The following is a 56043-nucleotide window of genomic DNA, read 5'->3' as shown; positions in this document are numbered from 1 at the left end:
GTGTAGCGCTTGTCGACGCCGAACTTGACGTCGATGGTGTTGTCGGGGTTGAGCTTGATGTCCGACACCGCCCCGACCGGTACGCCGGCGATGCGCACCTTCTGGCCCGACTTCAGCCGCGACACGTCGGTAAACGTTGCGTGATAAGTGCTTTCGGGACCGAACCGGAAGTCACCGAACACCACCACCAGACCTGCCGACACCAACAGCATGGCCACCGCGAAGATGCTGACCTTGATCATCATCTCGCGGTGCGACGGCATGCCCGAACTTTCCGGCATCAGAAGTCGTCCCGTTCCGCGAAGGCGCCGTGGAACAGGAACTGCAACGTCGAGGGCGCGTCGAACTGCAGTTCGGTGAACGGCTCGTACGGGATGTTGGCGTTGTCGGTCACCAGGAACGGCGCCCGGTACCACGACCCGCCGTGTTGCTTGTTCGGGATGTCGGGCAAGCCGCGGCAGTTCGGACCGCCGGAGGCGTTCACGACCGGCAGCGATTCCGGATACGTATAAGACGGCGCACCCAGCACGAAGCTCGACGACGTGAACAGGCCGGCTTTCTTCACACCAAGGATCGGTCCGAACTCCTTGAGGCCTCGGTCGATTCCGGCGAAAAGGCAGCCGAATTCCGGCGAGTACTCGGCGGCCACCTTGAGCGGCGCCCGCAGCCGGTTGATCGCGTCGATGAAGTCCTGTTCGGCCGGGGCCAGGGTGTCATACGCGTTGTTCGACAGGCCGATGGTGGCCAACAGCGTGTCGTTGAGGTTCTTCTGCTGGTCGACGACCGTCTTGTTGATCGTCGGCAGGTTGTCGACCACGGTCGTCAGGTCCGGCGCCGCGTCGGCGTAGGTGTTGGCCACGACCGCGGCCTTGCGGAAGTCCTCCTGCAGGGCAGGCAGCTTCGGGTTGGCCTGGCGCGTCAGGGTATTCAAGCCCGACAGGATGCCGCCCAGGTCGTCGCCGTGACCGCGCAGGCCTTCCGCGAACGCGCTGAGCGTCCCGTTGAGTTCGACGGGGTCGATCTTGTGCAGCAGGTCCATCAGCGACTGGAACAGCGTGTTGACTTCCAACTGCACCGAAGAGGCCGCGACGTGCGCATCCGGGCGCAACGACGTGGGCGAAGGCGACTGTGGCGGAATGAATTCCACCGCCTTGGCGCCGAAGATGGTGTTACCCGCGATGTGCACCGCCGCGTTGGACGGAATGAAATGCAGGTCGTCGCTGTTGATTCCCAGCGTGAGCCGCGCCTGGTCCCCGGAATAGTCGATGGTTTCGACTTTGCCGATCTGGATGCCCCGGTACTTGACCTTGGCGCCCTTCTCCATCACGAGCCCGGCCCGGGGCGCCGACACTGTGACGGTGTCGATCGACGCGAATGCCGCTGTATAGGAAAGGTAGGTCAGCACGGCGAAAGCCACCATCAGGCCGGCCAGCACTGCTGCTGCCAGCCGGACGGTTGTGCGTCGCGCGTCTGTGTTCGCCATGTCCTTTTAAGCGGTCCTCTTATCCGGAGAGGTTGAAGTTACCGGACGCTCCGTACACAGCGAGCGAGATGAACAATGTGATGACGACCACGACGATCAGCGACGTCCGCACGGCTTGGCCGACAGCGATGCCCACGCCGACCGGACCGCCGTGGGCGTTGTAGCCGTAATAGGTATGGACCAGCATGACCGCGATGGACATCACGATGGCCTGCAGGAAAGACCACAGCAGGTCCGACGGGATCAGGAACGTATTGAAGTAGTGGTCGTAGAGGCCCTTTGACTGCCCGTTGATGTAGACCGTGGTGAAGCGGGCCGCGAAGAACGCGGCCAGCACCGACAGCGAGTACAGCGGGATGATCGCGATGAGCCCGGCGATCAGGCGGGTTGATACCAGGTAGGACACCGAGTGCACCGCCATGCATTCGACGGCGTCGATCTCCTCGGAAACCCGCATGGCTCCCAGTTGCGCTGTGGCACCGGCACCGATGGTGGCGGCCAGCGCGATGCCGGCGATCACCGGTGCGACGACCCGGACGTTCAGGAATGCCGAGAGGAATCCCGTCAACGCCTCGATGCCGATGTTGCCCAGCGACGAATAGCCCTGCACGGCAATGACACCGCCGGAGGCCAGCGTCAAGAAGGCCGCCACACCGACCGTGCCGCCAATCATGACCAGGGCCCCGGCGCCCATCGTCATCTCGGCGATCAGCCGGACGGTCTCCTTGCGGTAGCGGGTCAGCGCGTTGGGGACATACCGCATGGTCTGCCCGTAGAACAACGCCTGCTCGCCGAAGTCGTCGACCGGCTCTTGCAGGCGGGTGAAGATGCGGCGGAACCGCAGCGTGGCGTCGTAACTCATCGCGTGCTCACCCGTTCCGTCACTTCGCCGAGATCCGCACGCCGATGGCGGTCATCACCACGTTGATCACGAACAGACAGATGAAGGCGTAGACCACCGTTTCGTTGACCGCGTTGCCGACGCCCTTGGGGCCACCCTTGACGGTCAGGCCGCGGTAGCAGCCCACCATGCCGGCCATCACGCCGAACAGCAGCGCCTTGACTTCGGCCAGCACCAGCTCGCGCAGCCCGGTCAGCACGGTCAATCCGTTGATGAAGGCCCCGGGGTTGACGCCCTGCAGGAAGACGGAGAACACGTAGCCGCCGGAGAGACCGATGGCGCACACCAGCCCGTTGAGCAGCAGGGCCACCACCGTGGAGGCCAACACGCGTGGCACGACCAGCCGCTGGATCGGGTCGATGCCCAGCACCCGCATCGCGTCGATCTCCTCGCGGATGGTGCGGGCCCCGAGGTCGGCACAGATCGCGGTGGCGCCGGCACCGGCCACGACGAGCACGGTCACCACCGGGCCCAGCTGGGTGATGGTGCCGAAGGCCGTCCCGGCGCCGGACAGGTCGGCGGCGCCGATCTCGCGCAGCAGGATGTTGAGGGTGAAGGCCACCAGGACGGTGAACGGGATGGACACCAACAGCGTGGGCACCAGCGACACGCGCGCGATCATCCACGTCTGATCGAGAAACTCACCGAATTGAAACGGCCGGCGGAATGCCGCCCGGCCGGTATCCATCATCATCTCGAAAAATCCGCCGACGGCGCGGGCGGGGACCGCGAGTTGTTCCCTCAACGCGGCCCCCCCCTCGGTTTGGTCTCGGCGAAGTCTATGTGTGGCCTTTGCATCGTCTACGGTCGCTCGTGGCTCGGTGTGAGCCGGATCATATTAACCCAGAACAAGTTCACCATGTCAATGAACAGCACTTCTTATCCGAACCGTTAATTCGGCTGGTCAGAAGCACTTGTCACGTGTCAAACTGACACACGTTCTACCTGGCGATTCCCCCAATCGGCCAGCCGTCAGCGGCTATTGTTCCATCAGCGCGCTGGCGGAAAAATTGTGCTCAGGATCACGGCCAGCAAAGTAATCCTGCAGCGTCGAACTCAGCTGCGCGGGGTCCCACGCGGCGCCGTCGGCGCTGAATTTCCGCTCCACGGTCGGCGCGGCGACCAATGTCACCTGTGGACCGTAGACGATGAAGACCTGTCCGTTCACCTCGGCGGCCGCCGGTGACGACAGGAACTTCACCAGATTGACGACGTGCTCGGGTGACAAGGGGTCGATGCCGCCCGCTTCCACCTCGGGTGCGTCGCCGAAGACGTCGGCCGTCATCGCGGTGCGGGCGCGGGGGCAGATGGCGTTGGCGCAGACACCGTAGCGGCCCAGAGCTCGTGCGGCCGTCAGAGTGAGCGAGATGATGCCGGCCTTGGCGGCGCCGTAATTCGCCTGCCCGACCGGACCGACCAGCCCGGCCTCCGACGCGGTGTTGACGATCCGCCCGAAGATCTGGCCGCCCGCCCCCTTGGCCTTTGACCGCCAGTAGGTCGCCGCGTTGCGGGTCAGCAGGAAGTGACCGCGCAGGTGCACGGCGATGACGACATCCCACTCCTCGTCGGACATGTTGAACAGCATCCGGTCGCGGGTGATGCCGGCGTTGTTCACCACGATGTCGAGGCCGCCCAGCGAGTCGGCCTGAGCAACCAGTTCGTCGGCGGTGGCGCGTTCGCTGATGTCGCCGGCCACAGCGACGGCCTTGGACCCGGCGGAGTTGATCTCGTCGATGACGTCGGAGGCGTCCAGCGCCGCCGCGATGTCGTTTACGACGACGGTCGCGCCCTGGCGGGCCAGGCCGAGCGCCTCGGCGCGGCCCAGGCCCGCGGCCGCACCGGTCACCACCGCGACCTTTCCGGAGAGATCGGTCGCGTTCGTGCTGCTAGTCAATTTATGAATACCTCTAGTTTCGGGTTACGCGCTCGGGGCTCGGATTAGTCGCCGCGCTGAAGTGCCGCGCGCGGGCATTCGGCGATCGCCTGCTCGGCCAGCTGCTCCTGATCGGCGGGAATCGGGTCGAGCTTCACCACGGCGTAATCCTCGTCGTCCAGGTCGAAGATATCCGGGGCAATTCCCAAGCACACTGCGTTACCTTCGCACCGGTCACGGTCCACGATCACCCGCACAGCACCCTCCTTGAACCTGGCCTTCACCGCAAGACTCGCTTCATCAGCATGTAGGTCCACCATAGGGCCCTGACACCGCTGGGGAAACGGTCGCTGGATTCCCAGACTAGAACGTGTTACAACCGGGAAGGCGAACGGGTAGCCGTTGGTCGAGCTGCGGCCTGTGACGAGGGTTGTCACTGAAGAACGTCGTAAATCTGAAGGACGGCTGAAATGCGCATCAGTTACACCCCGGAACAAGAGGACCTGCGTCGCGAGCTGCGGTCGTACTTCACCGCGCTGATGACCCCGGAGCGCCGCGAGGCGCTGACCTCGACGGGGGGCGGCGAGGTCGGGACGGGCACCGCGTATCGCGACACCGTCGCGCAGATGGGCAAGGACGGGTGGCTCACCCTGAACTGGCCCAAAGAGTACGGCGGCCAGGACCGCTCCCCGATGGACTCGCTGATCTTCACCGACGAGGCCGCCATCGCGGGCGTGCCGGTGCCGTTCCTGACCATCAACAGCGTCGCGCCGACCATCATGGCGTTCGGCACCGAGGAACAGAAGAAGTTCTTCCTGCCCAAGATCGCCGCCGGCGAACTGCACTTCTCCATCGGGTATTCCGAGCCGGGCGCGGGCACGGACCTGGCCAATCTGCGCACCACCGCGGTGCGCGACGGTGACGACTACGTGATCAACGGCCAGAAGATGTGGACCAGCCTGATCGCCTACGCGGACTGGGTGTGGCTGGCGGTCCGCACCAACCCGGACGCCAAGAAGCACCGCGGCATCTCGATGCTGACCGTGCCGACGACCGCCGAAGGTTTCTCCTGGACGCCGGTGCACACCATGGCCGGGGTGGACACCAGCGCCACCTATTACTCCGACGTGCGCGTGCCGGTGACCAACCTGATCGGCGAGGAGAACGGCGGTTGGAAACTGGTGACCAACCAGCTCAACCACGAGCGGGTGGCGCTGGTTTCGCCGCAACCGATCTTCCTGGCGCTGCGCGAGGTCCGCGAATGGGCGCAGAACACCAAGGACGCCGGCGGGGCGCGGTTGATCGATTCCGAGTGGGTGCAGATCAACCTCGCCCGGGTGCACGCCAAGGCCGAAGTTCTCAAGCTGATCAACTGGGAGTTGGCCTCGGCCACCAGTGAAGCCCTGTCGCCCGCCGATGCGTCGGCGGCCAAGGTGTATGGCACCGAGCTGGCCACCGAGGCGTACCGGTTGCTGATGGAGGTGCTGGGTACCGCGGCGACGGTGCGCCAGAATTCGCCCGGCGCATTGCTGCGCGGCCGGGTCGAGCGAATGCACCGGGCCTGCCTGATCCTGACGTTCGGCGGCGGCACCAACGAAGTCCAGCGCGACATCATCGGCATGGTCGCCCTCGGTCTGCCTAGAAACCGCTGAGCCGCTACGTAATAGAAGGACGGACGTCATGGATTTCACCACCACCGAAGCGGCGCACGACCTCGGCAACCTGGTCGACACCATCGTGGACTCGGTATGCACCCCCGAACACCAGCGCGAGCTCGACGGGCTCGATCAGCGCTTCGACCGCGACCTGTGGGCAAAGCTGATCGACGCCGGCATCCTGTCCAGCGCGTCGGCCACATCGCTGGGCGGTGACGGCTTCGGCGCGCTCGAGCAGATCGCGATCCTGGTGGCGCTGGGGCACCAGCTGGCCGCCGTGCCCTATCTGGAGTCGGTGGTGCTGGGCGCCGGAGCGCTGGCCCGGTTCGGTTCCGAAGAGCTGCAACAAAACTGGGGTGTGCCGGCGGTCAAAGGCGAGAAGACGCTCAGCGTCGCCCTCGACGGTGAGATGGGCGAGGGGCCGGTGCGGGCGGCCGGCGCCGGTGCGGGCTACCGGCTGACCGGGACGCGCACCCAGATCGGATTCGGCCCGGTGGCCGACGCGTTCCTGGTTCCCGCCGAAACCGATTCCGGCACAGCCGTTTTCCTGGTCGCCGCCGACGACCCGGGGGTCACGGTGACCGCGCTGGAAACCACCGGCCTGGGCAGCGTCGGGCATCTCGCCCTGGACGGAACCGAGGTGGACGAGAGCTGCAAGGTCGGGGGCGCCGAGGTCGTGACCTGGCTCGGCACGCTGGGCACCTTGGGGCGCAGCGCTTTCCAGCTCGGGGTGCTCGAGCGGGGCCTGCAGATGACGGCCGAATACGCCCGCGAGCGTGAGCAGTTTGATCGCCCGATCGGCAGCTTCCAGGCGGTGTCACAGCGGCTCGCCGACGGTTACATCGACGTGAAGGGGTTGCGGCTCACGCTCACCCAGGCGGCCTGGCGGGTCTCGGAAGACATCGCCGCCGAAATCGACGTCGCCAGTGCGGCGTTCTGGGCCGCCGAGGCCGGTCACCGGGTGGCGCACACCATCGTGCACGTGCACGGCGGCGTCGGCGTGGACACCGATCACCCGGCGCACCGCTACTTCCTGGCGGCCAAGGAGACCGAATTCGCCCTCGGCGGTGCCACCGGTCAGCTGCGGCGGATCGGCCGGGAGCTGGCGGAGACGCCCGCTTAGGCGCAATGGATCTCACCGACGACCTGACGGTCACCAAGCTGCTGGAGCCGCTGACCGAGATCGACGATCGGGGTGTGTACTTCGAGGACTCGTTCACCAGCTGGCGCGACCACCTGCAGCACGGTGCCGCGATCGCCGCGACGCTGCGGGCGCGGCTCGACCCCGCCCGGCCGCCGCATGTCGGCGTGCTGTTGGAGAACACCCCGTTCTTCTCGGCGATGCTGGTGGCGGCGGGCATGTCGGGGATCGTGCCGGTGGGACTCAACCCGGTGCGCCGGGGCGAGGCCCTGCGGCGTGACATCGCGAGGGCCGACTGCCAATTGGTGCTGGCGGATTCGAGATCGTCTGAGACGCTGGGTGATATCGAGCACCTGAACGCCGACTCGCCCGAGTGGGCCGAGGAGGTCGCCGCGCACCGCGACGCCCCGATCTCCTTCCAGGCCGCGTCGCCGGCGGACCTGTTCATGTTGATCTTCACCTCGGGCACCAGCGGCGAGCCCAAGGCGGTCAAGTGCAGCCACGGCAAGGTGGCGATCGCGGGCGTGACGATGTCACAGCGCTTCGGCCTGGGCCGCGACGACGTCTGCTACGTGTCGATGCCGCTGTTTCATTCCAATGCGGTGTTGGTCGGCTGGGCGGTGGCGGCGGCCTGCGAGGGCTCGATGGCCTTACGGCGCAAGTTCTCTGCTTCGAATTTCATCGTCGACGTCCGTCGTTACGGCGCCACCTACGCCAACTACGTGGGCAAGCCCCTGTCGTATGTGCTCGCCACGCCGGAGCGACCCGACGATGCCGACAATCCGCTGCGGGCGGTCTACGGCAATGAGGGCGTACCCGAGGACATCGAGCGCTTCGGCCGCAGGTTCGGGTGCGTCGTGCAGGACGGGTTCGGTTCCACCGAGGGCGGCGTGGCCATCGCCCGCACCCCCGATACGCCGGCGGGTTCACTGGGGCCGCTTCCACAGGGCATCGACATCATCGATCCCGACACCGGGGCGTCCTGCCCGCCTGGCGTGGTCGGCGAATTGGTCAACACCGCGGGGCCGGGGCGTTTCGAGGGTTACTACAACGACGAGGCGGCCGAAGCCGAGCGGATGGCCGGCGGGGTGTATCACAGCGGTGATCTCGCCTACCGCGACGACGCCGGCTACGCGTATTTCGCTGGGCGGCTGGGCGATTGGATGCGGGTCGACGGCGAGAACCTGGGCGCCGCCCCGATCGAGCGGGTGCTGCTGCGCCACCCCGACGTCACCGAGGTCGCGGTGTACTCGGTCCCCGACCCGAGGGTCGGCGACCAGGTGATGGCGGCGTTGGTGATGGCGCCGGGCACCGAGTTCGAGGACGAGAAGTTCCGCGCGTTTCTGGCCGAGCAGCCGGACTTGGGACCCAAGCAATGGCCGTCGTACGTGCGGATCACTACCGAACTGCCGCGGACGGTGACCTTCAAGGTGTTGAAGCGCCAGTTGGCCGCTCAGGGTGTGGACTGCGACGACCCGGTGTGGCGGATCCACCGCTAGGGACCCGGGTCGTGCGTTGCCGCCGGATGTGCGGTCCACACAGTAAACTCAGCGCTTGATGAAAATCCGCGAAACGATCGCCTGCTCGATCCTGGTCGGGTCGCTGGGTGGCGCCGCGCTCGGGCTGGGCTCCGGTTTGGCCGCGGCGGATCCGCCTCCGGCGCCTCCCCTGCCTCCGCCACCACCGCCGCTGGTGTGGTCGCCGCCGACGCCGGACCGCGAACCGTGGGAAGTCCCGCCCCCGCCGGAGCAGGGGCCGCCGCTCCCGCCGGCGGGCTGATGGTTTTGCCGACAAGGAGACGCGATGGTTGATGCGCCGGTCCCCCACCTCGGCGTCGCTGTGACGCGCGCCGATAACGGAACCAGCGCATGACGGCACGCCCACTCGAGCTCGCGCTGGAAGCCAGCTTCGACCAGCTTGCCGCCGCCGTGCCGGCGAACGTCGGCGTCGCGATCGCCCGGCCGGACAGAACCTTTTCGCTGGGCAGCTGGTGGTCGGGCGTGGCATGGTCGACCATCAAGGTGCCGTTGGCGATAGCGGCGCTGCGCAACGATTGGCTGGGCGCGCGCGATTTGGTCGTCAAGGCGATCACCGAATCCGACAATCGCGCCTCCGAACAGTTGTGGTCGCAGTTGGGCGAGCCCGCGCAGGCGGCGCGACGGGTGCAGGTCGTGGTGGCCGAGGGCGGTGACACCGCGACGGTGGTCGAATCGCGTCGACTGCGCCGCGGGTTCACCGCATTCGGCCAAACGCAGTGGAGCCTGCAGCGCCAAGCGCGGTTCGCAGCGGAGCTCTCGACCATCCCCGACGCCGTCGAAGTGATCGACCTGATGCAGCGCCTGGTCACCGGCGACCAGTGGGGCCTGGCCGCCAAAGGCATTGCCGCCAAGGGTGGTTGGGGGCCTGGTGTGCACGGCGAGTACCTGGTCCGGCAATTCGGCATCGTCCCCACCCCGGCCGGCCAGTGGGGCGTGGCGCTGGCAGCCGATGCGCACGACGGCGCGTTCGAGACGGGCGTCGACGTGGTCAACACGATGACGGACTGGCTGCTGAGCCGGTTGCCGACCCTAGCCCGTTATTGACGGCACCACGGCGTCGATCAGATGCGGCCCCGGTTCGGCGAAGGCGGCGCGCAGCGCATCGGCCAATTCCTCGGCCGTGGTGACGCGCCGTGCGGGTACTCCCATGCCCTCGCTGATCTTCACGAAATCCATTGTCGGGTCAGATAAGTCGAGCAGTGACAGCGCTTCAGGGCCGGGCGCCGACCCGGCGCCGACGCGTTGCAGCTCGATGCGCAGGATGTCGTAGGCGCTGTTGTTGTACAGCACGGTGGTGACGTCGAGGTTCTCCCGGGCCTGGGTCCACAATCCCGAAATCGTGTACATGGCCGAGCCATCGGATTCCAGACACAACACCGGGCGATTGGGGGCGGCCACCGCGGCGCCCACCGCGGCCGGTATGCCGTAGCCGATCGCCCCACCGGTCAGGGTCAGCCAGTCGTGCGCCGGCGCCCCGGCGGTCGCCTGGGCGAGCAGCACGCCCGAGGTGTTCGACTCGTCGACCACGATGGCATTTTCGGGCAGCAGCGCCCCGATCACATCGGCGGCCGACGCGGAGGTCAGCGGGCCCCTCGGCAGCGGGGGACGCGATGCGGCGGCCACCGGCGCCTCGGTGCCGGGTGCCACCTGGTCGGCCAAAGCGATCAAAGCCTCTGCTGCACCGCTGTATTCGGCGAGCACGTGCACCTCGCAGCCGGCCGGTACCAGATCGCTGGGCATGCCGGGGTAGGCGAAGAACGACACCGGCGACTTGGCGCCGGCCAGCACCAGATGCTTGGCGCCGTCCAGCTGGGCCGCGGCGGCCTCGGCGAAATAGGCGAGCCGGTCGACCGCGGGGACGCCGGCGCCGCGCTCCAGCCGGGTGGGGAAGGTTTCGCACAACACGCGCGCACCCGTTGCCGCCGCAATGCGGGCGGCCGCCGCCAGCCCGGCACGGCGGGTGGCGTCGCCGCCCACCATGATCACCGTGGGCTCGCCGGAGCCGAGCACCTCGAGCACCTCGGGCGCCAACAGCGGATCGGCGCTCGCCGGCTGCGCATCCAGGTTGGAGAACAGCTGGGCGCCGTCGGACCAGGACACGTCGGCGGGCAGGATCAGCGTGGAAATCTGTGAACCCCACCGGCTGGCCGCGATGCCCTCGACGGCGTCGGCCGAAACCTGGGAGGCGTCAGCGGTCCGGCGCACCCAGCCCGAGACGGTGCCGGCCAGCGCGTCGATGTCGGATTCCAGTGGGGCGTCGTATTTTTTGTGATAGGTCGCGTGGTCGCCGACGACCACCACCATCGGTACCCGCGCACGGCGCGCGTTGTGCAGGTTGGCCAGGCCGTTGCCCAGTCCGGGTCCCAAGTGCAGCAGCACCGCGGCCGGTCGATCGGCGATGCGCGCGTAACCGTCGGCCGCTCCGGTGGCGACCCCCTCGAACAGCGCCAGCACGCCGCGCATCCGCGGCACGGCGTCCAGCGCCGCGACGAAGTGCATCTCCGACGTGCCCGGGTTGGCGAAACACACGTCGACGCCGCCGTCCACCAGGGTGTTGATCAGGGCCTGGGCACCGTTCACTTGACTGCCTCCAGTCGGAAAACTCGTTCGGCGTTGCCGCGCAGGAAATCTCGGCGGGCCTCGTCGGACAGCCCGAGGTCGTCCAGTCCCGCCAGCGCGTGTTCGTGGGTGATCATCGGATAGTTGGTGCCGAACAACACCTTTCGTTGCCCGGTACCGGTCTTCATGAACCTGACCAGTTCATCCGGCAACCGCTTGATGGTGTACGCCGAGGTGTCGATGTAGACGTTTTCGTGCTTGCGGGCCACCGCGACCATCTCCTCGGTCCACGGATAGCCGACGTGACCGCAGACGATCACCAGCTCCGGGAAATCGAGCGCCACCTGGTCGATGTAGGGAATCGGCCGGCCGGTCTCCGACGGGCGCAACGGACCGGTGTGGCCGACCTGGGTGCAGAACGGCACCCCGGATTCCACGCACTGGGCGAACAGCGGATAGTAGCGACGATCGGTGGGCGGGGCATCCCACAACCACGGCACCACCCGCAGGCCGACGAACCCTCCGTCGGCTATCCGGCGCCGCAGCTCCCGGACGGCTTCCATCGGCCGGTCCAGGTCGACGGTGGCCAGCCCGGCGAGCCGGTTCGGGTGCGCGCCAATCCATTGCGCCACCTCGTCGTTGGAGACCAGGTCGGCTCCCCCCGGCCCCCGCCAGGCGCTGAGCACACCCACTTCGACGCCGGCGGCGTCCATCGACGCCAGGGTCGCCTCGATCGGGATATCGGTGTCGGGGATCGACCCGCCCGTCCACCGCCGCAGGGATGCCAGCATGTCGCTGCGCAGGAACCGCGCAGTCGGATGCTGCATCCAGACATCGATCGTCATGCGATTGGACTTTAGCCCGCCGACGATGCGCGCCGCGGAGCGGCGGGAGGAGGAGACGGGCAATCAACACCAGACCGGGCCTGGCCACCCTCCGACCTCAGAGGGTCAGCGCGGCGCGGGCGCAGGCGTGCGTCTGCTGCGCGTACCCGCCGCCGAACAGCGCCACGTGCGCCAGCAGCGGGAAGAGCTGGTGCAGGCCGGTGCGGTCGCGCCAGCCGGGCCGCAGCGGTCGCACCCGCTGATAGCCGTCGATGACCGCGTCGAGATGGGGGCAGCCGAACAGCGCGAGCATCGCCAGGTCGGTCTCGCGGTGACCGGCGTGTGCGGCCGGGTCGATGAGCACCACACCGTCGGGCGTCCACATCACGTTGCCGCTCCACAGATCGCCGTGCAGCCGCGCCGGGGCGTCGTCGTCGTCGAAATCGCCCGCGCGGCAACGGGCCGCGACGGAGTTCACGGCGTCGCGGGTGGCGGCGTCCAGGCCCGGGGCGGCGAGTTCGGCCATCGGGGCCAGCCGCTCCTCGGCATAGAACTCACCCCAGCGCCGGTGCGGGCGCAGTGAGAGCGGCAGGGGCTGCGACAGCGGCCCGAAAAAGCCCGGCCCGGCCCAGCCGTCCGGCCCGGCGCCGAACGCCGCGGCGCCGGCGTCGTGCGTGACGGCCAGCCGGTTGCCGAATGCGCGCGCGGCCTCGGGGGTGGGGCGCACGGAGTCAAGGCGCCGCAGGGTCAGGCTCGTGTCATCGACGGCGACGACCTGCGCGCACGGCACACCGCCGTCGACATCGGAAAGCCATTGCAGCCCTGCGGCTTCCCAAGCGAAGAAGCCGGTCGGTGCGGCCGGATTACGTTTGACGAAGTCGGTCACGCAGTGGCGTGAGCGGCGTGCACGTCGTCGGCCGGGCGGCCCTCGGTCTGCTCCTTGGCCCAGCGGTAGTCGGGCTTGCCCGCGGGCGACCGCTTGACCTCGTCGACCAGCCACAGGCTGCGCGGCACCTTGTAACCGGCGATCTCGGAGCGCACGAAGCTGTCCAGCTCCGACAGCGTCGGTCGCGATCCCGGCCGCGGCTGCACGACGGCGGCGACGTGCTGGCCGTACCGCGCGTCCGGCACGCCGACCACCAGGGCGTCGAAGACGTCGGGGTGGCCCTTGAGCGCGGCCTCGACCTCCTCGGGGTAGATCTTCTCGCCGCCGCTGTTGATCGACACCGAGCCGCGGCCCAGCATCGTGACGGTGCCGTCCTCCTCGACGGTCGCGAAGTCGCCGGGGATGGCGTAACGCACGCCGTTGAAGGTCTTGAACGTCTCGGCGGTCTTCTTCTCGTCCTTGTAGTAACCGACCGGGATGTTGCCCTTCTTGGCAATGAACCCGCGTACTCCGGAGCCGGGCTTGACCTCGTTGCCCTGTTCGTCGAGGACGACGGTGCGGTGGTCGATCGTCACGCGCGGGCCGCCGGCATGCGGCGCGTCCTTGGCGACGATGCTGGTGCCGCCGAATCCGGTCTCCGATGAACCGATCGAGTCGGTGATGACGCGGTTGGGCAGCAGCTCGAGGAACTTCTCCTTGATGCTCGGCGAGAACAGCGCCGCGGTGGAGGCGAGCAGGAACAGCGACGACAGGTCGTACTCGTTTCCCTTGTCCTGGTGCGCAAGTAGCGCGTCGAGCAGCGGTCGCGCCATCGCGTCGCCGGTGAAGAACAGCAGGTTCACCTTGTGTTCGTGGATCGTGCGCCAGACCTCGTCGGCGTTGAATTCCGGTGCCAGCACGGTGGTTTGGCCCGAGAAGATCGACATCCAGGTGGCCGATTGGGTGGCGCCGTGGATCATCGGCGGAATCGGGTGGCGGACCATCGGTGGGTTGGCCGCGGCGGCCTTGGCCAGGTCGTACTCGTCCTTGACGAATTCGCCTGTGGCGAAGTCGGTTCCGCCGAACAGCACCCGGTAGATGTCCTCGTGGCGCCACATCACGCCCTTCGGGAAGCCGGTGGTGCCGCCGGTGTAGAGCAGGTAGATGTCGTCGGCGCTGCGCGGGCCGAAGTCGCGCTCGGGCGAGCTGCCCGCGATCGCTGAATAGAACTCGACGCCGCCGTAACGGCTGAAGTCGTTGTCGCTGCCGTCCTCCACGACCAGGATCGTCTTGACGTCGGGGGTGTCGGGCAGCACGTTGGCCACCCGGTCGGAGTACTGACGCTCGTGCACCAGCGCGACCATGTCGGAGTTCTCGAACAGGTAGCGCAGCTCGCCCTCGACGTAGCGGTAGTTGATGTTCACCAGGATGGCGCCCGCTTTGACGATGCCGAGCATCGCGATGACGATTTCGATGCGGTTGCGGCAGTACAGGCCGACCTTGTCGTCCTTTTTCACCCCTTGCTCGAGCAGGTAGTGAGCCAGGCGGTTGGCCTTCTCCTCCAGCTGGGCATAGGTCAACTTCTCGTCGCCGCAGATCAGGGCGACACGGTCGGGCACAGCGTCGATGGCGTGCTCTGCGAGATCGGCAATATTCAAGGCCACGGCCACCAAATTAGAACGTGTTACATTTCGAGGCAAGCTCGTGCCCATTGTCGAGGGAAAGGCGGTAGCCGTGACCGTGGAGAATGCCGGAACCCCAGCAAACACCGAAAACGGGGAGACCGGACCGGACGCGCTGGTGGAACAGCGTGGTCACACCCTCATCGTGACCATGAACCGGCCGCACCGCCGCAACGCCTTGAGCACGGAAATGATGGAAATCATGGTCCAGGCCTGGGACCGCGTGGACAACGACGACGACATCCGCGTCTGCATCCTGACCGGGGCCGGTGGCTACTTCTGCGCGGGCATGGACCTCAAGGCAGCAACGCAGAAGCCGCCGGGCGAGTCGTTCAAGGACGGCAGCTACGACCCGTCGCGAATCGATGCCCTGCTCAAGGGCCGCAGGCTCAAGAAGCCGCTCATCGCGGCCGTCGAGGGCCCGGCCATCGCCGGGGGCACCGAGATCCTGCAGGGCACCGACATCCGGGTGGCCGGTGAGAGCGCCAAGTTCGGCATCTCCGAGGCCAAGTGGAGCCTGTACCCGATGGGTGGCTCGGCCGTGCGGCTGGTGCGCCAGATCCCCTACACCGTGGCCTGCGACCTGCTGCTCACCGGCCGGCACATCACCGCCGCCGAAGCCAAGGACATCGGCTTGATCGGCCACGTCGTTCCCGACGGGCAGGCGCTGGCCAAGGCGCTCGAGATCGCCGAGGTGATCGAAAACAACGGACCGCTGGCCGTGCAGGCGATCCTCAAGACGATCCGCGAGACCGAGGGCATGCACGAGGAAGAGGCCTTCAAGCCCGACACCGCCAACGGGATACCGGTGTTCCTCTCCGAGGACTCCAAGGAGGGCCCCCGCGCGTTCGCCGAGAAGCGCAAGCCCAACTTCAAAAACCGCTAGGCCGGGGCCCCACCTCGCCGAGCGTGCCCCCCCTCGCCGAGTGCCCCACCTCGCCGAGCGTAAGCGCACTGCGGAAAAACAGGCGCAATTTCGCAGTGCGCTTACGCTCGGCGCAAACGGGATGCAGAGCGTCAGCTCAGCAGCGGCGCGCTCGGGGTGAACACCACCGGCATCGCTTCCAGGCCGCTGACGAAGTTCGCCGGCCGCAGCGGCAGCGTCGAGTCGTCATCGGCCAGCCGCAGATCCGGTAGCCGCTTGAGCACCCGCTCGGTCATCATCGACAGCTCGAGCCGGGCCAGCTGGTTGCCCAGGCAGAAATGCGTGCCGAAGCCGAAGGCCATGTGGCTATTCGGGTTTCGACGAATGTCGAAGTTGTCCGGGTCTTCGAACACGGACTCGTCGAAGTTACCCGACTCGAAGAGCAGCATGATCTTCTCGCCCTCGCGCAACGAGGTGCCGTGAAAGTCCGTATCAGCCGTCAAAGTTCTGCACATGTTCTTCACCGGCGATGTCCAGCGCAGCATCTCCTCGATGGCACCGGGAAGCAACGACGGGTCGCGCACCAGGGCCTCCCACTGGTCGCGGTGGCGCACCACCTGCTCGGTTCCGCCGCTCAGGGTGTGCCTGGTGGTCTCGTCGCCGCCGATGAGGATGAGCAGCGTCTCCATCACGATCTCGTCGTCGGACATCCGCTGCCCCTCCACCTCGGCGTTGACCAGGATGGAGAACAGGTCGTCGGTGGGCTCGGCGCGCCGCTTGGCGATGATGTCCATGGTGAACGCGGTGTAGGCGGCGAAAGCCTCCATGACCGTTTGGAATTCGGCCGACGCCGGGTCGATGTGGGAGCTCAGCCCGCACACCAGGTCGTCGGACCACTTCAACAGCATGCTGCGTTCGGAGGGCAGCACGCCCAGCATGTCGCCGATCACCGCCATCGGCAGCGGGGCGGCGATGTCGCGGACGAAGTCACACTCGCCGCGCTCACACACCGCGTCGATCAGCGTGTCGCACAGCTTGGCGATGGACGGCTCCTTCTCCTTCACCCGCTTGCGGGTGAAGCCGGCGTTGACCAGCTTGCGCCGCAACAGATGCGCGGGATCGTCCATGTCGATCATGTAGGGCATGCCGGGCTGGTCGGGACGGATGCCGCCCGTGCTGGAGAACAGTTCCGGATTGCGTTCGGCGTCCAGGATGGCTTGGTAGGTGGTGGCACCGGCCAGGCCGTTGCGATCCCGAAACACCGGATGGTTGGCGCGCATCCAGCGGTAGGCCTCGCGCGAGGTGTGACGGTCCGCGTAGAAATTACCGTCTGCCAGATCGATGTTCGAGATTGCTTCCGGGATGGTCGAAGTCATCTACAGCCTCCAAATGTGTTGACGAGCGGATTACAGTAACCGGCATGCCTGAGTCACAACACGTAGTTGCGGGGACGGTCCTCACCATGCCGGTGCGGATACGAAAAGCGGATGTGCATACCGCGATGTTTTCGGTGGATGCGCAAGCGGCGCAACGCCTTATCGACTACAGCGGCCTGAAAGTCTGCCAGCACCGCCGCGGCCGGGCGGTGGTGAACCTGATGCTGGCCCGCTATATCGACGGCGATCTGGGGCAGTACCACGAATTCGGCACCGCGGTCATGGTCAACCCGCCCGGCTCGACGGCGCGCGGCTGGCGAGCACTGGGCGATGCGGCCGCGTTCATCCACCACCTGCCCGTCGACCAGAGCTTCACCCTGGAAGCGGGCCGCTCGATCTGGGGATTCCCAAAGATCATGGCGGAGTTCACCGTTCGCGAGCAGGGCCGGTTCGGATTCGACGTCAGCGCCGATGGCGCGCACATCGCGGGCATCGACTTCGCCCGGGGAGTGCCGGTGCCCTCGATGTTCACCTCGCGCCCGCAGGTGCTCAAGACCTACACCTTCGCCGAGGGCACCACCCGGGAGGTGCCCTGGGAGATGCGGGTGCGCGGGCTGCGCGGCCAGCCCGGCGGGGCGACGCTGCGTCTGGGCGATCACGCCTACGCCAAGGAGCTGGCGTCGCTGGGACTGCCGAAGCGGGCGATGATCTCTGGATCCGTCGGCCACGTCGAGATGACGTTCGGCGACGCCCACCCGCTCGGCTGACCGGCCGGGCGCGCGCTGCTTCGTCGTCGGGCGTGCCATCCGGACAATCTAGAACGCGTTCTAAGCCCCTGGCAAGAAAATTAGAACGTGTTCTAGTTTGGCGGGCGCGGCCGTCAGATCAGCGTCGCCAGCTCGCGGACCTGCTCCGTACTGCGTCCGGACACCACCATCATGGTGACGCCGGCGGCCTCCCAGGCCTTGATCTGCTTACGCACGTAGTCGATGTCGCCGACGATCGCGGCGTCGTCGATCACCTCGTCGGGGATGATCTCGGCGGCCTTGTCCTTCTGGTTGCTGCGGAACAGCTTCGTCACGTCGTCGACCACTTGCGCGTAGCCCATCCGCCGGTAGACGTCGGCGTGGAAGTTGGTGTCCTCGGCGCCCATGCCGCCCATGTAGAGCGCGATGTAGGGCTTCATCGCCGCGAACGCCGCGCTGCGGTCCTCGGTGATCACGATGTTGGCCGTCGCGCAGATCTCGAAGTCCTCGCGGCTGCGGCGGGCGCCCGGCCGGGCGAACCCCTCGTCCAGCCACTCGTTGTAGGTGTCAGCCATGCGCGGCGTGTAGAAGATCGGCAGCCAGCCGTCGCAGATCTCGGCGGCCAGCGCGACGTTCTTCGGCCCCTCGGCGCCCAGCATGATCGGGATGTCGGCCCGCAGCGGATGGGTGATGGGCTTGAGCGGTTTGCCCAAACCCGTTGCGCGCTCACCGGTCAGCGGCAGCGGGTAATGCGGCCCGGCGCTGGTCACCGGCGCCTCGCGCGCCCACACCTGCCGGATGATGTCGATGTACTCGCGGGTGCGGGCCAGCGGCTTGGGGAAGGACTGGCCGTACCAGCCCTCGACCACCTGCGGGCCGGAGACACCCAGGCCGAGGACGTGCCGGCCCCCGGACAGGTGGTCGAGCGTCAACGCCGCCATCGCGCAGGCCGTCGGGGTGCGTGCGGACAGCTGAACCACCGACGTGCCCAGCCGCACCCGCGACGTCGACGAACCCAACCAGGCCAGCGGGGTGTAGGCGTCGGACCCCCAGGCCTCGGCGGTGAAGACGGCGTCGTAGCCGGCCTCCTCGGCCGCGGCGACGAGCTCACCGTGGTTGTGCGGCGGCTGAGCGCCCCAATATCCCAGCTGCAATCCCAGCTTCATCGTCGTCACCCTTCCGGTGGTCGTCCCGATCCAAGAAAGATTTGAATCCGTTCTTAGAACCTGTTCTACTCGATGGCGTGACAGCCAGCTCGAGTAGCCCGCCCCTGATGGATCACCCTGAGCCACCGCTCGCCGCGCCACTGACGTTGTCCTTCGACTACACCCGTTCAGTCGGCCCCACGCTGAGCAAGTTCTTCACCGCCCTGCGCGACCGCCACATCCTGGGCGTGCGCGGATCGGATGGCCGGGTGCACGTGCCGCCGGCCGAATATGACCCGGTCACCTATGAGCCGCTGGGCGAGATGGTACCGGTGTCCAGCGTCGGCACCGTGGTCTCCTGGACCTGGCAGCCCGACCCCATCGAGGGACAGCCGCTGGACCGGCCGTTCGCCTGGGCGCTGATCAAGCTCGACGGGGCAGACACGCCGTTGATCCACGCCGTTGATGCGGGTGAGCCCAAGGCCATCAAGACCGGCTCCCGGGTGCACGCGCACTGGGTCGACGAGCCGGTGGGCGCCATCACCGACATCGCGTATTTCGCGCTCGGGGAGGAACCCGAGGCCGTGGCCGAGCAGTCCGACGGCGACAAGGATCCGGTGACCATGATCGTCACGCCGGTGTCGCTGACCATCCAGCACAGCGCCTCGCACGAAGAGAGCGCCTATCTGCGGGCCATCGCGCAGGGCAAGCTGCTGGGCGCGAAGACGGGCGAGAACGGCAAGGTCTACTTCCCGCCGCACGGCGCCGACCCGGCCACCGGCCAGCCGACGACCGAGTTCGTCGAGCTGCCCGACAAGGGCACCGTCACGACGTTCGCGATCATCAACATCCCGTTCCAGGGTCAGCGCATCAAGCCGCCGTATGTGGCGGCCTACGTGCTGCTCGACGGAGCCGACATCCCGTTCTTGCATCTGGTCGCCGACATCGACGCCCACGAGGTACGGATGGGCATGCGCGTCGAGGCGGTGTGGAAACCCCGCGAGGAGTGGGGATTTGGCATCGACAACATCGAGTACTTCCGGCCGACCGGGGAACCCGACGCCGACTACGACACCTACAAGCACCACCTGTAAAGGGCTTACCTGCACATGAGCGCTCGCAACGTTGCGGTCGTCGGCTTTGCCCACGCCCCACACGTCCGCCGCACCGACGGCACCACCAACGGTGTCGAGATGTTGATCCCGTGCTTCGCGCAGCTGTACGAGGAGCTGGGCATCGAGCGGACCGACATCGGCTTCTGGTGTTCCGGATCATCTGATTACCTTGCCGGACGGGCATTTTCGTTCATCTCGGCGATCGACTCGATCGGTGCCGTTCCGCCGATCAACGAGTCGCACGTCGAAATGGACGCCGCCTGGGCGCTTTACGAGGCCTACATCAAAATCCTCACCGGCGAGGTCGACACCGCGCTGGTGTACGGCTTCGGCAAGTCCTCGGCCGGCATCCTGCGCCAAATCCTGACGCGGCAGACCGACCCCTACACCGTCGCGCCGTTGTGGCCCGATTCGATCTCGCTGGCCGGGCTGCAGGCACGCATCGGGCTCGACACCGGTAAGTGGACCCAGGAGCAGATGGCGCGGGTGGCCTTCGACTCCTTTGCCAATGCGCGCCGCGTGGACAACGTCGAGGGGTCGATCAGCGTGGCGGAACTGCTCGAACGGCCGTTCTTCGCCGACCCGCTGCGTCGCCACGACATCGCGCCGATCACCGACGGCGCCGCGGCGATCGTGCTCGCGGCCGGCGACCGGGCGCGTGAGCTGCGCGAAAACCCGGCCTGGATAACGGGAATCGAGCACCGCATCGAAACGCCGGTGCTGGGCGCGCGCGATCTCACCGAGTCGCCGTCGACCAAGGCCGCGGCCCACGTGGCCACCGGCGGCCGGACCGACAACCTCGACGTGGCCGAGATCTGCGCGCCGTTCACCCACCAGCACCTGATCATCGCGGAAGCCATCCGGATCCCGGGTCCCACCAAGGTGAACCCGTCCGGTGGCGCGTTGGCGGCCAACCCCATGTTCGTCGCCGGCCTCGAACGCATCGGCTTTGCAGCACAACACATCTGGAACGGTTCGGCCGAGCGGGTGCTGGCGCACGCCACCAGCGGCCCTGCGCTTCAACAAAACCTGGTCGCGGTCATGGAAGGAAAGAACTGATGGCCGGTGCAGGGCCAAACGTCGCTGCGGTACTAGGTACCGGACAGACGAAGTACGTCGCCAAACGCCAAGACGTTTCGATGAACGGCCTGGTGCGCGAGGCGATCGACCGGGCGCTGGCCGACTCCGGCAGCACCTTCGACGACATCGACGCCGTCGTGGTCGGCAAGGCGCCGGACTTCTTCGAGGGCGTGATGATGCCCGAGCTGTTCATGGCCGACGCCATGGGCGCCACGGGCAAGCCGCTGATCCGGGTGCACACCGCGGGTTCGGTCGGTGGGTCCACCGGTGTGGTGGCCGCCAGCCTGGTGCAATCCGGCAAGTACCGGCGCGTCCTCGCGATGGCGTGGGAGAAGCAGTCGGAGTCAAACGCCATGTGGGCGTTGTCGATTCCCATTCCGTTCATCAAGCCGGTCGGTGCCGGCGCGGGTGGGTACTTCGCCCCGCACGTGCGCTCCTACATTCGTCGATCCGGCGCGCCGACGAACATCGGAGCCATGGTCGCGGTAAAGGACCGGCTCAACGGCGCCAAGAATCCGCTGGCACACCTGCACCAGCCCGACATCACGCTGGAGAAGGTGATGTCCTCGCCCATGCTGTGGGACCCGATCCGTTACGACGAGACCTGCCCGTCTTCCGACGGTGCGGCCGCCGTGGTGATCGGCAACGAGGAGGCCGCCGAAGCCCGCCTTACGCAAGGACATCCGGTGGCGTGGATCCACGCCACGGCGTTGCGCACCGAGCCGCTGCAGTTCTCCGGGCGCGATCAGGTGAGCCCGCAGGCCGGGCGTGACGCCGCCGCGGCGCTGTGGAGGGCCGCCGGCATCGAGAGCCCCATCGACGAGATCGACGCCGCGGAAATCTACGTGCCGTTCTCCTGGTTCGAACCGATGTGGTTGGAAAACCTCGGTTTTGCCGCCGAGGGTGAAGGCTGGAAGCTCACCGAAGCCGGCGAGACGAAGATCGGCGGCCGGTTGCCGGTCAACCCGTCGGGCGGCGTGCTGTCGTCGAACCCGATCGGTGCCTCGGGCCTGATTCGCTTCGCCGAAGCGGCGATCCAGGTGATGGGCAAGGGTGGCGACCACCAGGTGCCCAACGCGCGAAAGGCCTTGGGGCACGCCTACGGTGGCGGCTCGCAGTACTACTCGATGTGGGTGGTGGGCGCCGACAAGCCCGCGGCCCAGAAGGTCTCGTGAGCGCGCCGACGACGATGCAGCGGGGGTACCTCCCGCTTGCGGGGGACGCAGCGATGAGGAGGGGGCACCTCCCGCTTGCGGGGGAGAGCGGCGCCGTTGACTGAGCATCCCGCGCACGAGGCCGGCCGCCGCTCCCGCGAGGCGGTGGCGGCCCGGGACAAGGATGCCTGGCTGGCGGTGTTCGCCGACGACGCCATCGTCGAGGACCCGATCGGGCCGTCGGTGTTCGACCCCGAGGGCCTCGGCCACCGTGGCCGGGACGCGATCTCGGCCTTCTGGGACAAGGCGATCGCCCCCACCACGAAGATCGAGTTCTTCTTCCGCGACACCTACCAGTGCGGCAACGAGGAAGCCAACGTCGGGCACATCCTCATCACGACCGGCGAATATCAGACGACCGCCGAGGGCGTCTTCACCTACCGGGTCAACACCGAGGGCCAGATGGTGGCCCTGCGCGCCTACTGGGAGATGGATCGGGCGGCGGCCAACACCCGCAAAATCTAGAGCGGTTCGCCGGCGGTGAAACCTACGGCGCGACACGCCGGTTGAGGATCGCTGATTTCACATTCGGCGGCATGTCGATGTCAGGCTTATGCCCATGTCCGACAAGCACGTCGTACTCGTCCACGGCTCATGGAGCCGCGGGCAGCAGTGGGCCCCCGCCCAGGCCGCCTTTGCGGAACGCGGCTTCACGGTGCATACCCCGACCTTGCGGCACCACGAACTGCCGCTGCACGAAGGTGCGGCCAAGATTGCGTCGTTGAGTATCCGTGACTACTTAGATGATCTCGTCGCCCTGGTCGCATCGCTGGACTCCCCGCCGCTGTTGGTCGGACATTCGCTGGGCGGTCTGCTAGTCCAACTGGTCGCTGCCCGCACGCCACACGCTGGCCTGATCGCCGCCTGTCCGTCGTCGGTGGGTCCATCCGGCCTTAACCGCACGACTCTGGGTATCGCCCTACCGCACGCGTTGAAGACGCGGCCGTGGACCAAACCGGTCTATCCCCCGACGTGGCAACAGTTTTGGCGGGGCGTCGCGGCCACACAAACCCAGGAGGCTGCGCGCGCGGCGTTCAACGACCTGGTCTGCGAATCCGGACGGGTGCTGTTCTTCGAGCTCGCTATGCCGTGGCTGGACCGAGCCAACGCCGCGAAAGTGGACCGCAGCGCCATCGCGGGACCTGTGCTCGTGATCGGGGGCGGCCGAGACCGTATCGTGCCGCCGGGGTTGGCACGCCGGACCGCCGCCCGATTTGCACGCGCGAGCTACGCCGAAATTCCCGATTCCGATCACATGGTGTTCTATGGAGCCGCGTTACCGGTCACGATGAGCTACATCGATGACTGGCTCACGCGAAATTGCGGCATAACCGGCGATTCGGCCTAGAGCGGTTCCAGCCCGGCCAGATGCCGCTGGGCCAGGTCGCGGTAGGCCTGCGGGTTCACCTTGACCCACATCTCAGCGCCGGTCCCGGCGACCGGGCCCTTGATCTGCGCCGGCGCCCCGACCGCCAGCATCCCGGCCGGGATCTGGCTGCCGGCCGTCACCAGCGAATGCGCGGCGACCAGGCTGCGTGCGCCGATCACCGCGCCGTCCAGCACGGTGGCGTGGTTCGCGATCAGCGCCTCCTGCCCCACGTGCACGCCATGAATGACACACAGATGCGCGACCGTCGCGCCCGGACCGATGTCGACCGGTATTCCGGGCGGCGCGTGCAGCACCGAGCCGTCCTGGACGTTGGCGCCCTCGCGCACCACGATGGGCCCGTAGTCGCCGCGCAGCACGGCGTTGAACCAGACCGAGGCGCCCGCCTCCACCACGACGTCGCCGATCAGGGTGGCCGTCGGGGCCACGAAAGCGGTGGGATCGACCCGTGGCGCGCGGCCCTCGAACGCAAACAGCGGCATCGTTTAGATATACCGCAGTGCGCATATGCCGTGGCCAGGCTCGCCGTCGTTGCGCGCCCCCGCTGAAAAACTGTAACGTGTTCTAGTTAGAGGCCCAGCGAGTTGGAGGTGACAGGTGAGTACCGACACCAAGGCGGTCGGCATCCGGGAGATCGATCCCGGCGCCTTGCCGACCAGATACGCCCGCGGCTGGCACTGCCTGGGCGTTGCAAAGGACTTCCAGGACGGCAAGCCGCACTCGATCGAGGCGTTCGGCACCAAGCTGGTCGTTTTCGCCGACTCGCAGGGCGACATCAAGGTTCTGGACGGCTACTGCCGCCACATGGGCGGGGACCTGTCTGAGGGCACCATCAAGGGCGACGAGGTCGCCTGCCCGTTCCACGACTGGCGCTGGGGCGGCGACGGCCGCTGCAAGCTGGTGCCCTACGCCAAGCGCACGCCCAAGACGGCGCGCACCCGCTCGTGGACCACCGACGTGCGCGGCGGCCTGCTGTTCGTCTGGCACGACCACGAGCAGAATCCGCCGGACCCCGCGGTGCGCATTCCCGACATCCCCGAAGCGGCCAGCGATGAATGGACCGACTGGCGGTGGAACAGCATCCTCATCGAGGGGTCCAACTGCCGCGACATCATCGACAACGTCACCGACATGGCGCACTTCTTCTATATCCATTTCGGGTTGCCGACCTACTTCAAAAACGTCTTCGAGGGCCACATCGCCTCGCAGTACCTGCACAACGTGGGCCGGCCCGACGTCAACGACCTCGGCACCACTTACGGGGAGGCGCACCTTGATTCGGAGGCCTCCTACTTCGGGCCGTCGTTCATGATCAACTGGCTGCACAACAGCTACGGCGGTTACAAGGCCGAGTCGATCCTGATCAACTGCCACTACCCGGTGACTCAGAACTCGTTCGTGCTGCAGTGGGGCGTCATCGTCGAAAAGCCCAAGGGCATGGACGAAAAGATGACCGACAAGTTGTCGAAGGTGTTCACCGAGGGCGTCAGCAAGGGCTTCCTGCAGGACGTCGAGATCTGGAAGCACAAGACCCGCATCGACAATCCGCTGCTGGTCGAGGAGGACGGCGCCGTTTATCAGTTGCGCCGTTGGTATCAGCAGTTCTACGTCGACGTCGCCGACATCGAGCCGGAGATGGTGGAGCGCTTCGAGATCGAGGTGGACACCACCCGCGCCAACGAGTACTGGAACGCCGAGGTCGAGCAGAACCTCAAGGCCAAGGACTCCGAGGCGGACGAGTCGGTCACCGACGACGTCCCGGCCCAGCAACGCTAGGAATCATGGGCGACGATCAGCCGGCGGTACCTGACGTCGATCAGCTCGCGCGATCGATGTTGTTGCTGCACGGCGATCAGCACGACCACGACGAGAAGCCCGCGGGCAACGGCGGCTCCCGATCCTGGTCGAAGTCAAGGGATTTCACCAACGACCCGCAGCGCGCCGCGGCCGTCGCCGAAGCCAGTCGCGCCGACCGCGAGCGCTACCTCAACTCCGGGCTGCTGCCGGTCGACTGCCGGTTCTGCCACGTGCGGGTCACCGTCCGCCGGCTCGGGCCGGGACACACCGCCGTGCAGTGGAACACCGAAGCGTGGCAACGCTGCGCGCACTTCACCGAGGTGCGCGAGTCGGGGGGCGACACCGCGCGCACCCGGTCGTGCCCCAAACTCGCCGACAGCATCGAGCATGCGGTCGCCGAGGGCTACCTCGACGACGACCCGGACCAAGACTAGGCGGGCACAAGGCGTGCCAGCCGGGCGCGGAAGCCGTTGTGCGGACTAGGTTTTACAGACCCGCGAAGCGCTCCTTGACGGTCTCGGTGGTGAGGCCGTAGTCGGCCAGCGAGTAGGTGTGCTTGGGCGCCCGCGGGCCGGACTGGCTGTCGGCGTGGGTCTTTTCCATGGCGGCCCTGGCCTCGCCGGTCAGCGTCAGGCCGAAGTGGCGATAGATGTCGGCCACGGTGCCCAGCGGGTCGGCGATCAATTCCTTGTAGTCGACGTCGTAGAACTGCGACGGGCTGTATTTGGCCCGCGCGGTGTTGAACCGCTCCAGCCCCCGCGACCAGGTTTCCATTGCGTCGGCACCGATTCGGGCGCCGGTGAACGACGTCGACCATCCCTCGGCGGTGTGCTGCGCCAGCGAGCACATCGAGGCCATGATCGTTTCGACCGGACGATGGGTCTGGATCACCAACGCGTCGGGATAGGTCGCCATCAACGCGTCCAACGCGAACAGGTGGCTGGGGTTCTTGAGCACCCACCGCTTGTCGGCGTCGTTGAGCCCGATCAGCTGCAGGTTGCGGCGGTGCCGCTGATACGACGGCGTCCAGTCCTGCTCCGAGAGCCACTGCGAGTAAGTGGGCAGGTGCGCCAAGGTCTCGTAGGACGCCGAATGCAGCGACTGCCGCAGCAGCTGCCAGCACTCCTCCAGCTCGTATGCCGCCATGAAATGCAGACCCGTGTAGTCCGGGTTTTCGGCATGGTGCTTGTTGAACTGCGCGTTCAGTTGGCTGTAAAACGGGTTGGAATCCCAGGTTTCACGAGGCGGACGCGGCTGTGGAAATTCGGCCAACCACAGATGCAGGCCCTGGTGCGCGGGATCGGCACCAAGCAGTCGATGCAGGGCCGTGGTACCGGTGCGCACCAGGCCGGTGACGAAGATCGGCCGCTCGATGGCCACGTCGGCGTGCTGCGGGTACTGCTTCCAGGCGGCTTCGGACAGCAGCCTGGCCACCAGCGCACCGCGCAGGAAGAACCGATTCATCTTGCTGCCCAGGGGCGTCAGGTCGGCGTCGCGGCGGTAGGAGTCCAGCAGCACTTCCAGCGCTTCGAGGTAGTTGTCGTCGTTGCTGCCGAAATCGTCCAGCCCGATCATCTTGCTGGCCGACGCCTTCAGGTCGTCAACGGTGCCGACATCGGTACGTGCAACCGTCATCGCCATCTCCTCCTCATCGCTTCGCTTTGCATCGTCGATGGCGGCATTAGGTGTGGTACTCCCCGCAATTGACATCCAGTGTCTGCCCGGTGATGCCGCTGGACAGGTCGCTGGCCATGAACAGGATCGCCGAGGCAACCTCGTCCTCGGTCGGTAGCCGCTTCAGGTCGGAGCCTGCGGCGGTGGCCTCATAGATCTGCTCGGCCGTCGTGCCGTACTTGCCGGCTTGGTGGTTGAAGTAGCCCTGCAGTGTCTCGCCCCAGATATAGCCGGGCGCAACGGAATTGACTCTGATTCCCTGCTCGCCCAGCTCGGTGGCCAGCGAATGTGACATGGACAGCAGCGCGGATTTCGCCATCTTATAAGCGCCGTACTTGGCCTGCGAGTGCCGCAGCACCATGGAGTTGACGTTGACGATCGAGCCCTTCGACTCGGCCAGCGCCGGCGTGAACCCCTGGATGAGTCGCAGGGCGCCGAGCGCGCTGAGTTCGATCGCGTCGCGAATATGCTGAAAGCTCGTGCCGGAGAACGGTTTCAGCGACGGCACCCGGAACGCGTTGTTGATCAGCACGTCGACCTTGCCGTAGGCCTCCAAGGTGGCCTCGACCAGGTTGTTGACCTGGTCATCCTCGGTGATGTCGGTGCGCACCGTCGTCGCACGGCCTCCGAGGTCGGCGATCTGCTTGGCGACGTCGTCCAGGCGTTCCGGCGTGCGGGCCGCCAGCACCAGGTCGGCGCCTTCTCTCGTGCATCGGTGCGCCAGCGTCGTGCCCAGACCCGGGCCGACGCCGCTGATCACCACCACCTTGCCGTCGAGCAACTTCGTCATCCCAGCATCCTCGCCTGAATCTGTTGGTGGCGCAGCGCAATTCGCGCCCGCCAGTCGTCCTCTGAGATCTTGTTGTGGTCGTAGTACGGCAACGCGGCCGGCACCTTGTCAATGTCGACCACCTCGACGGTCGGACCGTCGGCGTCGGTGAGCTCACGCGACACCCGCTGCCAGCGGAACTGCAGGAAGCCACGCCGGTGCCCGACCGTCTCGACCCAGTTGGTCACTCCCGGATTCTGTTCGGCAACCACGATGCGGACCTTGCCGTCCGGATCCGCCTGCGCCTGAGTGTTGTTCAGCGAGGTCTGGTGGTTGATGTAGTCCAGCGAGATGTACCACAGGCTGCCCAGCTGGAAGCCGAGGTAGGGCGCGTCGGAGACCGGGATGGTGATGACCATCGCCTGATCCGGTCGCAGGTCGAAGTGCCCGACCGACGAGTACTGCGTGGCCAGTCCGCCCGGGGTCAGCCGCGGCGGCACCATGGTGTTGACCGGCAGGTCGAGATAAAACCACTGCGGGAATTGCAACCAGGTCTTCACTCGCTGGACGAGCTGCTTTCCTGCTGTCGCGTAACGCTTTTCGATCAGATCACGGGTCAAGGGCGGCGGCGCGGTGCCCGCCGTGTCGAGGCGGGAGATCGCCAGCGTGCCGCGCTGGGCCGACCAGTCCCCGTACACCTCGCGGATCACCAATTGTCCGGCGCTGGTCGGTCGCACCCGCCACTCGAAGCTGCCGTCGGGCGCGATCTCGAGCTCGCGGTCGTCGAATGCGGCCTGGCTGACGGGCACGAAGTCGTCGGTGTACTCGCCGCCGAGGAGCTGGAAACTCAGGTCGGTGGTGGTTCCGCGCCTGCCGGTGACCACGTAGTCGTGGTTGGCGTGCACCCGGGTACCGAAGTACAGGGTGTCGGGATTGTCCAGGCCCATCTTGGTGAAGGGTCCGGTACCCGACTGCAGGAAGGGATGGTCACGGTCGTAGTCCACGGCCAGATGGATGCAGCCCGAGATACACCCGGCCAGATACTGCAACCCTTCGAGCAGGTCGGCTTCGGTCTCGATGAACGGTGCGTCGGCCACCAACTGCTCGGCCTCTGCGATCGCAGCGGTGAGGGAATCAGAGAACACGCCTAGACGCTAGAACGTGTTCTACTTTTTCGTCAATGGCGAACGTTCCCGCGCGTCGGCCCCAGCGTTCAAGGACGACGCCGACTCACTACGGAGGGCAGGAGTGCGAAAGGTCGATCAGGTGCTGGCGGACGTCGGGATGCCGGTTGAGGTAGTCGATGACGTTGCCGTTACCGCCCTCCGCCTGCGACCTTTGCTGCAGCTGCTGGTGCAGGTCCGGATGCTTCTGCAGGTACGAGTCGATCGATGCACCCACGTCCTGATTGCATTGCGGAGCCGCGTTGGCGATGCCCGCCACGGGCAGCGCGATCACCGTTGCGGCGGCAGCGGTCATCAGCCCCCCGGCGAGCAGGCCGTACAGCCCGCGGCGACGGGCGCCGACTGTGTTGGATGTGCTCATAGCGCCAGGTTACTCGCGATACCTATGCGGCGCCTATGCGTGCCGTGGCCGAAGCGGCAGGTCAACGCTGGGCCGTGGCGCCGCTTTCCTGCTCGCGCTTGATCTCCAGCGCGATGTCGATCAGCTGGTCCTCCTGGCCGCCGATGAGCTTGCGCTGGCCCGCGCGGTGCAGCAGCTGGTGGGCCGGCACACCGTAGCGCTCGGACTGGCGGATGGCGTGCTTCAGGAAGCTCGAGTACACCCCGGAATAGCCCATGATCAGGGCGTTGCGGTCAAGCAGGCACTCGGCGGGCATCGCCGGGGCGACTACCTCTTCGGCGGCGTCGGCGATGTCGAAGAAATCGATCCCGGTCTTCACGCCGATCTTGTCGAACACCCCGATCAGCGCCTCGACCGGGGCGTTCCCCGCACCGGCCCCGAACCGGCGGCACGAGCCGTCGATCTGCTTGGCACCCGCCCGCACCGCCTCGACGGAGTTAGCGACACCCAGGCCGAGGTTCTCGTGGCCGTGGAAGCCCACCTGGGCGTCGTCGCCGAGCTCGGCGACCAGCGCCGCAACCCGATCCCGCACGCCCTCGAGGACCAGCGCCCCGGCCGAATCGACCACGTAGACGCACTGGCAGCCCGCGTCGGCCATGATGCGCGCCTGTGCGGCCAGCTTCTCGGGCGAGATGGTGTGGCTCATCATCAAGAACCCGACGGTTTCCAGGCCGAGTTCGCGGGCCAGGCCGAAGTGCTGAATGGATACGTCGGCCTCGGTGCAGTGCGTGGCAATCCGGCAGATCGAGCCGCCATTGTTCTGGGCCTCTTTGATGTCTTCCTTGGTGCCAACGCCGGGCAGCATCAAAAAGGCGATCTTGGCCTCTTTGGCGGTCTCGGCGGCGAGCTTGATCAGCTCCTGCTCGGGCGTCTTGGAAAACCCGTAGTTGAAGCTCGAGCCGCCCAGCCCGTCGCCGTGGGTGACCTCGATGACGGGCACTCCCGCGGCGTCCAGGGCGGCCACGATGGCGCCGACCTCGTCCTTGGTGAACTGGTGACGCTTGTGATGTGAGCCGTCCCGCAACGACGTGTCGGTCATCCGGACGTCCCAGACCGGGTTGAAAAATATGTCGGTCATGATTGCGCTCCTCCGGCCGTCGCGCTCAAGGACTCCTTGGCGATCTCCTCGCCGACTTTCGTGGCCGCGGCGGTCATGATGTCCAGATTTCCAGCGTAAGGCGGCAGGTAGTCGCCCGCACCCTCCACTTCGACGAAGGTGGTGACCAGCGCCTGGCCGCCGGAGTTTATCGACGGATCGTCGAACTGCGGCTCGTTGAGCAGCCGGTATCCCGGCACGTAGGTCTGCACCTCGGCGACCACATCGTGGATGGACTTGGCGATCGCGTCCCGGTCGGCGTCCTCGGGAATGGCGCAGAAGATGGTGTCGCGCATGATCATCGGCGGGTCGGCCGGGTTCAAGATGATGATCGCCTTGCCGCGCTTGGCGCCACCGATCGTCTCCACGCCCCTGCTGGTCGTCTTGGTGAACTCGTCGATGTTGGCCCGGGTGCCGGGGCCGGCCGACAGCGAGGCGACCGAGGCGACGATCTCGGCGTACGGCACGCCGCCGAGGTCGGCGACGGCACGCGAGACCGCGTAGACGATCGGGATGGTGGCCTGCCCGCCGCAGGTGATCATGTTCACGTTCGGCGCGTCCAGGTGCTGGCGCAGGTTGGCCGGCGGGATCACCGCCGGGCCCACCGCGGCCGGCGTCAGGTCGATGGCCCGGATGCCGGCGGCCTCGTACTTGGGGGCGGCGTCGCGGTGCACGTAGGCGCTGGTCGCCTCGAACACCAGGTCGGGCTTCTCCGGCTGGGCCAACAGCCAGTCCACACCCTCGTGGGTCGTCTCCAGACCCAACTTGCGGGCGCGGGCCAGGCCCTCGCTCTCCGGGTCGATGCCGACCATCCAGCGCGGTTCCAGCCAGTCCGATCGCAGCAGCTTGTAGAGCAGGTCAGTGCTGATGTTGCCCGACCCGACAATGGCCACAGTCGCCTTAGTCGGCATGATGCCCCTTTTCGAAGCTTTGAAATTTAAGTTAGACGATTTAAATCGAGCCTATTCGAACGATAGGCGGACCGAGCCGAGGCCCGCGAAGTCGGCGACGAAGTCGTCGCCCGGGTGCGCGTCGATCGCCTTCGTGCACGACCCGGGCAACACCACGTCACCCTTGCGCAGGCGGACGCCGAAGCCGTCCACCTTGCGGGCCAGCCAGGCCACCGCGGTGACCGGATTGCCCAGCACCGCGTCGGTGCGGCCTTCGGCGACGACCTCACCGTTGCACCGCAACACGGCGTCGATCCCCTTGACGTCGATGTCGCGGGGCGAAACGCGCGCCTCGCCGAGCACGAAACCCGCCGACGAGGCGTTGTCGGCGATGGTGTCGCACAGTTCGATCTTCCAGTCGGTGATCCGGGTATCGATCAGCTCGATGGACGGGACCAACGCTTCGGTGGCGGCCAGCACGTCGTCCTCGGTGCAGCCGGCTCCGGGCAGGTCGGCGTTCAGGATGAAACCGACCTCGACCTCGACCCGGGGGTAGAGGTAGCGGTTCGCCTTGACCGGGGTGTCCTCGAACAGCTGCATCTCGTCGAGCAGGTGCCCGTAGTCCGGCTCGTCGACGCCCATCATTTGCTGGATCGCCTTCGACGAGAGCCCCACCTTGTGGCCGAGCACCCGGGCCCCCTCCGCGACCCGCTGGCGGATGTTGATGAGCTGAATCTCGTAGGCGTCGACGACGTCGATCTCCGGATAGGCGGCGGTCAACGGGGCGATCGGCTCGCCGCTCCGCTCGGCTTGTGCCAAGTCGGCAGCTAGCTCGTCGCGCGTGGCAACACTGAGCATTTTTCCAAGTCTCCTCGTACGGTCGACCGGGCCAGTAGCGGCCGCCCCGGGCAATTCTATAACGTGTTCTACATGTCAGCGCAGGAGTACGACGTCGTCGTGGTCGGGAGCGGCGGGGCCGGCATGGTGGCCGCCCTTACCGCCGCTCACCGGGGTCTTTCCACCATAGTCATCGAAAAGGCCCCGCACTTCGGCGGTTCGACCGCACGCTCGGGCGGTGGTGTTTGGATCCCAAATAACGAAGTCCTCAAGCGTGACGGGGTCCGCGATACCGCCGAGGCCGCCCGCACCTACCTACACGGGATCGTCGGCAACGTCGTGGAGCCCGAACGCATCGACACCTACCTCGAGCGCGGCCCGGAGATGCTGTCGTTTGTGCTCAAGCACACACCGTTGAAGATGTGCTGGGTGCCGAAGTACTCCGACTACTACCCCGAGTCGCCGGGCGGCCGTGCCGAGGGCCGATCGATCGAGCCGAAGCCGTTCAACGCCCGCAAGCTCGGCGCCGACGAAGCCGGCCTGGAGCCGGCGTACGGCAAGGTCCCGCTGAACGTGGTCGTGATGCAACAGGATTACGTGCGGCTGAACCAGCTCAAGCGCCACCCGCGCGGCGTGCTGCGCAGCTTGAAGGTCGGGGCCCGCACCATGTGGGCCAAGGCGACCGGCAAGAACCTCGTCGGCATGGGCCGGGCGTTGATCGGGCCGCTGCGGATCGGGTTGCAGCGGGCCGGGGTTCCGGTCGTGCTCAACACCGCGCTCACCGACCTCTACGTCGAGGACGGCGTGGTGCGCGGCGTCTACGTCCGCGAAGCCGGCGAGGCCGAATCGGGTGAGCCCCGGCTGATCCGGGCCCGGCGCGGGGTGATCCTGGCGTCGGGCGGGTTCGAGCACAACGAACAGATGCGGGTGAAATACCAGCGTGCACCGATCACCACCGAGTGGACCGTCGGCGCGGCGGCCAACACCGGTGACGGCATCCTGGCCGGCGAAAAGCTCGGCGCCGCATTGGATCTCATGGAGGACGCCTGGTGGGGACCGACGGTCCCGTTGGTGGGCGCGCCCTGGTTCGCGTTGTCCGAGCGCAATTCGCCGGGGTCGATCATCGTCAACATGTCGGGCAAGCGGTTCATGAACGAGTCGATGCCCTACGTCGAAGCCTGCCATCACATGTACGGCGGTGAATACGGTCAGGGGCCCGGGCCGGGCGAGAACATTCCCGCGTGGCTGGTGTTCGACCAGCAGTACCGGGACCGCTACATCTTCGCGGGATTGCAGCCCGGACAACGTATTCCGCGCAAGTGGCTGGAGTCCGGCGTCATCATCCAGGCCGATACGCTGGCGGAGCTGGCGCAGAAGGCCGGTCTTCCGGTGAACGAATTCACCGCGACCGTGGAGCGTTTCAACGGGTTCGCGCGCTCCGGCGTCGACGAGGACTACCAGCGCGGCGAGAGCGCCTACGACCGGTACTACGGCGACCCGACCAACAAGCCCAACCCCAACCTCGGGGAGATCACGCACGCGCCGTACTACGCGGCCAAGATGGTGCCCGGTGACCTGGGCACCAAGGGCGGCATCCGCACCGACGTCCACGGGCGGGCGCTGCGCGACGACGGCAGTATCATCGAAGGCCTTTACGCCGCAGGCAATGTCAGCGCCCCGGTGATGGGCCACACGTACCCCGGTCCGGGTGGCACCATCGGTCCGGCCATGACGTTCGGCTACCTGGCGGCGTTGCACATAGCTGGAGAGAACTGACATGCCCATCGACGTAGACGTTGCGCTGAACGCCGAGCTGGACCCCATCGAATTCTCTTGGGCCAGTAGCGATGTGCAGCTGTATCATCTCGGGTTGGGCGCGGGCGCCGATCCGATGGACCCGCGTGAGCTGCGCTACCTGGTCGACGACACCCCGCAGGTGCTGCCGACGTTCGGCAACGTGGCCGCCACCTTCCATGTCACGAAGCCGCCGACCGTCAAATTCCCCGGCATCGACATCGAGTTGAGCAAGGTGCTGCACGCCAGCGAACGAGTCGAGGCGCCCGCTCCGCTGCCGCCGTCGGGCTCGGCGAAGGCCGTCACCCGGTTCACCGACATCTGGGACAAGGGCAAGGCCGCGGTGATCTGGAGCGAGACGACGGTGACCGCGCCGGACGGCACGGTGTTGTGGACGCAGCGCCGGTCGATCTTCGCCCGCGGTGAGGGCGGATTCGGCGGCGAGCGCGGTCCTTCAACGTCGGACGGTGCGCCGGACCGGGCCCCCGATCTCGAGGTCGACGTGCCGATCCTGCCGCAGCAGGCGCTGCTCTACCGGCTGTGCGGCGACCGCAACCCGCTGCACTCGGATCCCGAATTCGCCGCTGCCGCAGGCTTTTCCCAGCCCATCCTGCATGGGTTGTGCACCTACGGCATGACCTGCAAGGCGATCACCGATGCGCTGCTCGACGGCGACGCCGGGGCGGTCGCGGCCTACGGCGCGCGTTTCGCCGGGGTGGCCTTCCCCGGCGAAACGCTCAAGGTCGGCATCTGGAAGGACTCGACGTCTTCCGAAGGCCGCTTCCTGGCCAGCGTGGTCGCGCCCGCGCGCGACAACGCCGTCGTGCTGTCGGGCGTCGAACTGGTTCCTGCGTAGGGGCTTTTTTGGCTTTGCACCGAGTGTGAAGGCTTTGCACCGAGTGTGAAGTTAGTTTCACGTTCGGCCGCGAGCGTGAAGGTAGTTTCACGCTCGGCGGGCGCGAGCCGCACGCACCCGGCGAATGATGTCTGCCGGCCTGTCGCTCGCGAGCACCCTCACTACGATCCAGCCGAGACGCTCGATGGTCTCCAATCGCCGGACGTCCCAGGTGTACTGCCGGCGATCGACGCGGTGCTGCTCGCCGTCGTACTCAACCGCCACTTTGAGCTGCTCCCAGCCCATGTCCAAATACGCCATCGCACTCCCCAATTCGTCGAGCACGGGAATCTGGGTCTGCGGCCGCGGCAGGCCGGCCTCGATCAGCACCAGGCGAAGCCACGACTCCTTCGGCGACTGCGCGCCGCCGTCGAATAGCGCCATGGCCTTCCGCGCCTGCACGATGCCTCGACGGCGCGAGTACCTTTCCGCGAGCAGCTCGACGTCGGCCGCCTTGATCCCCGTCGCGCGAGCCAATGCGTCGATGCCGGCAACCGCCGCCGTCGTCGAATACCAGCAACCGATATCGAGAGCCGTCCTAGCCGCCGAGGTCAGCGGGATCTCTCCAATGACGATTATTTCGTCGTCCTCGATACGGTCTGCGTGCGCTCTGATTCCAGCCTGGAAGTGGCGGTTGTCGTGGATGAGGTCCACCGCCGTCAAGCTGTCGACCCAGTTGCTCCCGTGTAGCGCCGCGGCGGCGAACCCGGCGACCACGCCCCTGCGCCCAGACCACAACCAGCCGGCCCTCGCTCGTAGCGCGGCAGTGACATCCGCATCCCGATTGACGTAAACGTCTCGGAACAGCCGGAGATAACCAGTGCAGAGTTGTCCTCTGGTCAATACGCCTCGAGCAAGGGCCTCACTGCCCAGGAACGGCTCACCCACGACGGCAGCGTGGCACGTGTCATTGCCGGCGTCACTTCACTCATCGACTGTGAAGTTAGTTTCACGGTCGGCAGTGAGCGTGAAACTAACTTCACGCTCGGCGAGAAAGACGCCGGGCACTCGGCGAGAAGAAGCGCGCCGAAGCCCCCTAGCCCAGGATCAAGCCCGACGTGGGGACGCCGGTTCCGGCGGTGACGAGGACATGCTCGACGTCGGGCACCGGGTTCACCGAGGTGCCCCGCAGCTGACGCACACCCTCGGCGATGCCGTTCATGCCGTGAATGTAGGCCTCGCCCAGTTGACCGCCATGGGTGTTGATCGGAAGCCGCCCCCCGATCTCGATGGCCCCGTCGGCGATGAAGTCCTTGGCCTCGCCCTTGCCGCAGAATCCCAACTCTTCCAACTGAATCAGCGTGAACGGCGTGAAGTGGTCGTAGAGCACGGCGGTCTGGATATCGGTCGGCTTCAGGCCCGACTGCTCCCAGAGCTGCTGACCCACCACCCCCATCTCGGGCAGGCCGAGCTCGGGCCGGTAGTAACTGACCATCGTGTACTGGTCGGGGCTCGAGCCTTGCGCCGCCGCTTCGATGATCGCCGGCCGTTGCTTGAGATCCTTCGCGCGCTCCGGCGACGTCACGACGATCGCCACCGCCCCGTCGGTCTCCTGGCAGCAGTCCAGCAGTCGCAGCGGCTCGGCGATCCACCGCGAATTCTGGTGGTCCTCAATGGTTATCGGCTTCTCGTAGAAGTAAGCCTTTGGGTTCTTGGCGGCATGCTTGCGGTCAGCCACCGAGATCGCACCGAAGTCACGGCTGCTGGCACCCGACAGATGCATGTAGCGCTGGGCGATCATCGCGACCTGCGCGGCCGGCGTCGACAGGCCGTGCGGGTAGGAGAACGAATTGTCCGCGGCGGTCGAATCAGCCTGCACCCCGGCGTTTCCCACCAGCCGGGTCTGTACCTGACCGAATCGCATGCCCGAACGCTCGTTGAACGCCCGGTACGCGACGACGACGTCAGCCACGCCGGTGGCCACCGCGAGAGCCGCCTGCTGAACGGTCGCGCAAGCGGCACCGCCGCCATATCCGATCTGCGAGAAGAACTTCAGGTCACCGATGCAGACCGCGCGCGCGACGGCCGTCTCGTTGTTGGTGTCCATCGTGAAGGTGGTCAGCCCGTCGACGTCGGACGGGCTCAGCCCGGCGTCGTCCAACGCATCCAGCACCGCCTCGGCGGCCAGCCGCAGCTCACTGCGGCCGGAGTCCTTGGAGAAGTCCGTGGCGCCGATGCCGACGATCGCGGCTCGGCCGTTCAATAAACCCGCTGGCATCTAAGCGCCCCCGATCGTCAGCGTCACATTCGCGATGACGTGATCGCCAAGACTGTTGCGGCCGAACACCTTCAGCGTGATCAGGCCGTCGTCGATGGCGGTCACCTCGCCGGAGAAGGTGACGGTGTCGTAGGCGTACCAAGGCACACCGAGCCGCAGGCCGATCGACTTGATCACCGCCGTCGGGCCCGCCCAGTCGGTGACGTAGCGCTGCACCAGCCCGGTGTCGGTGAGGATGTTGACGAAGATGTCCTTGGAACCCTTGGCCTGCGCCAGGTCCCGGTCGTGGTGCACGTCCTGAAAGTCCCTGGTGGCCAGGGCCGTCGAAATGATGAACGTCGGCGTGCCCTCCAGCTTGAGCTCGGGCAGGGTGGTGCCCACTTCAACAACGGGTGCGCTCATGCTTCGTCTCCCACCGGCTCCCAGGCGTACAGGCTCCACTCCGGGCCGGATTCACCGGCCGGGAAGTCGATATAGGTTGCGCGAACGGGCATTCCGATTTTGATCTCGGCATGGTCGACGTTGCGCAACTCGCCGAGCATCCGAACGCCCTCCTCCAGTTCGACCAGGGCGATCACGAACGGCAGCGTGCGACCGGGCACCTTCGGGGCGTGGTGCACCACGTAGCTGAACACCGTGCCGCGGCCGCCGGCGACCGCGAAGTCGATTGGCTCGGCCTTGTCCTGCCACACCGCCGGCACCGGTGGGTGCTGCAGGGTGCCATCGGCGAGGCGCTGGATACGCAGCTCGTGCGCCCTGACGCCCTCCCAGAAGAAGGCGGTGTCGCGTGACACCGCCGGACGCATCATCGCGTCGGCGTCGAGGTCCTCAGGCACCGAAGCGGTCGCGCCGGAATCCTCGCGGGGCCTGAATTTCAGTATCCGCCAGGCCATCTCGGCGACGTCCTCGTCACCCACCCGCCAGGTGATGTGCTGGTTGATGAACCAGCCCTCGCCGAGCCCGGTCTGCTTGGGGCCCACCACGTCGCGCATCTCGGAGACGACGGTGACCTGCTCGCCCGGACGCAGATACCGGTGGTAGGTCTGCTCACAGTTGGTGGCCACCACCCCGATGTAGCCAGCCTCGTCGAACAGCTGCATGATCGGGCCCATGGGGTCGTCGGTCGGGCGCTCCCCGCCCAGGCCGAACATCGTCCACACCTGAATCATGGCCGGCGGGGCGACAATTCCGGGATGACCGGCGGCCTTGGCGGCGGCCTCGTCGACGTAGATCGGGTTGCGGTCCCCGAGCGCCTCGACCCAGTTGTTGATCGTCGGCTGGTTCACCGGGTCCCGGGCCTCGCGCGGGGCAGCGACGACGGTGGCGGTGATCTCCGCGACCGCTTCCTTGATGTCGGTCATCGAGGCACCCTCGGCACTTTGAGTCCGGCCGCGGCGATCATCTCGCGCATCACTTCGTTCACGCCGCCGCCGAAGGTGATGACGAGGTTGCGCTTGGTCTGGGAGTCCAGCCACTTCAGCAGGTCGGCGGTGTCCGAGTCGGCGGGGTTGCCGTACTTGCCGACGATCTCCTCGGCGAGCCGGCCGATGTATTGAATCTTCTCGGTGCCAAAGACTTTCGTCGACGCGGCGTCGGCCACGTTGATGTCCTCACCGGCGGCGGCCACCTGCCAGTTCAGCAGCTCGTTGATCCGCCACATCGCGTGGATTTCACCCAGCGCCCGCTTGACGTCCTGATGATCGATCGGCGTGACGCCGTCGCTGCCCGGCTTGGACGCCCAGGCGTGCACCCGGTCGTAGATGCCGGCGGTGCGGCCCGCCGGGCCCAGCATGACGCGCTCGTTGTTGAGCTGGGTGGTGATCAGCCGCCATCCGCCGTTCTCCTCGCCGACCAGCATGTCGGCGGGCACCCGCACGTCGTTGTAGTAGGTAGCGTTGGTGTGGTGGGCGCCGTCGGACAGGATGATCGGCGTCCAGGAGTAGCCGGGATCCTTGGTGTCGACGATCAGGATCGAAATCCCCTTGTGCTTCACGGCTTCCGGGTCGGTGCGGCAGGCCAGCCAGATGTAGTCGGCGTCGTGCGCGCCGGTGGTGAAGATCTTCTGCCCGTTGACGATGTACTCGTCGCCCTGGCGAACCGCGGTGGTGCGCAGCGAGGCCAGGTCGGTGCCGGCCTCGGGCTCGGTGTAGCCGATCGCGAAGTGAACCTCGCCGGCCAGGATGGCAGGCAGGAACTTCTTCTTCTGCTCCTCGCTGCCGAACTGCTGCAGCACCGGGCCGACCGTCTGCAGCGTCACCGCGGGCAGCGGCACGTCGGCGCGGTGCGCCTCGTTGACGAAGATCGACTGCTCGATCGGGCCGAAGCCCAAGCCGCCGAACTCCTTTGGCCAGCCGACACCGAGCTTGCCGTCGCGGCCCATCCGCCGGATCACCGCGCGATAAGCCTCGTTGTGCCGGTCCTGCTCCATCGCCTTCATCTCGTCGGAGGAGATCAGGTTGGAAAAGTATTCCCGCAGTTCCGCTTGCAGCTGACGCTGCTCCGGGGTCAGGTCTATGAACATTGCGCTCCCACCAGATCGAGACGATGAGAAGAACCGCCCAGCAGTCGGGACAGGTCCTTGATCGTGGAGTAGTACCGGTGCATGGGATAGGTGATGTCCATTCCCATCCCGCCGTGCAGGTGATGGCAGAGCTGCATCACCGGCGGCGCCTGCGAGGTGATCCAGTACCCGAGAACGTCCAGGTCGTTGTCGGCGTCGCGGCCCTCGGACAGCCGCCAGGCGACCGACTTCGCCACCAAATCGATGGTGCGCGAGGCGATGTAGACCTCGGCGAGCTGGGCGGCCACGGTCTGGAACGTCGAGAGCGGCTTGCCGAACTGCTTGCGGTTGGCCACATAGTCGGCGGTCAGGCGCAGCGCCCCGGCCACCAGCCCGTCGGCATAGGCGCCGATGGCGGCAAGCGCCAACTGGTTGACCCGGGAAGCCGTCGCGCCGGCCAACACGTCGGAGTCTTGGACCGCGACGTCGGCGAACGTGACGGTGTACTCCTCGGAGCCGTTGGAGGTGGGGGTCTGGACCACCTCGAGGCCGTCGGCCGTCGGCGACACCACGACCACCGCACTGTCGGCGGTCACGATGATCCAATCCGCTTGTCCCGCATAACCGACGCCGACCTTGGTGCCCGACAGGCGGCCGCCCGCGAACGTGGCCGAAGGCCGGTCCGGCAGCGCGGTACCCGGCTCGTTGAGCGCGGCGGTCAACACCCCACCCTTGGCGACTCCGGCCAGAAACCGGTCCTGTTGTTCGTCGGTGGCCAGGTCGAGCAGCGGCAGCACGCCGAATCCCAGTGTGGCCAGGGCCGGCGTGATGGCGCCGTGGCGACCGATCTCGGTGAGCACGGTGGTGACCTCGGGCAGACCCACCCCATCGCCGCCGAGGCGCTCGGGCACCGCGAGGGCCGTCACACCGCCGTTGACCAAAGCGTCCCAGCTCAATTCGCGCTCGAACACTGACGTGACGACATCGGCGACGGCCTGTTGCGTCGCGGTGAGGTCGAAGTCCATCAGGACGTCACCGCGGGCTTGCCGGCGTAGTCGACCTGCCAGTGCTTGATGCCGTTGAGCCAGCCCGACCGCAACCGCTCGGGCTCGCCGATCGGCTTGAGGTCCGGCATGTGATCGGCGACCGCGTTGAAGATCAGGTTGATCGTCATGCGGGCCAGGTTCGCCCCGATGCAGTAGTGGGCGCCGGTGCCACCGAAGCCAACGTGCGGGTTCGGGTCGCGCAGGATGTTGAAGGTGTGCGGGTCTTCGAAGACCTCTTCGTCGAAATTGGCGGACCGGTAGGACATCACCACCCGCTGACCCTTCTTGATCCGCACACCGGACAGCTCGGTGTCCTCGTTGGCGGTGCGCTGGAACGCCGACACCGGGGTCGCCCACCGGATGATCTCGTCGGCCGTGGTCGACGGACGCTCCTTCTTAAACAGCTCCCACTGATCGGGGTTGTCCGCCATCGCGATCATGCCGTGGGTGATCGAGTTACGCGTGGTCTCGTTGCCCGCCACCGCCAGCATGACCACGAAGAAACCGAACTCGTCGTCGGAGAGCTTCTCGCCGTCGATGTCGGCCTGGATCAGCGTGGTGACGATGTCGTCGGTGGGGTTCTGGTTGCGCTCCGCGGCCATCGCCATCGCGTAGGTGATCAGCTCCATCGATGACTGCGCGGGGTCGACGTGGGCGTACTCGGGGTCGGTGCCACCGGTCATCTCGTTGGACCAGCGGAACAGCTTGTCGCGATCCTCCTGGGGAACGCCGAGCAGACCCGCGATGGCCTGCAGGGGCAGCTCGCACGAGACCTGTTCGACGAAGTCGCCGCTGCCCTCTTTGGCGGCGGTCGCGGCGATGTTCTGGGCGCGCTCGGCCAGTTCGGCTTCCAGCCGCCCGATGGCCCGCGGGGTGAACCCGCGGGAGATGATCTTGCGCAGCCGGGTGTGGTGCGGCGCGTCCATGTTGAGCATGACGCTGCGCTGCAGCTCGACCTGCTCGCGCTTCATCTCCGGCGGCCAGGTCGGGATGGCGCCGTTCATCCAGCTAGAGAAGATGTCGCTGCGCTTCGACACCTCCTTGACGTCGGCATGCTTGGTCACGAGCCAGTAGCCGTGGTCCTCGAACCCGCCCGCGCCATTCGGGATGTCGACCCAGTGGATCGGTTCGGCCTTGCGAAGCTGGGCGAGTTCCTCGACGGGCAGCCCGGCGAGGTTGACGTCGGGGTCGAGAAAGTCGAAGTCGGCGGGAATGTTGGGGGGTGCCATGTAGAGTGCGCTCCTTTTACAACACTAATTGCAACGTGTTCTAGTGCCAGTAAAACACGCCTCCTGCGCAGATAAAAGGCAGGTCACCATCCTCGCTTGTCAGAGTAATGAAACGTGTTCTAGCCTGACGGAATGGGTAACCCTGTCATCGTTGAAGCCACTCGTAGCCCCATCGGCAAGCGGAACGGCTGGCTGTCCGGCTTGCACGCCACCGAGTTGCTGGGTGCGGTGCAGAAGGCTCTCGTCGAGAAGGCCGGCATCGACGCCGGCGACGTCGAACAGATCGTCGGCGGCTGCGTCACACAGTACGGCGAGCAGTCCAACAACATCACCCGGGTCAGCTGGCTCGTCGCCGGGTTGCCCGAACACGTCGGCGCCATGACCGTGGACTGTCAGTGCGGCAGCGGTCAGCAGGCCAACGGCCTGGTCGCGGGCCTCATCGCGGCGGGCGCCATCGACATCGGCATCGCGTGTGGGATCGAGGCCATGAGCCGCGTCGGGCTCGGCGCGAACGCCGGTCCGGACCGGACCATCCTGCGTCCCTCGTCGTGGGACATCGATCTGCCCGACCAGTTCACCGCCGCCGAGCGGATCGCCAAGCGGCGCGGCATCACCCGTGAAGAGATCGACGAGTTCGGGTTGGCCTCCCAGACGAAGGCCAAGCAGGCCTGGGAGGAAGGCCGCTTCGACCGCGAGATCTCCCCGATCGAGGCCCCGGCACTCGACGAGAACAAGCAACCGACATCCGAGCGCGTCACCATCAGCCGCGACCAGGGCCTGCGCGACACCACGCTGTCAGGTCTCTCCGCGCTGAAGCCGGTGCTCGAGGGCGGAATCCACACGGCAGGAACGTCGTCACAGATCTCCGACGGCGCGGCGGCCGTGCTGTGGATGGACGAGGACAAGGCCAAGGCGTTGGGCCTGCGGCCGCGGGCCCGCATCGTCAGCCAGGCCCTGGTCGGCGCCGAGCCGTACTACCACCTGGACGGGCCGGTGCAGTCGACGGCGAAGGTGCTGGAGAAGGCCGGGATGAAGATGGGCGACATCGACATCACGGAAATCAACGAGGCTTTCGCGTCGGTGGTGCTGTCGTGGGCGCGGGTGCACGACCCGGACATGGCGAAGGTCAACGTCAACGGCGGCGCCATCGCGCTGGGCCACCCGGTCGGCAGCACCGGCAGCCGGTTGATCACCACCGCGCTACACGAGCTGGAGCGCACCGACCAGACCACCGCGCTGATCACCATGTGCGCCGGTGGTGCCCTGTCGACCGGCACCATCATCGAGCGCATCTAGCGCTCGGTGAGTTTTCCGCACCTGGTGAGCATCCCCGACGACCGCCGCATCGCCGCGGCGCAGTCCTACATCGACGCGCTGGTCAACCATGACGGTGACGCCGTTCCGTTCGCGCCCGGGTGCACCCGCGTCGAGCAGGGCATCAAGAACGGTTTCTCCGGAAATCATCTGCGGCGCAGCCTCAATCGCGGCCTGCAGTACCGGTTGCTCGCGCAGACGACGCCACCGGATTACCGCGTCGACGGCGACCGGGTGCACGCGTCCTACCAGGTGCTGACCAAGGCGGGCATCGGTGGCCGGCGCCTCGCCGCACACGTCGACGAGACCTTCGTGATTCCGGCCGAAAGCGCAAGCGGCAAAGCCGAAATCCACCACATCAAGGTTCGCTTCCACCCCTTTATCCAAAATCGTTAAGGACCGTCATGCCGAAACCGAAGCCGCGCGCACTGAACTCGCCGTGGGTCAGCTTCATCATCAAGTGGATGGCCAAGAGCAACGCGTGGATCTACAAGCGCAGCAACGGAAAATACGGCAACACCTTCCAGAAGGCTCCGGTCGCGCTGCTCACCACCACGGGCCGCAAGAGCGGCGAACCCCGGGTGAGCCCGCTGCTCTACCTGCGGGAGGGCGACCGGGTGATACTGGTCGCCTCCAAGGGCGGCAGCGACAAACACCCGCAGTGGTATCTCAACCTCAAGGCCAATCCCAAGGTCTCCGTGCAGATCAAGGACGAGGTGCTGCAGCTGCAGGCCCGTGACGCCACCGAGGCGGAACGCGCCGAGTACTGGCCCAAGCTGGACGCCATGTATCCGTCGTTCGACGACTACCGGGCATGGACCGATCGGGTCATCCCGATCGTCATCTGCGACCCCTGACGTTTCCCGTGCGTCCCGGTGGGGAATCATCCCGGGCAACATGTCCGACCGCCGCTGGATCCGCAACTCGCGCCCGATTGCGCTGCTGCTCAAGTATTTCGCGCGCGCCCACATCTGGGTGTACCGACGCACCGACGGCAAGATCGGCGCGAAGCTGTTGCGGTTTCCGGCGGCGCTGCTGACCACGACCGGACGCAGGTCCGACCAGCCGCGGACCACCGCGACGCTCTACCTGCTCGACGGCGACCGGGTGATCCTGCCCGCGACCTTCGGCGGGCGCGACGAAGACCCCTTGTGGTACCTCAACCTCAAGGAGAATCCCGACGTGCGGGTCCAGATCCGCGCCCAGCGCCTGGACCTGGTCGCCCGCGATGCCACGGACGCTGAGCGGGAACGGTATTGGCCACGCCTGACGCGGATGTACCCGCCCTACCGCAAGTACCGCGAGGCCGCCGACCGGGTCATCCCGCTCGTGGTGTGCGAACCCCGCTAGGCGCCGTAGACGGGGACGGGACGGCGCGCCTTGGCGAGCAGGTCGGCCACGACGCGGCCCAGCTCCGCGGGATCCCACCGCGCGCCTTTATCGATCTCCGGTCCGTGGGCCCAGCCCTCCGCGACGCGGATCTTGCCGCCCTCGACCTCGAAGACCTTGCCGCTGACGTCGCGGGCTTCGGCGCTGCCCAACCAGACCACCAGCGGTGCGATGTTTTCCGGCGCCATCGCATCGAAATCCTGGTCCTGCGTTGCCATCATCTCGGCGAACACGGTCTCGGTCATCCGGGTGCGCGCCGAGGGCGCGATGGCGTTGACGGTGACGCCGTAGCGCCCCATCTCGGCGGCGCCGACCAACGTCAACGCCGCGATGCCCGCCTTGGCGGCGCTGTAGTTGGCCTGCCCGACGCTGCCCTGCAGGCCGGCACCCGAACTGGTGTTGATGATCCGGGCGTCAACGGTTTTGCCCTCTTTGGACAGCCCACGCCAGTACGCCCCGGCGTGCCGCATCGTGGCGAAGTGCCCCTTGAGATGCACGGCGATGACGGCGTCGAACTCCTCTTCGCTGGTGTTGGCCAGCATCCGGTCGCGAACGATGCCGGCGTTGTTCACCAAAACGTCCAGGCCGCCGAAGGTTTCGACCGCGGTCTGGATCAGGCCGGCCGCCTGGTCCCAATCGGCGATGTTGGATCCGTCGGCGACGGCTTCACCGCCGGCCGCGGTGATCTCGTCCACCACACTCTGGGCGGCGCTGCCGCCGCCGGCCGGCGAACCGTCCAGGCCCACCCCGATGTCGTTGACCACCACACGCGCGCCTTCCTCGGCGAACGCCAGCGCATGCGCACGACCGATGCCGCCGCCCGCTCCAGTGACGATGACGGCGCGGCCGTCAACCACTCCCATATTTCCGTCTCTCCTTTACTTGATCGCGCTGGCGTTCGTGGTGGCCAAATAGTGCGGTGGCTCGCCGCCGCCATGCACCTCCAACGAGGCACCGCTGATGTAGGACGCCGCATCGGATGCCAGAAACGCTGCGGCCCAACCGATGTCGGCAGGTTTGGCCAGCCGGCCGAGCGGCACATTCTTCGAGATCGCGGCGATGGACTCGGCGTCGCCGTAGAACAGTTCGGACTGCTCGGTCTCCACCATGCCGACCACACAGGCATTCACCCGGACCTTCGGCCCCCACTCCACGGCCAGCGTCTGCGTGAGGCTTTCCAGGCCCGCCTTGGCCGCGCCGTAGGCCCCGGTCCCCGGGGACGGCCGGCGCCCGGACAGACTGCAGATGTTGATGATCGATCCGCCCTGCCGCTGGCCCTGCATGTGCGCGTTCGCGTGCTGCGAAACCGACAGCCCACCAATGAGATTGAGTTCGATGATCTTGCGGTTGAACTTGGCGCTGGACTCCGCGGTCAACACGAAGGGCGATCCCCCGGCGTTGTTGACGACCACGTCGAGCCGGCCGTGCCGGTCCACGATGGCGTCGATCAACCCCTTGACGGCGTCGTCGTCGCGGATGTCGCAGGAGTGGAACTCGTAGGGCAGCCCCTCGACCGCGCGGCGCGCGCAGGTGACGACGGTGGCACCCTGCCCGGCGAACACCGAACTGATCCCGGCCCCCACCCCGCGCACGCCGCCGGTGACGAGAACCACCCGCCCTGCCAGCCCCAAGTTGATGGCGTCAAAAGGGGGGCATGCTTCGGCGCGAGTCACTGTGCTAGCGTACCAAGCAAGTGCTTGCTTAGGTAGTTACCCCACAAGGAAGTGGCACCTTGCCCATCACATCCACCACCACCGAACCGGGCATCGTCGCGGTTACCGTCGACTTCCCGCCCGTCAACGCCATCCCGTCGCGCGGCTGGTTCGAACTGGCCGACACCATCACCGCGGCCGGCCAGAACCCCGAGACCCATGTGGTGATCCTGCGCGCCGAGGGCCGCGGCTTCAACGCCGGGGTCGACATCAAGGAGATGCAGCGCACCGAGGGATTCACCGCGCTCATCGACGCCAACCGCGGCTGCTTCGCCGCGTTCCGCGCGGTGTACGAGTGCGCGGTGCCCGTCGTCGCGGCCGTCAACGGGTTCTGCGTCGGCGGCGGCATCGGACTGGTCGGCAATGCCGACGTCATCGTCGCCTCCGACGACGCCACCTTCGGTCTGCCGGAGGTGGAACGCGGCGCGCTCGGCGCGGCCACCCACCTGTCCCGGCTGGTGCCCCAGCACATGATGCGGCGGCTGTTCTTCACAGCGGCCACCGTCGACGCCGGCACCCTGCACCACTTCGGTTCGGTGCACGAGGTGGTGCCGCGCGACGAGCTCGACGAGGCGGCCCTGCGGGTCGCGCGCGACATCGCCGCCAAGGACACCCGCGTCATCCGGGCCGCCAAGGAGGCGCTGAACCTCATCGACGTGCAGCGGGTCAACTCGAGTTATCGCATGGAGCAAGGCTTTACGTTCGAGCTCAATCTCGCCGGCGTGTCCGACGAGCACCGTGACGCGTTCGCCGGTACGACGAAGGGTGAGAAGTCGTGAGCGACAAGAGAACCACCCTCGACGACGTCGTCGCGCAGTTGCGCAGCGGCATGACGATCGGCATCGGCGGCTGGGGATCGCGGCGCAAACCCATGGCGTTCGTCCGGGCCCTGCTGCGCACCGACATCACCGACCTGACCGTGGTGACCTACGGCGGGCCGGACGTCGGCCTGCTGTGCTCGGCCGGCAAGGTCAAGCGGGTCTACTACGGATTCGTCTCGCTGGACTCCCCACCCTTCTACGACCCCTGGTTCGCCAAGGCCCGAACCGGCGGCACGATCGAGGCCAGGGAGATGGACGAAGGCATGCTGCGATGCGGTCTGCAGGCGGCCGCGCAACGCCTGCCGTTCCTGCCGATTCGGGCCGGGCTGGGCAGTTCGGTCCCGGACTTCTGGGAGGGCGAGCTGGCGACCGTGACGAGCCCGTATCCGGCACCCGGCGGCGGACACGAAACCCTGATCGCGATGCCGGCGCTGCGCCTGGACGCCGCGTTCGCCCATCTCAATCTTGGTGACGCGCAAGGCAATGCGGCCTACACCGGCATCGACCCGTACTTCGACGACCTCTTCCTGATGGCCGCCGAGAAGCGCTTCCTGTCGGTGGAGCGCGTCGTTTCCACCCAGGAGCTGGTCAAGGCGGTCCCCCCGCAGGCGCTGCTGGTGAACCGGATGATGGTCGACGGCGTGGTCGAGGCACCCGGTGGGGCCCACTTCACCACCGCCGCACCCGATTACGGGCGCGACGAGAAGTTCCAGCGGCATTACGCCGAGGCGGCCTCGACCGACGAGGGTTGGCAGCAGTTCGTGCAGACCTTCCTGTCGGGCAGCGAAGAGGACTATCAGGCGGCCGTGCGCGCTTTCAAAGAGGAGGCCTCGTCATGAGCGGCGACGCGATCACCCGACCCGAGATCTGCGCGGTCGCCTGTGCCGAATTGTTCCGGGACGCAGGCGAAATCATGGTCAGTCCGATGACGAACATGGCCTCGGTCGGTGCCCGGCTGGCCCGGCTGACCTTTTCGCCGGACATCCTGCTGACCGACGGTGAGGCGCAGCTGCTGGCCGAGACCCCGGCGCTAGGCGCGTCGGCACCCGTCGAGGGCTGGATGCCGTTCGGCCGCGTCTTCGAAACCCTGGCCTGGGGCCGGCGCCACGTCGTGATGGGCGCCAATCAGGTTGACCGCTTTGGCAATCAGAACATCTCGGCGTTCGGCCCGCTGCAGCAGCCCAAGCGCCAGATGTTCGGCGTGCGCGGGGCGCCCGGCAACGCCATCAACCACGCGACCAGCTACTGGGTGGGCAACCATTCCAAGCGGGTGTTCTGCGAGAAGGTCGACATCGTCTGCGGAATCGGCTGGGACAACGTGGACGACGACAATCCGGCGTTCCGCTTCGCCAACACCTACCGGGTGGTGTCCAACCTCGGTGTGTTCGACTTCGGCGGGCCCGGGCGCAGCATGCGGGCGGTCTCGCTGCACCCCGGCGTTTCGGCCGACGAGGTCGCCGAGAACACCTCGTTCGAGGTGCACGGCCTGGAGGGCGCCGAGGAGACCCGGCTGCCGACCGACGACGAGCTGCGCCTGATCCGCGAGGTCATCGACCCGAAGTCGCTGCGCGACAGAGAGATCCGCTGACGGTGGTTACGAAGCTGCGCACGCCGCTGACCGAGCTGGTCGGTGTCGAGCACCCGGTGGTCCAGACCGGGATGGGCTGGGTGGCCGGCGCGCGGCTGGTGTCCGCCACGGCCAACGCCGGCGGGCTGGGCATCCTGGCCTCGGCCACCATGACGCTGGACGAACTGGCGACGGCCATCGCCAAGGTCAAGGCCGCCACGGATAAGCCGTTCGGCGTGAACATTCGCGCCGACGCCGCAGACGCCGGCGATCGCGTGGACCTGATGATCCGCGAGGGCGTCAAGGTGGCCTCCTTCGCGCTGGCGCCCAAGCAGGAGCTCATCGCGCGGCTGAAAGAGGCCGGCGCCGTGGTGATTCCGTCGATCGGCGCGGCCAAGCACGCCCGCAAGGTCGCCGGCTGGGGCGCCGACGCGATGATTGTGCAGGGCGGCGAGGGTGGTGGGCACACCGGCCCGGTCGCCACCACGCTGCTGCTGCCCTCGGTGCTCGACGCCGTGCAGGGCAGCGGCATTCCGGTGATCGCGGCGGGCGGATTCTTCGACGGACGCGGTCTGGCGGCCGCGCTGAGCTATGGCGCCGCCGGCGTCGCGATGGGCACCCGGTTTCTGCTCACCTCGGATTCGACGGTGCCCGACGCGGTCAAGCGCCGTTACCTCGAATCGGCGCTGGACGGCACGGTGGTCACCACCCGGGTGGACGGGATGCCGCACCGGGTGCTGCGCACCGGTTTGGTGGAGAAGCTGGAAGGTGGTTCGCCGGTGCGGGGCCTGACCGCGGCCGTGCGCAATGCCGCCAAGTTCAAGCACATGTCGCAGATGACCTGGCGGTCGATGATCAGCGACGGCCTGGCGATGCGGCACGGCAAGGAGCTGACCTGGTCTCAGGTGGTGATGGCGGCCAATACCCCGATGCTGTTGAAAGCCGGGCTGGTGGACGGCAACACCGACGCCGGCGTGCTGGCTTCCGGCCAGGTGGCCGGCATCCTCGAGGACCTGCCGTCGTGCGCCGAACTGATCGAGTCGATCGTGCGAGACGCCGTCCGGCACCTGCAGGCGGCGTCGGCTCTCATCGAAGAGGTGTAACGCCTCGATAAAGCGTATAGCTAAATCCTCGCATGATTAAGCTATACTCTTCAAATGGCTCGGATGAAGCTGGGTCCTTCATCACGGGCGACGCTCATCGGTGACGTCGTCGGTTCCCGGCGTGCCACCGACCGCTCGAAGCTGCATGGGAGCCTGGCGGCCGCCCTGCGACACGTCGCCGCCGAAGCTATCGGCCCGCCCGCGTTCACCGTCGGCGACGAGTTCCAGGGCAGTTACCCGACCGTCGGCTCCGCGATCGATGCCGCCCTGACGCTGCGGCTGGCCGTCGGCCCCGACATCGACGTCCGGTTCGGCATCGGCTGGGGCTCGGTCACCATCCTCGATGCCGCCGCGGGAATCCAGGACGGCCCGGGCTGGTGGACCGCCCGTGAGGCCATCCAGCACACCGCGGAGGCGCAGCGGCAGCCCGGCTTGACGCTGGTACGCACGACGTTTCGGGCCGAGGCCGGCACCCGCGACGACGTCGCCGCCGTCAACGCCGCCCTGATTTGTCGGGACCATCTGCTTGGATCGCTTGATGAACGGTCATTGCGGATAGTGAGGGGCTTGATGACGGGCCGGACCAAAAAGGAGCTCGCCGCCGAAGAGGGCATCAGCCCGTCGGCGGTGTCCCAACGCGCGAGCCGCGACGGCCTGGACTTGATTGTGCTTGCCAGTCAATACCTTCGGAGTCTGCCGTGAGCGCCGTGGCGGTCTTTCTCATCGCCCTCGGCGTCGCCGACCTCTGCCGGCGTGCGGTCGGTGCGCTATGGCCACCGCTGCTGGCCGGGCCGGTGGTGGTGCTGGCGTGCGCGGGGCTGGGCGCCCTGTGGCGTGCCGGGGACATCGCGCTGCTCGTGCTGGCCGCCGCGGCGGTGGTGGCGTGGGAATGGCTTTGCGCGCGAAGCGAACTCAGCGGCAAAAACCAGATCGCTCCGCTGGCGGTGTTCGGCGGCGCGCTGGCGGTGCTGGCCCTGTTATCCGGCTGGTCCTCGCCGGGCGGCGGCGTCGTCGCGCGGTGGTCGGCCTGGGTTCACCTGCCACTCAGCCATGTCACGCCCGCCCGGTTGCTGATGCTCGTCGGCGTGATGCTGGTCCAGTTCGCCACCGCCAATCAGTTGGTGCGCCTGGTGCTTGGCTCGGTGGGCGCGGTGCGCCCACCCGGTGAGCCGCAGCCGTCGGATCGGCTCAAGGGCGGCCGGCTGCTGGGGCCGCTGGAGCGGCTGCTGATCCTCAGCCTCGGCGTCGGCGGCCAGGTGGCCGCGGCCAGCGCCGTCGTCGCGGCCAAGGGCATCATCCGATTCCCGGAATTGAACGCCCAGACCAACCGCGACAACGGCGTCGGCATCGACGAGGTGACCGAGTACTTCTTGGTCGGCAGCTTCACGAGTTGGCTGCTCGCCCTAGGCGGCATTGGCCTGGTGGTGGCGACCCGGTAGGCGGCCGAATCCGGTAAAAAGTTGACCCAGGGTGAATTTCACGACGCGACACGCCGCGGTGCCGTCGAGGATTTCACGCTCGGTGGCCCAGGGCGCCATCCCGCGGCCCGCATCGCGTTGACGACACGGGCAATGAGGGTGCCATGCCGATAGCGGAGAAGGTCGCTGCCGACCCGCACGATCGTCCAGCCCAAGTCGGCCAATGCGGTGTACCGGTCGATGTCGCGATCGCGCTGCCCGGCGTCCGTCCAGTGCTGCGGTCCGTCGTACTCGATGCCGACGCGCAGCTCGCGGTACCCCATGTCGATGCGGGCAACGAAGTCGCCGTAGTCGTCGCACACTCGGATCTGTGTCTGTGGCACAGGCAAACCCGCGTCGATCAGCACCAGCCGGGTGCGGGTCTCCTGCGGAGACTCCGCGCCGCTGTCCACCAGCGGCAGCACCGCTTTGAGCCGACCCAGGCCGCGCATGCCGCGATGCCCGGCCAGCACGGCTTCGATGTCGCTGATTTTGACGCCGGTGACGTTCGCCAGCGCATCGAGCCGCTGCACCGCGGACAGCCGCGACGATGTCCACCGTCCAACATCGAAAGCGGTGCGCGCCGGACTGGTCACTGGCATGCCGTCAACTTCGACTACCTCACCGGGGAGCAGTGTCTCGCTGTGCACGACGATGCCGGCGGGTGGGCGGCGATTGCCGTGCACCAGCTCAGCATCGAGCGTCGGACTCACCCACTTCGCCCCGAGCATCGCGGCCGCCGAGTTCCCCGCGATGACGCCGTTGCGCCGCGACCAAAGCCATGCCGCCCGCGCGCGTTCGCGCGCCGTCAGCGCGATGCCGCCAGGCGCGTAGACACCCGGATGGACAGGCTCGAAGAGGGAGCGCATTGCCCGCTCGGGCATCACTTTTGCCGCCAGGGCCTCACTGCCCAGGAAGAGCTCCGTCATGCCGCCGATGGTGCCAACCCGCACCGACAACCTCGCGAATGTGAATCCTACGACGCGACACGCGGTTGACGCGTCGTAGCTTTCACACTGGGCGACGGAAGCGAGTGCTGCACGAGGTCAGAGGCGCTCGATGATCGTGACATTGGCCGTGCCGCCGCCCTCGCACATCGTCTGCAGCCCGTAGCGGCCACCGATGCGCTCCAGCTCGTTGAGCATGGTGGTGAACAGCTTGGCGCCGGTGGCACCCAGCGGGTGACCGAGCGCGATCGCCCCCCCGTTGGGGTTGACCTTCTCCGGGTCGGCCTTGATCTCCTTGAGCCAGGCCAACACCACCGGCGCGAACGCCTCGTTGATCTCGACGGTGTCGATGTCGTCGATGGACAGCCCGGTCTTGTCCAGCGCGTAGCGGGTCGCCGGGATGGGCCCGGTCAGCATGAACACCGGGTCGGCGGCGCGGGCGCTGATGTGGTGGATGCGTGCCCGCGGCGTCAGGTTGTGCTCCTTGACGGCCTTTTCGGACGCGAGCAGGACGGCACTGGCACCATCGGAGATCTGGCTGGCCATGGCCGCCGTCAACCGGCCCCCCTCGACCAGTGGCTTGAGCCCGGCCATCTTCTCCAGCGACGACTCGCGCGGCCCCTCGTCAACCCGGAACGGCCCGGATTCGGTTTCCACGGTGATGATTTCGTTGTCGAAGTGGCCGCCGCGAATGGCCGCGAACGCGCGCTCGTGGCTGGTCAGCGCGTAGCGCTCCATCTCTTCGCGGGACAGGTTCCACTTCTCCGCGATCAGCTCGGAGCCGCGGAATTGTGAGATCTCCTGGTCGCCGTAGCGGTGCAGCCACTGCTTGGATTCGTTTGTCGGTGAGGTGAATCCGAACTGCTCGCCGACCGTCATGGCCGACGAGATCGGGATCTGGCTCATGTTCTGCACGCCGCCGGCGACGATCAGATCGGCGGTGCCGGACAGGACCGCTTGCGCGCCAAAGGAAATGGCCTGCTGGCTGGATCCGCACTGCCGGTCGACGGTGACGCCGGGAACCTCTTCGGGATAGCCCGCGGCCAGCCACGAGAGCCGGGCGATGTTGCCGGCCTGCGCGCCGATGGCATCGACACAGCCGGCGATCACGTCGTCGACGGCGGCGGGATCGACGTCGACCCGGTCGAGCAGGCCGCGCCATCCCAGCGCACCGAGATCCACCGGGTGAATTCCGGCCAGCGACCCGCCGCGCTTGCCGACCGCGGTACGCACAGCGTCGATGACGTACGCCTCAGGCATTTCAGACTCCTTCTTCGATGTTCTTTGATTCCGCAGTGATCCCGCCAAGCACGATGGCGAGATATTGCTGGCCCACCTGCTCCGCGGTGAGCGGTCCGCCGGGTTGATACCAGCGCACCGACACCCAGGTGGTGTCACGGATGAAGCGGTAGATCAGGTCGACGTCGAGGTCGGGCCGGAAATACCCCTGTTCGACGCCCTGATTGAGCAACTCGAGCCACATCTTGCGCTGTTGCCGGTTCATGTCCTCGATGTAGGAGAACCGGGGCTGAGACAACAACCGCTGGGCTTCGTCCTGGTAGATGACGACCTGCGCGTGCCGGTGCTCGATCGCCTCGAACGACGCCATGAACAGCCCCTTGAGCCGCTCCAGGGGGTTGGCCTCGCTGTCGACGATTTCGCGATAGCGCGCGAACAGCCAGTCCAGGAAACTGCGCAACAGTTCGTCGACCATCTCCTCCTTGGAGGAGAAGTGGTGATACAGGCTGCCGGACAGAATGCCGGCGCTGTCGGCGATGTCCCGGACGGTGGTGGCGCGCAATCCACGCTCGGCGAACATCGTCGCGGCGAGCTCCAGTAGCTCGTCTCGCCGGCTGTTCGCCTGACCGGGCACTCGGTCCACCCGATCAGAGTATCAACCAAGCGCTTGCTTGGCCACCGAGGCCTTGGTTTCCGATCCGCGGCCGCTCCGTCAAGAGCGTCAGCGCAGCGAGACCACCGGCGGATTCTGCGACTCGTCGGCGTTGCCGGACACGAAGGTGTCGACGACGCTCGTCTTGGTGCCGCCCGACCGGGTCTGGGCCGTCAGCGGGAAGTTGACCGACCCGGAGAAGGACGCCTCGAGTCGGAAGGGATCGAACAGGTTGATCTTGAGGCCGCTGATGTCCGGTTTGCCCCAGGCTGCGGTCCCGTCCACCAGGTCGTAGTCGAAGGCGTGCTGCGGGCAGTCGGCCGGTCGCAGTTGGTTCGAGTTCGCACAACTGGCCAGCGCCGCCGATATCGCGGAGCTGGTCGCGGCCAACCCCTTGTCGCTGAGTTTGAATTCCAGGTCGTTGAAGTACGCGCCCGATGTCGTCAGATTGTCAAGCAGGAAGGGCTTTTTCGTGTTGACGGCCAGGTTCGGGTTGCTGCTGGAGACGTCCAGCCAACCGGGGAAGACGTACACCGGCGCGGTGCCGACGGGCTTGCCGAAGAACGTCGCGGTTTTGACGGCGGCCTGCTCGATGCCCGCGTTCAGCGTGTCCACCTTGATCGCGGCGTGGTCGAGTTTCCAGTCGCTGCCCGCCTTCTTGATCGACATGGTCACGTCCGAGGTGTTCTCGCCGAATTTCGCCGACACGTGCACCTGCCCGAAACCGAAAGCGTGCGCGGAATTGTCGTCGAGGATCTTGATGTCGGTGATCGGCCACCGCGCGATCTGCCGCTTGAGGATGTCGTCGGTCAGGAACTCCTTGGACGCCGGCTGATCGGTGCTGTACGACAGCGCGGCCTGCGCATCGCCGCGGGCCAGCGCCTCGAGGTAACCCTTGGCGGCATCACCGGCGCTGCCCGACCCGCCGCCACTGCTGACCGCGATCACGGTGATGACAACCACGACAAGCACCGCGGCGGCCACGCTCAGCCCGATGATCCACGGCTTGCGATTGCGTTGCCCGGGACCGCCCTGCGGCCCGTTGAACTGGGCGACGGTGACCGGCGGTGGCGAGGGCCACCCCCCGTACGCGGGCTGCCCGAAAGGGGTTGGCTGACCCCCTTGACCCCAGTGCTGCGGCCAACCCGCGTCGGATTGCCACGGGGCACCCGGTGGCTGGCCGGGTGTGCTTGCGGGAGGCGGGTTCTCACCCCACGGTCGGTGACCCGGTCCGTCGCTCACTGCACCCTCCCACCTGCGTCAACCGCGTTGGTCGACAATTGTAAACACGTCGCGGACCGGCGCTAGTCAGCGATATCGCAGCTCATGGGTGCTGACTGGACACCGAGATGACCTCGCCGGTCAGGTAGCTGGAGTAGTCGCTGGCGAGGAACGCGATGGTGGCCGCCACCTCCCACGGTTCGGCGGCGCGCCCGAAGGCTTCGCCGGCCGACAGCCGGTCGAGCAGATCGGCCGACGACGTCTTCTCCAGAAACTTGTGTCGCGCGATGCTCGGCGACACCGCGTTGATCCGCACGTCGTACTCCGCGGCTTCGATTGCGCTGCAACGGGTCAGCGCCATCACGCCGGCCTTGGCGGCGGCATAGTGCGCCTGCGAATGCTGAGCCCGCCAGCCCAGGACGCTGGCGTTGTTGACGATCACCCCGCCGTGCGGCGCGTCACGGAAGTAGCGCAGCGCCGCGCGGGTGGCGCGGAACACCGACGTCAGGGTGACGTCCAGGACCCGGTCCCACTCCTCGTCGGTCATGTCGACCACCGGCGTCTGCCCGCCCAGCCCGGCGTTGTTCACCAGGACGTCGACGCGTCCCATCCGCGCGGTCGCCGACGCGAACAGCGCATCGATCTGCGCGGTCGACGTCACGTCGCACAGCACGCTTTCGACCCTGCCCTGGCCGAGCGCGGTGAGCTGGTCGGCGGTCTCCCCCAACCGGCGTTCGTGGTGATCCGAGATCACCACGTCGGCACCCTCGGCCAGCGCCCGTCGTGCCGTCGACGCGCCGATGCCGGTGCCCGCGGCGGCGGTGACGACCACCACCTTGCCCT

At 67.0% G+C, this 56043-nt stretch carries 60 protein-coding genes (1 of these 60 only partly in view); 26 read left to right on the top strand and 34 right to left on the bottom strand.

Features of this window, described 5'->3' with window-relative positions:
- The 6 genes from A9W96_RS02550 to A9W96_RS02525 form a co-directional block, all read right to left on the bottom strand.
- On the bottom strand, window positions 1–281 hold part of the coding region annotated (locus A9W96_RS02550) for an MCE family protein (protein ID WP_067137775.1) (this coding region is incomplete at its 3' end). 500 nt of the annotated region lie to the left of the window's left edge; 281 of 781 annotated nt are visible.
- On the bottom strand, window positions 281–1483 hold the full coding sequence (locus tag A9W96_RS02545) for an MCE family protein (RefSeq protein ID WP_066870555.1): 1203 nt from the start codon (window positions 1481–1483) through the stop codon (window positions 281–283). The genes A9W96_RS02545 and A9W96_RS02550, both read right to left, overlap by 1 nt.
- A gap of 19 nt (window positions 1484–1502) precedes the next feature.
- Window positions 1503–2345, bottom strand: coding sequence for an ABC transporter permease (locus A9W96_RS02540; protein WP_007772500.1), 843 nt, complete (start codon window positions 2343–2345; stop codon window positions 1503–1505).
- A gap of 19 nt (window positions 2346–2364) precedes the next feature.
- On the bottom strand, window positions 2365–3129 hold the full coding sequence (locus A9W96_RS02535) for an ABC transporter permease (protein WP_014379050.1): 765 nt from the start codon (window positions 3127–3129) through the stop codon (window positions 2365–2367).
- Between the two features lie 234 nt (window positions 3130–3363).
- Window positions 3364–4278: a 3-oxoacyl-ACP reductase gene (locus A9W96_RS02530; RefSeq protein ID WP_067137769.1), complete on the bottom strand. Its 915-nt coding sequence runs from the start codon at window positions 4276–4278 to the stop codon at window positions 3364–3366.
- Between the two features lie 44 nt (window positions 4279–4322).
- A complete protein-coding gene (locus A9W96_RS02525; protein WP_007772497.1) occupies window positions 4323–4514 on the bottom strand; it encodes a ferredoxin in 192 nt (63 codons plus the stop codon).
- Between the two features lie 213 nt (window positions 4515–4727).
- Here A9W96_RS02525 and A9W96_RS02520 point away from each other — a divergent pair, with 213 nt between their 5' ends.
- The 5 genes from A9W96_RS02520 to A9W96_RS02500 all read left to right on the top strand — a co-directional run bounded on the left by A9W96_RS02520 (window position 4728) and on the right by A9W96_RS02500 (window position 9635).
- On the top strand, window positions 4728–5909 hold the full coding sequence (locus A9W96_RS02520; RefSeq protein ID WP_066870564.1) for an acyl-CoA dehydrogenase: 1182 nt from the start codon (window positions 4728–4730) through the stop codon (window positions 5907–5909).
- Window positions 5910–5937: 28 nt separating this feature from the next.
- The gene (locus tag A9W96_RS02515) at window positions 5938–7035 is read left to right on the top strand and encodes an acyl-CoA dehydrogenase family protein (RefSeq protein WP_067137767.1); all 1098 of its coding nucleotides are present in this window, start codon (window positions 5938–5940) and stop codon (window positions 7033–7035) included.
- Window positions 7036–7040: 5 nt separating this feature from the next.
- Window positions 7041–8552 carry a long-chain-fatty-acid--CoA ligase FadD17 gene (gene fadD17 / locus A9W96_RS02510; RefSeq protein WP_067137765.1) on the top strand — a complete coding sequence of 504 codons (1512 nt, stop codon included), beginning with the start codon at window positions 7041–7043 and terminating at the stop codon, window positions 8550–8552.
- 58 nt (window positions 8553–8610) lie between these two features.
- Window positions 8611–8832 (top strand): hypothetical protein, encoded by a 222-nt coding sequence (locus A9W96_RS02505; RefSeq protein ID WP_067137763.1) that lies wholly within the window; start codon window positions 8611–8613, stop codon window positions 8830–8832.
- 89 nt (window positions 8833–8921) lie between these two features.
- Window positions 8922–9635 (top strand): hypothetical protein, encoded by a 714-nt coding sequence (locus A9W96_RS02500; protein ID WP_067137761.1) that lies wholly within the window; start codon window positions 8922–8924, stop codon window positions 9633–9635.
- On the opposite strand, the gene A9W96_RS02495 is transcribed toward A9W96_RS02500, so the two are convergent.
- The 4 genes from A9W96_RS02495 to A9W96_RS02480 all read right to left on the bottom strand — a co-directional run bounded on the left by A9W96_RS02495 (window position 9621) and on the right by A9W96_RS02480 (window position 14509).
- Window positions 9621–11171: an acetolactate synthase large subunit gene (locus tag A9W96_RS02495; protein ID WP_067137759.1), complete on the bottom strand. Its 1551-nt coding sequence runs from the start codon at window positions 11169–11171 to the stop codon at window positions 9621–9623. The two genes, A9W96_RS02500 and A9W96_RS02495, sit on opposite strands and share 15 nt — an antisense overlap.
- The gene (locus A9W96_RS02490) at window positions 11168–11995 is read right to left on the bottom strand and encodes an amidohydrolase family protein (protein WP_067137757.1); all 828 of its coding nucleotides are present in this window, start codon (window positions 11993–11995) and stop codon (window positions 11168–11170) included. Before A9W96_RS02490 ends, A9W96_RS02495 begins: the two co-directional genes overlap by 4 nt.
- A gap of 97 nt (window positions 11996–12092) precedes the next feature.
- Window positions 12093–12860 carry a fructosamine kinase family protein gene (locus A9W96_RS02485; protein WP_067137755.1) on the bottom strand — a complete coding sequence of 256 codons (768 nt, stop codon included), beginning with the start codon at window positions 12858–12860 and terminating at the stop codon, window positions 12093–12095.
- A complete protein-coding gene (locus tag A9W96_RS02480; protein WP_067137753.1) occupies window positions 12857–14509 on the bottom strand; it encodes an acyl-CoA synthetase in 1653 nt (550 codons plus the stop codon). Before A9W96_RS02480 ends, A9W96_RS02485 begins: the two co-directional genes overlap by 4 nt.
- A gap of 70 nt (window positions 14510–14579) precedes the next feature.
- Here A9W96_RS02480 and A9W96_RS02475 point away from each other — a divergent pair, with 70 nt between their 5' ends.
- Window positions 14580–15407: a crotonase/enoyl-CoA hydratase family protein gene (locus tag A9W96_RS02475; RefSeq protein ID WP_197497920.1), complete on the top strand. Its 828-nt coding sequence runs from the start codon at window positions 14580–14582 to the stop codon at window positions 15405–15407.
- A 131-nt stretch (window positions 15408–15538) separates the two neighbouring features.
- On the opposite strand, the gene A9W96_RS02470 is transcribed toward A9W96_RS02475, so the two are convergent.
- On the bottom strand, window positions 15539–16762 hold the full coding sequence (locus A9W96_RS02470; RefSeq protein ID WP_066870591.1) for a cytochrome P450: 1224 nt from the start codon (window positions 16760–16762) through the stop codon (window positions 15539–15541).
- Window positions 16763–16806: 44 nt separating this feature from the next.
- On the opposite strand from A9W96_RS02470, the gene A9W96_RS02465 reads away from it, so the two are divergent.
- Window positions 16807–17529, top strand: a complete 723-nt coding sequence (locus tag A9W96_RS02465) for an acetoacetate decarboxylase family protein (protein ID WP_067137751.1) — start codon at window positions 16807–16809, stop codon at window positions 17527–17529.
- Window positions 17530–17642: 113 nt separating this feature from the next.
- Here the strand turns inward: A9W96_RS02465 and A9W96_RS02460 are convergent, their stop codons facing one another.
- Complete coding sequence (locus A9W96_RS02460) at window positions 17643–18674, bottom strand: LLM class F420-dependent oxidoreductase (RefSeq protein WP_066877066.1); 1032 nt, start codon at window positions 18672–18674, stop codon at window positions 17643–17645.
- 77 nt (window positions 18675–18751) lie between these two features.
- On the opposite strand from A9W96_RS02460, the gene A9W96_RS02455 reads away from it, so the two are divergent.
- The 5 genes from A9W96_RS02455 to A9W96_RS02435 all read left to right on the top strand — a co-directional run bounded on the left by A9W96_RS02455 (window position 18752) and on the right by A9W96_RS02435 (window position 23410).
- On the top strand, window positions 18752–19747 hold the full coding sequence (locus A9W96_RS02455) for a Zn-ribbon domain-containing OB-fold protein (protein WP_197497910.1): 996 nt from the start codon (window positions 18752–18754) through the stop codon (window positions 19745–19747).
- Window positions 19748–19762: 15 nt separating this feature from the next.
- Entirely contained in the window at window positions 19763–20827 is a 1065-nt protein-coding gene (locus tag A9W96_RS02450; protein WP_066870603.1) for a thiolase domain-containing protein, read from the top strand.
- Window positions 20827–22023, top strand: a complete 1197-nt coding sequence (locus tag A9W96_RS02445; protein WP_066870606.1) for a thiolase domain-containing protein — start codon at window positions 20827–20829, stop codon at window positions 22021–22023. Before A9W96_RS02450 ends, A9W96_RS02445 begins: the two co-directional genes overlap by 1 nt.
- A gap of 96 nt (window positions 22024–22119) precedes the next feature.
- Window positions 22120–22527, top strand: a complete 408-nt coding sequence (locus tag A9W96_RS02440; RefSeq protein ID WP_067019950.1) for a nuclear transport factor 2 family protein — start codon at window positions 22120–22122, stop codon at window positions 22525–22527.
- 94 nt (window positions 22528–22621) lie between these two features.
- Window positions 22622–23410: an alpha/beta hydrolase gene (locus tag A9W96_RS02435; protein WP_067137749.1), complete on the top strand. Its 789-nt coding sequence runs from the start codon at window positions 22622–22624 to the stop codon at window positions 23408–23410.
- Here A9W96_RS02435 and A9W96_RS02430 read toward each other — a convergent pair.
- Complete coding sequence (locus A9W96_RS02430; protein ID WP_066877061.1) at window positions 23407–23931, bottom strand: gamma carbonic anhydrase family protein; 525 nt, start codon at window positions 23929–23931, stop codon at window positions 23407–23409. The two genes, A9W96_RS02435 and A9W96_RS02430, sit on opposite strands and share 4 nt — an antisense overlap.
- A gap of 115 nt (window positions 23932–24046) precedes the next feature.
- On the opposite strand from A9W96_RS02430, the gene A9W96_RS02425 reads away from it, so the two are divergent.
- Both A9W96_RS02425 and A9W96_RS02420 read left to right on the top strand, forming a co-directional pair.
- Window positions 24047–25225, top strand: a complete 1179-nt coding sequence (locus tag A9W96_RS02425; RefSeq protein WP_066870618.1) for a Rieske 2Fe-2S domain-containing protein — start codon at window positions 24047–24049, stop codon at window positions 25223–25225.
- Between the two features lie 5 nt (window positions 25226–25230).
- Window positions 25231–25680, top strand: coding sequence for a hypothetical protein (locus A9W96_RS02420; RefSeq protein ID WP_067019942.1), 450 nt, complete (start codon window positions 25231–25233; stop codon window positions 25678–25680).
- 52 nt (window positions 25681–25732) lie between these two features.
- Here A9W96_RS02420 and A9W96_RS02415 read toward each other — a convergent pair whose 3' ends face one another.
- From A9W96_RS02415 to A9W96_RS02385, 7 genes are all read right to left on the bottom strand, one after another.
- On the bottom strand, window positions 25733–26881 hold the full coding sequence (locus tag A9W96_RS02415) for a sulfotransferase (RefSeq protein ID WP_231999568.1): 1149 nt from the start codon (window positions 26879–26881) through the stop codon (window positions 25733–25735).
- Between the two features lie 46 nt (window positions 26882–26927).
- A complete protein-coding gene (locus tag A9W96_RS02410; RefSeq protein WP_066870627.1) occupies window positions 26928–27710 on the bottom strand; it encodes an SDR family oxidoreductase in 783 nt (260 codons plus the stop codon).
- Complete coding sequence (locus A9W96_RS02405; RefSeq protein ID WP_066877057.1) at window positions 27707–28834, bottom strand: hypothetical protein; 1128 nt, start codon at window positions 28832–28834, stop codon at window positions 27707–27709. Before A9W96_RS02405 ends, A9W96_RS02410 begins: the two co-directional genes overlap by 4 nt.
- An 88-nt stretch (window positions 28835–28922) precedes the next feature.
- Window positions 28923–29234 carry a hypothetical protein gene (locus tag A9W96_RS02400; protein WP_066870632.1) on the bottom strand — a complete coding sequence of 104 codons (312 nt, stop codon included), beginning with the start codon at window positions 29232–29234 and terminating at the stop codon, window positions 28923–28925.
- Window positions 29235–29295: 61 nt separating this feature from the next.
- Entirely contained in the window at window positions 29296–30351 is a 1056-nt protein-coding gene (gene dmpG, locus A9W96_RS02395) for a 4-hydroxy-2-oxovalerate aldolase (RefSeq protein WP_066870635.1), read from the bottom strand.
- On the bottom strand, window positions 30348–31280 hold the full coding sequence (locus A9W96_RS02390) for an acetaldehyde dehydrogenase (acetylating) (RefSeq protein ID WP_066870638.1): 933 nt from the start codon (window positions 31278–31280) through the stop codon (window positions 30348–30350). Before A9W96_RS02390 ends, dmpG begins: the two co-directional genes overlap by 4 nt.
- 51 nt (window positions 31281–31331) lie before the next feature.
- On the bottom strand, window positions 31332–32117 hold the full coding sequence (locus A9W96_RS02385; protein WP_066870641.1) for a 2-keto-4-pentenoate hydratase: 786 nt from the start codon (window positions 32115–32117) through the stop codon (window positions 31332–31334).
- Window positions 32118–32189: 72 nt separating this feature from the next.
- Between A9W96_RS02385 and kstD the strand changes: the two genes are divergently transcribed.
- Together kstD and A9W96_RS02375 are read left to right on the top strand one after the other, a co-directional pair.
- Window positions 32190–33872 carry a 3-oxosteroid 1-dehydrogenase gene (gene kstD, locus A9W96_RS02380; RefSeq protein ID WP_066870686.1) on the top strand — a complete coding sequence of 561 codons (1683 nt, stop codon included), beginning with the start codon at window positions 32190–32192 and terminating at the stop codon, window positions 33870–33872.
- A 1-nt stretch (window position 33873) separates the two neighbouring features.
- Window positions 33874–34746, top strand: a complete 873-nt coding sequence (locus A9W96_RS02375) for a MaoC family dehydratase (RefSeq protein ID WP_067137745.1) — start codon at window positions 33874–33876, stop codon at window positions 34744–34746.
- Between the two features lie 87 nt (window positions 34747–34833).
- On the opposite strand, the gene A9W96_RS02370 is transcribed toward A9W96_RS02375, so the two are convergent.
- The 7 genes from A9W96_RS02370 to A9W96_RS02340 all read right to left on the bottom strand — a co-directional run bounded on the left by A9W96_RS02370 (window position 34834) and on the right by A9W96_RS02340 (window position 41778).
- On the bottom strand, window positions 34834–35673 hold the full coding sequence (locus A9W96_RS02370; protein ID WP_067137743.1) for a hypothetical protein: 840 nt from the start codon (window positions 35671–35673) through the stop codon (window positions 34834–34836).
- Between the two features lie 148 nt (window positions 35674–35821).
- Window positions 35822–37003, bottom strand: coding sequence for a lipid-transfer protein (locus A9W96_RS02365; RefSeq protein WP_067019936.1), 1182 nt, complete (start codon window positions 37001–37003; stop codon window positions 35822–35824).
- Entirely contained in the window at window positions 37004–37405 is a 402-nt protein-coding gene (locus A9W96_RS02360; protein WP_066870650.1) for a MaoC family dehydratase, read from the bottom strand.
- Window positions 37402–38364 carry a bifunctional MaoC family dehydratase N-terminal/OB-fold nucleic acid binding domain-containing protein gene (locus A9W96_RS02355; RefSeq protein WP_067137741.1) on the bottom strand — a complete coding sequence of 321 codons (963 nt, stop codon included), beginning with the start codon at window positions 38362–38364 and terminating at the stop codon, window positions 37402–37404. Before A9W96_RS02355 ends, A9W96_RS02360 begins: the two co-directional genes overlap by 4 nt.
- Complete coding sequence (gene fadE29 / locus A9W96_RS02350; protein WP_066877047.1) at window positions 38361–39524, bottom strand: acyl-CoA dehydrogenase FadE29; 1164 nt, start codon at window positions 39522–39524, stop codon at window positions 38361–38363. The genes A9W96_RS02355 and fadE29 overlap by 4 nt, the downstream gene beginning before the upstream one ends.
- Window positions 39515–40528 carry an acyl-CoA dehydrogenase family protein gene (locus tag A9W96_RS02345; protein WP_067137739.1) on the bottom strand — a complete coding sequence of 338 codons (1014 nt, stop codon included), beginning with the start codon at window positions 40526–40528 and terminating at the stop codon, window positions 39515–39517. Before A9W96_RS02345 ends, fadE29 begins: the two co-directional genes overlap by 10 nt.
- Window positions 40528–41778, bottom strand: a complete 1251-nt coding sequence (locus A9W96_RS02340; protein WP_066877043.1) for a cytochrome P450 — start codon at window positions 41776–41778, stop codon at window positions 40528–40530. The genes A9W96_RS02345 and A9W96_RS02340 overlap by 1 nt, the downstream gene beginning before the upstream one ends.
- Before the next feature lie 132 nt (window positions 41779–41910).
- On the opposite strand from A9W96_RS02340, the gene A9W96_RS02335 reads away from it, so the two are divergent.
- Genes A9W96_RS02335 through A9W96_RS02320 form a run of 4 tightly spaced genes read left to right on the top strand, consistent with a single transcriptional unit; the run spans window position 41911 to window position 44442 of the window.
- Window positions 41911–43074 carry a steroid 3-ketoacyl-CoA thiolase gene (locus A9W96_RS02335; RefSeq protein WP_066877041.1) on the top strand — a complete coding sequence of 388 codons (1164 nt, stop codon included), beginning with the start codon at window positions 41911–41913 and terminating at the stop codon, window positions 43072–43074.
- A 21-nt stretch (window positions 43075–43095) separates the two neighbouring features.
- Window positions 43096–43488 carry a hypothetical protein gene (locus A9W96_RS02330; protein WP_197499376.1) on the top strand — a complete coding sequence of 131 codons (393 nt, stop codon included), beginning with the start codon at window positions 43096–43098 and terminating at the stop codon, window positions 43486–43488.
- A gap of 8 nt (window positions 43489–43496) precedes the next feature.
- Window positions 43497–43949: a nitroreductase family deazaflavin-dependent oxidoreductase gene (locus A9W96_RS02325; RefSeq protein WP_066877039.1), complete on the top strand. Its 453-nt coding sequence runs from the start codon at window positions 43497–43499 to the stop codon at window positions 43947–43949.
- 40 nt (window positions 43950–43989) lie between these two features.
- Complete coding sequence (locus A9W96_RS02320; RefSeq protein ID WP_066877037.1) at window positions 43990–44442, top strand: nitroreductase family deazaflavin-dependent oxidoreductase; 453 nt, start codon at window positions 43990–43992, stop codon at window positions 44440–44442.
- Here A9W96_RS02320 and A9W96_RS02315 read toward each other — a convergent pair.
- Window positions 44439–45344: an SDR family oxidoreductase gene (locus tag A9W96_RS02315; RefSeq protein ID WP_067137737.1), complete on the bottom strand. Its 906-nt coding sequence runs from the start codon at window positions 45342–45344 to the stop codon at window positions 44439–44441. The two genes, A9W96_RS02320 and A9W96_RS02315, sit on opposite strands and share 4 nt — an antisense overlap.
- A gap of 15 nt (window positions 45345–45359) precedes the next feature.
- Window positions 45360–46154, bottom strand: a complete 795-nt coding sequence (locus A9W96_RS02310; RefSeq protein WP_156749113.1) for an SDR family oxidoreductase — start codon at window positions 46152–46154, stop codon at window positions 45360–45362.
- 59 nt (window positions 46155–46213) lie between these two features.
- Between A9W96_RS02310 and echA20 the strand changes: the two genes are divergently transcribed.
- The 6 genes from echA20 to A9W96_RS02280 are packed head-to-tail and all read left to right on the top strand — an operon-like array spanning window position 46214 to window position 51123.
- Window positions 46214–46972, top strand: coding sequence for a (7aS)-7a-methyl-1,5-dioxo-2,3,5,6,7,7a-hexahydro-1H-indene-carboxyl-CoA hydrolase (echA20, locus tag A9W96_RS02305; RefSeq protein WP_067137735.1), 759 nt, complete (start codon window positions 46214–46216; stop codon window positions 46970–46972).
- Window positions 46969–47853 carry a cholesterol ring-cleaving hydrolase subunit IpdA gene (ipdA, locus tag A9W96_RS02300; RefSeq protein ID WP_066877463.1) on the top strand — a complete coding sequence of 295 codons (885 nt, stop codon included), beginning with the start codon at window positions 46969–46971 and terminating at the stop codon, window positions 47851–47853. Before echA20 ends, ipdA begins: the two co-directional genes overlap by 4 nt.
- Window positions 47850–48602, top strand: coding sequence for a cholesterol ring-cleaving hydrolase subunit IpdB (gene ipdB / locus A9W96_RS02295; protein WP_067019916.1), 753 nt, complete (start codon window positions 47850–47852; stop codon window positions 48600–48602). Before ipdA ends, ipdB begins: the two co-directional genes overlap by 4 nt.
- A gap of 2 nt (window positions 48603–48604) precedes the next feature.
- Entirely contained in the window at window positions 48605–49684 is a 1080-nt protein-coding gene (gene ipdC / locus A9W96_RS02290; RefSeq protein WP_067137730.1) for a (3aS,4S,5R,7aS)-5-hydroxy-7a-methyl-1-oxo-octahydro-1H-indene-4-carboxyl-CoA dehydrogenase, read from the top strand.
- 54 nt (window positions 49685–49738) lie between these two features.
- Window positions 49739–50386 carry a SatD family protein gene (locus A9W96_RS02285; protein WP_082972006.1) on the top strand — a complete coding sequence of 216 codons (648 nt, stop codon included), beginning with the start codon at window positions 49739–49741 and terminating at the stop codon, window positions 50384–50386.
- A complete protein-coding gene (locus A9W96_RS02280; RefSeq protein WP_066877470.1) occupies window positions 50383–51123 on the top strand; it encodes a hypothetical protein in 741 nt (246 codons plus the stop codon). The genes A9W96_RS02285 and A9W96_RS02280 overlap by 4 nt, the downstream gene beginning before the upstream one ends.
- Before the next feature lie 38 nt (window positions 51124–51161).
- On the opposite strand, the gene A9W96_RS02275 is transcribed toward A9W96_RS02280, so the two are convergent.
- The 5 genes from A9W96_RS02275 to ipdF form a co-directional block, all read right to left on the bottom strand.
- Window positions 51162–52070, bottom strand: a complete 909-nt coding sequence (locus A9W96_RS02275; protein WP_067137725.1) for an endonuclease domain-containing protein — start codon at window positions 52068–52070, stop codon at window positions 51162–51164.
- A gap of 117 nt (window positions 52071–52187) precedes the next feature.
- Window positions 52188–53348 carry a steroid 3-ketoacyl-CoA thiolase FadA6 gene (gene fadA6, locus A9W96_RS02270; protein WP_066859651.1) on the bottom strand — a complete coding sequence of 387 codons (1161 nt, stop codon included), beginning with the start codon at window positions 53346–53348 and terminating at the stop codon, window positions 52188–52190.
- Between the two features lies 1 nt (window position 53349).
- Window positions 53350–53970, bottom strand: coding sequence for a TetR family transcriptional regulator KstR2 (gene kstR2, locus A9W96_RS02265; RefSeq protein WP_156749304.1), 621 nt, complete (start codon window positions 53968–53970; stop codon window positions 53350–53352).
- Between the two features lie 78 nt (window positions 53971–54048).
- On the bottom strand, window positions 54049–55221 hold the full coding sequence (locus A9W96_RS02260) for a DUF4878 domain-containing protein (RefSeq protein ID WP_082972005.1): 1173 nt from the start codon (window positions 55219–55221) through the stop codon (window positions 54049–54051).
- Between the two features lie 82 nt (window positions 55222–55303).
- Window positions 55304–56043: (5R,7aS)-5-hydroxy-7a-methyl-1-oxo-2,3,5,6,7,7a-hexahydro-1H-indene-carboxyl-CoA reductase (gene ipdF, locus A9W96_RS02255; protein ID WP_197499375.1), on the bottom strand; the 740-nt coding region annotated here is incomplete at its 5' end.

The organism is Mycobacterium sp. 1245852.3 (assembly GCF_001669335.1).
GTDB classification, from domain to species: domain Bacteria; phylum Actinomycetota; class Actinomycetes; order Mycobacteriales; family Mycobacteriaceae; genus Mycobacterium; species Mycobacterium europaeum_A.
Note: the sequence above shows the minus strand (reverse complement) of the source record. Positions and strands in the feature narration are given on the sequence as shown.

Coding starts and splice junctions, on each gene's coding strand:
- A9W96_RS02545 (WP_066870555.1), bottom strand. CDS start 1,483: ATGGCGAACACAGACGCGCGACGCACAACCGTCCGGCTGGCAGCAGCA.
- A9W96_RS02540 (WP_007772500.1), bottom strand. CDS start 2,345: ATGAGTTACGACGCCACGCTGCGGTTCCGCCGCATCTTCACCCGCCTG.
- A9W96_RS02520 (WP_066870564.1), top strand. CDS start 4,728: ATGCGCATCAGTTACACCCCGGAACAAGAGGACCTGCGTCGCGAGCTG.
- A9W96_RS02515 (WP_067137767.1), top strand. CDS start 5,938: ATGGATTTCACCACCACCGAAGCGGCGCACGACCTCGGCAACCTGGTC.
- fadD17 (WP_067137765.1), top strand. CDS start 7,041: ATGGATCTCACCGACGACCTGACGGTCACCAAGCTGCTGGAGCCGCTG.
- A9W96_RS02505 (WP_067137763.1), top strand. CDS start 8,611: ATGAAAATCCGCGAAACGATCGCCTGCTCGATCCTGGTCGGGTCGCTG.
- A9W96_RS02500 (WP_067137761.1), top strand. CDS start 8,922: ATGACGGCACGCCCACTCGAGCTCGCGCTGGAAGCCAGCTTCGACCAG.
- A9W96_RS02490 (WP_067137757.1), bottom strand. CDS start 11,995: ATGACGATCGATGTCTGGATGCAGCATCCGACTGCGCGGTTCCTGCGC.
- A9W96_RS02470 (WP_066870591.1), bottom strand. CDS start 16,762: ATGACTTCGACCATCCCGGAAGCAATCTCGAACATCGATCTGGCAGAC.
- A9W96_RS02465 (WP_067137751.1), top strand. CDS start 16,807: ATGCCTGAGTCACAACACGTAGTTGCGGGGACGGTCCTCACCATGCCG.
- A9W96_RS02460 (WP_066877066.1), bottom strand. CDS start 18,674: ATGAAGCTGGGATTGCAGCTGGGATATTGGGGCGCTCAGCCGCCGCAC.
- A9W96_RS02450 (WP_066870603.1), top strand. CDS start 19,763: ATGAGCGCTCGCAACGTTGCGGTCGTCGGCTTTGCCCACGCCCCACAC.
- A9W96_RS02445 (WP_066870606.1), top strand. CDS start 20,827: ATGGCCGGTGCAGGGCCAAACGTCGCTGCGGTACTAGGTACCGGACAG.
- A9W96_RS02435 (WP_067137749.1), top strand. CDS start 22,622: ATGTCCGACAAGCACGTCGTACTCGTCCACGGCTCATGGAGCCGCGGG.
- A9W96_RS02430 (WP_066877061.1), bottom strand. CDS start 23,931: ATGCCGCTGTTTGCGTTCGAGGGCCGCGCGCCACGGGTCGATCCCACC.
- A9W96_RS02420 (WP_067019942.1), top strand. CDS start 25,231: ATGGGCGACGATCAGCCGGCGGTACCTGACGTCGATCAGCTCGCGCGA.
- A9W96_RS02415 (WP_231999568.1), bottom strand. CDS start 26,881: ATGACGGTTGCACGTACCGATGTCGGCACCGTTGACGACCTGAAGGCG.
- A9W96_RS02410 (WP_066870627.1), bottom strand. CDS start 27,710: ATGACGAAGTTGCTCGACGGCAAGGTGGTGGTGATCAGCGGCGTCGGC.
- A9W96_RS02400 (WP_066870632.1), bottom strand. CDS start 29,234: ATGAGCACATCCAACACAGTCGGCGCCCGTCGCCGCGGGCTGTACGGC.
- dmpG (WP_066870635.1), bottom strand. CDS start 30,351: ATGACCGACATATTTTTCAACCCGGTCTGGGACGTCCGGATGACCGAC.
- A9W96_RS02390 (WP_066870638.1), bottom strand. CDS start 31,280: ATGCCGACTAAGGCGACTGTGGCCATTGTCGGGTCGGGCAACATCAGC.
- A9W96_RS02385 (WP_066870641.1), bottom strand. CDS start 32,117: ATGCTCAGTGTTGCCACGCGCGACGAGCTAGCTGCCGACTTGGCACAA.
- kstD (WP_066870686.1), top strand. CDS start 32,190: ATGTCAGCGCAGGAGTACGACGTCGTCGTGGTCGGGAGCGGCGGGGCC.
- A9W96_RS02375 (WP_067137745.1), top strand. CDS start 33,874: ATGCCCATCGACGTAGACGTTGCGCTGAACGCCGAGCTGGACCCCATC.
- A9W96_RS02365 (WP_067019936.1), bottom strand. CDS start 37,003: ATGCCAGCGGGTTTATTGAACGGCCGAGCCGCGATCGTCGGCATCGGC.
- A9W96_RS02360 (WP_066870650.1), bottom strand. CDS start 37,405: ATGAGCGCACCCGTTGTTGAAGTGGGCACCACCCTGCCCGAGCTCAAG.
- A9W96_RS02355 (WP_067137741.1), bottom strand. CDS start 38,364: ATGACCGACATCAAGGAAGCGGTCGCGGAGATCACCGCCACCGTCGTC.
- fadE29 (WP_066877047.1), bottom strand. CDS start 39,524: ATGTTCATAGACCTGACCCCGGAGCAGCGTCAGCTGCAAGCGGAACTG.
- A9W96_RS02345 (WP_067137739.1), bottom strand. CDS start 40,528: ATGGACTTCGACCTCACCGCGACGCAACAGGCCGTCGCCGATGTCGTC.
- A9W96_RS02340 (WP_066877043.1), bottom strand. CDS start 41,778: ATGGCACCCCCCAACATTCCCGCCGACTTCGACTTTCTCGACCCCGAC.
- A9W96_RS02335 (WP_066877041.1), top strand. CDS start 41,911: ATGGGTAACCCTGTCATCGTTGAAGCCACTCGTAGCCCCATCGGCAAG.
- A9W96_RS02325 (WP_066877039.1), top strand. CDS start 43,497: ATGCCGAAACCGAAGCCGCGCGCACTGAACTCGCCGTGGGTCAGCTTC.
- A9W96_RS02320 (WP_066877037.1), top strand. CDS start 43,990: ATGTCCGACCGCCGCTGGATCCGCAACTCGCGCCCGATTGCGCTGCTG.
- A9W96_RS02315 (WP_067137737.1), bottom strand. CDS start 45,344: ATGGGAGTGGTTGACGGCCGCGCCGTCATCGTCACTGGAGCGGGCGGC.
- ipdB (WP_067019916.1), top strand. CDS start 47,850: ATGAGCGGCGACGCGATCACCCGACCCGAGATCTGCGCGGTCGCCTGT.
- A9W96_RS02285 (WP_082972006.1), top strand. CDS start 49,739: ATGGCTCGGATGAAGCTGGGTCCTTCATCACGGGCGACGCTCATCGGT.
- A9W96_RS02275 (WP_067137725.1), bottom strand. CDS start 52,070: ATGACGGAGCTCTTCCTGGGCAGTGAGGCCCTGGCGGCAAAAGTGATG.
- fadA6 (WP_066859651.1), bottom strand. CDS start 53,348: ATGCCTGAGGCGTACGTCATCGACGCTGTGCGTACCGCGGTCGGCAAG.